Consider the following 57671-nt stretch of genomic DNA (forward strand, 5'->3'; position numbering starts at 1 on the left):
CCTGGTTCGTATGTTCTTGACCATAATTTCATGGCTTCTCTATTAAAAATGCGTCCTGTTGTTTCATCCACTTCAAAGGAATCCTCTATTCTAGAAGCTATGTTGGCGTAATGTGTCAACATTTGGCTAATAGCCCCTTCATCAATAGGAGAAGTAAGTGCAGCTTTCCCTCTGATAGCTTCGAAAAAGTTGACCGTATGTGCTGCAGAAAGTTGTCCTCCACCACCTAGCGCATTTCCATCTTCGATACCGGGAACCATGTTTTCTTTGATGACTTCGCCTTTAAGATTAAATAATTTATAACCATCCCTACCAATCATCGTCGAACCTTTCGAACCATAAATAAGGGTTCCTCTACCCATACCATATTTATCGTATCCATTTCTACTTTGTCCGTCCCACTGAATGATTTTATTCCCTGCAAAACGGAAAGTGGCTTCCATGGTATCGTACATTTCCCAACCGTCTTCTTTGAATTGAAATTTCCCTGCATTTACACTTACATGCTCTGGATATTTAACATCTAAAGCCCAGCGTGCAATGTCAAGTTCGTGCGTGGCATTGTTTCCCATTTCGGCAGTACCATAATCCCAACCGTACCAGTGCCAATTGTAATTCCAAGTATTATCGGTATAGGCTCTTCTAGGGGCAGGTCCTTGAAAAAGATCCCAATCCAAGCCTTCTGGTGGAGCCGCGTTTTTTTGATTCGGTACTTCACCACGTTTACTTGTGTAAAATGCTGTAGCTCTATAAACATCGCCAATCAAACCTTCATGAATGGCTTTTATGATTTCTTGCGATTGCAATGAAGAACGTTGTTGATTCCCCATTTGCACCACTTTGTTGTATTTTTTTTGATAAGCAACCAGCAATTCTCCCTCCTGCGGGTTATGACTACATGGTTTTTCAAGAAACACATGCTTTCCTGCTTGCATCGCCATACAAGCTCCAGGAGCATGCCAGTGGTCAGGAGTAGCCATAAAAATAGCATCTACATTTTTATCATTTATTATTTTTCTAATATCGTTTTCTAGCTTTGGTTTAGAGCTCAGCTTATCGGAATATTTAGCTGCGGCTTTATCACGCTGACTCTTCATAACGTCGCATAAATAATGCAATTCCACATTGTTATTCTTATCTAAAATCGCTGGCATATACGCTCCGTAACGACGTCCTAATCCTTGAATGGCGATATGCAGTCTGTCATTGGCTCCTATTATTTTTGAATAACTTTTGGCAGACATTGTATTTGCATTCGTGCTAACCGATGCTGTTCCTAATGCCACTCCTACGGTACCAATTGCTGCTTTTTTTAAAAAATCTCTTCTATTTGACATGATCTTGTTTACTGTTAGTTATTTAATAGGACGTATTTTTACATTTTTGAAAGAAACCAAATCCCCATGGTCTTGCAATAAAATTTGGCCTTTGTCTAATTCTCCAAAATTTGGCCATTTGGCATATTTACTTTCAGAAACTAATTTCCTATAAGCAGGACTCTTTCTTTCGTATTCTAATACTTTTACTCCATTTAACCAATGTTCTACATGATTGTTTTTGGAAATAATATAAGCAGTATTCCATTCCCCAATTGCGTTGATTGGTTTGTTGACATCCGCTTTAATCAAGTCGTATAAAGAACTAACGGTTCTACTTCCTTCCTTGTTTCCTAATTTCGCATCAGGATGTAAAGCATCATCTAAAACTTGATATTCTAGTCCAATAGATGACCCTTCTCCTTTATTGATGTTTGTATCTACATAATATTTAATTCCGCTATTCGCACCAGGTGTTAACTTGAAATCAACTGACAATTCAAAATCACCATAATCTTTAGTAGTTACAATATCTCCGCCTGCGTTAGATTCAGCTCCTCCAGAAGACAAAACACTTAATACACCATTTTCAATTTTCCATCCTTTGTTTGGAAATATTTCTAATTTAGCACCTCGCCAACCATTAGTCGTTTCACCATCCCATAAAAGATGCCATTCATTTTTATTCTCATCAATCGTCAATTGATTTTTAGTGATGATTGGTTTTACAGATGATTTTTGAGAATATTTAGTTACATTGTTAGAAATGATTTTAATGTTTTTCCAAATAATTTCTGTTCCTTCTTTTTTACTGCTATGTACTTGTAAACAAATAAAACCTTTAGCTGTTTTTTCATCTACCAAATGTGCTGCTGCAACACCATTCACCCAAGTTTTTATCGTATCACCAATGGCTTCAATGCGATAATGGTTCCAATCATTTTGCTTAAAAGCATTTTGTGCAGTTGGGTTTTTATCCATACTATTCAACCAGCCACGTCTCGCCTCATCATAAATACCACCACTAAATGCACGTGCAGAAGGATCAATTTCTACTTGATAGCCATGTACTCGGCCATCTCTATAATTTGGAAAGCTATTGCTACGTATTTGAATTCCCGAATTCATACTAGGGTCAACTTTAAAATCTAGTTCTAAAATAAAATCGCCATACATTTTATCAGTCGTTAAGAAGGAATTTGGTGAATTAAGAACTGTGCTACCTACTATAGTTCCACTTCTTGCCGAATACTTTGCTTCCCCTCCTAATTGGTGCCATCCCTTTAATGTTTTACCATCAAATAAATTAGTCCATGGGGTTTTGTCTTTTTATGCTATGGCACAATTTCCGAAGCTAATTGTTATTAAAAGTGTAACTACCTTTAACATTGCGGTCTTTTTAATCATAAAAATTAGTTTTAGTTATATTTTTTTAAATTAGTATTTTTATTAGCGATTTCTATAGATTAATTATTCAAAATTATAGAGAGAAGTGGCAGACTATTCGCTTTACAGCAATCTGAGACTTATGCTAACTATTTTAAAAAAATTTCAACTAATATACCATACTATTTTGATTATTTTTTACTGTAAGAAATTTTTGTTTTGTTTTGAAGCAGTTTTTATCGTGTTTAAAATTGAAAACTTTTTTCGTTTGGCCTGTTGTGCAGATAAGAGACCTATTAATTTTGGCTTCTGTATTTCTTGCTAATGGAGATAAACGAAGATGTCGGTTTTGGATGGAGACAGATTATATGTTTTGATGATTATAATAGGTCTAGGTCTTGGAGTTTTTTTTTTCGAGCCAATTTTATATTATCCCCCATTTGCTCTAAAGGGCGTTGGTGAATGGGGAATAAGATTTGTTTTTTTGCGCTCATTTCTATTGTTGTTCATTAATATGAACAATAATAGCGAATATGTAAATAATAATAAACATTCTATCTTGGTTGCTTTAATTGCTGTTTAAGCTCTCCTGTACTAAATGCTGTTATTAATTTTGTTTTGTAACTTATTCTAGATTGCATTTTGAAGAATATGCGCTGGGAAAAAGTAGTTAGAAAAAGAGATACTCTCAAAAGGAAACAGCAACAGGTCAATAAATAACCTCAGATTGTAAAACTTACACAGTTTATGAGATAGTGCTTGTCTTTTTAATAAAATATTATTTCAAAACTTTAGATTTTACTCTGCTCAATGTTTCTTGAGAAATATTTAAATAGGAAGCAACAATTTTATTTGGTAGTCTTCTAACAATATTTGGATTTATCTGGAATAATTGGCTGTATCTCTCTTTTGCATCAAGTGCTGTAAAGGACATTAATCGCTTTAGATTGTTTACATATGCTTTTTCTAAATAAATGTTGTAAAAATCCTTCCATTTTGGGACCTCTAATAAAAGTTGTCTAAAATCCTCGTGACTGATGCTTAAAAGTTCACAATTTTCGATGGCTTGAATGTTTTCTTCTGCGGGTTCCTTTGTTATAAAACTGACCAGAGCAGTAGCAAATTGATTTTCAAAAGCAATGTATCTTGTAATGTCTTTTTCTTCACCATTTATAAAAAAAATTCTTAGGCAGCCTTTGTTGACAAAATAACTGTATTTGCTTATTTGTCCTTGAGAAAGTAGAATTTCTTTCTTTTTTGTTTCAATAATTTTAAAATAGGGAAGTATGATTTGTAAATCTTCTTCTGTAAAATCAACTTGTTTTTTGAGAAAAGTAGTAAGGCTGTGGGTATCGTTCATTTATTTATAATCTCTGACAAATTTACGATATTGAACGATATCTTCTATGGTTAATACAATCAAATCATGTTCTTCGGCAAATTCTATAATAGTATTAATTTGAGCCATGGTTCCGTCGGGATTCATCAATTCACAAAGTACCGCTTCTGGGTGTAAATCGGCTAATTTCATTAAATCGATACTACCTTCAGTATGTCCTTTTCGCTCAAGTACTCCATTATCTTTACCTCTTAATGGAAAAATATGTCCTGGCCTTGATATATCAGTACTCACTGCGTTTATATTGCAAGCCGTTTGAATCGTTTTTAATCTATCAGAAGCTGAAACACCAGTAGTTATTCCTTCTTTTGCCTCTATTGAAATGGTGAAGGGTGTTTGAAAAGTACTCGTATTTTCCTTTACCATATAAGGCAGTTGAAGTATGTCCGCTTTTTCGTTACTTAAACAAAGACAAACAATACCACTACACTCTCTAATCATCAATGCCATATTGGCTACTGACATAGTATGCGCTGAAAAAATTAAATCTCCTTCATTCTCTCTGTCTTTATCGTCTAGTAAGATAATTCCTTTTCCGTTTTGAAGATGCTTTAATGCTTTATTTACACGTTCTATACTTGTGTAATTTAAACTGGCCAATGGTCTTGTCGCTATAGCTGTCATTTTTTATTTTTTTTACAAATCTAGAATAGTTACGTATCAAATTGTTTGACCTAAGTCAAAGAATAAAACTTTTTTTATTTCAAAAACAGGAGAATATTTTGTCTGGGATTCAGGTGTTGTTTTAACTTTTGGTTCTTACTGCTTAGCTATCAATAAGGAAATAGCTTAGTGTGTTTTGTCGATTTTGTAAGGAGTTGTTTTTGTCGATTTCAAGTATATAGAGATTTTAACAACTTATCATTATTTTTATCAACTAGTAGTAAGATGTGGATCTATTCTACTGTTTGTTTTAAGATTTAGTTTAATAGCTTTAAAAGTTTAGAAGTATATTAAATTTTTTTTACTATTTGTAAAACATCCTATTTTGAAGCGAGGAGTATTAAAATGATCTTAAAAGTTATCGAGGGTTAATCAGTGGTGATTTTAGAGCATAAAAAAAGCTTCATATTTCTATGAAGCTTTCTTAGTAGCGGGAACTGGACTCGAACCAGTGACCTTCGGGTTATGAGCCCGACGAGCTGCCTACTGCTCTATCCCGCGATATACGGTAAATTTAATAAACTTAGTAGCGGGAACTGGACTCGAACCAGTGACCTTCGGGTTATGAGCCCGACGAGCTGCCTACTGCTCTATCCCGCGATATATTATAAACTTGTGTTTTTTAAAACAGTGCTAGGCTAGCTTTGTTTATTAGTATTGCACAAAATGTTTTCAGAACTTATTTCCTCTTAAGGGATGTGAATCAGTGAGGTTGCTAATGTATTTCCTCGTTGTTTCGGGTGCAAAGATACATATAAATTCTAGATTTACAACACAGAATTTTAAAAAATGTTTTATTTTATCTATTGACTTGATATGACTACCTTTGCAGCATTAAAAAAATAAGGAAATGGCACACAAGGCAGGTTTTGTAAATATTATAGGGAATCCTAATGTAGGGAAGTCAACGCTAATGAATGCGTTTGTTGGGGAAAGATTGTCTATTATTACCTCAAAAGCACAAACAACACGACATAGAATTCTAGGAATTGTAAACGGAGAAGACTTTCAATTAATACTTTCGGATACTCCTGGGATTATCAAACCCGCTTACGAAATGCAGGCATCGATGATGAATTTTGTGAAATCGGCTTTTGAAGATGCTGATATCTTGATTTATATGGTTGAGATTGGAGAGCAAGATTTGAAAGATGAAGCTTTTTTTAATAAAATTATCCATTCAAAAATTCCTGTATTGTTGTTGTTGAATAAAATTGACAATTCAAACCAAGAGCAATTAGAAGGACAAGTAGCTTTTTGGACGGAGAAAGTACCAAATGCCGAAATTTATCCAATTTCTGCTTTGAAGAATTTTAATGTTCCTGAGGTTTTTGGACGTATTTTGGAATTATTGCCGGAATCACCAGCGTATTATCCAAAAGATCAATTGACAGATAAGCCGGAACGTTTCTTTGTAAATGAAACCATTCGTGAGAAAATCTTATTGAACTACAGTAAAGAGATTCCGTATGCAGTAGAAATTGTTACAGAGGAATTTGTAGAAACAGAAAACATTATCAAAATCCGTTCGCTGATTATGGTGGAGCGTGATACACAAAAAGGTATCATCATTGGTCATAAAGGTGCTGCTTTGAAAAAAGTAGGAGTGGAGTCTCGTGAGGATTTGGAGAAATTCTTTGGAAAACAAATTCACATCGAATTGTATGTGAAGGTAAATAAAAACTGGAGAAGCAACGCTAATATGTTGAAGCGTTTCGGATATAATCAATAATAAAAGAATGTATAGGCGTAGGGACACGACCCGTTCGTATCTTGATTAAATAAAAATTTAAAATCAGTATTGGAATTTATTTCGAATGCTGATTTTTTTTTTAGCCCAGATCGAAATGGAAGCCCCGCAGTGAAAAAAGGTTGTTGTTGCTGGGGTTGCAGAGCGACCGGAGGAAGCTCCTGCAAGCGCATTGCAACAACTCCTTTTTGAGCGAGGAGTTGTAATGGAGAGCTGGATTGGCTTCTAATTATTAAGATGCAATAATGTCTTGGTATAATTTTTCGAGTTCTTTCATTTGGTCGTTGCCGTTATGTCTGATTTGGCGAGCGATGAAATACAGTAGAAACCAGCAAAACACCATAAGTCCTAAAACGATAAAGTCTAAGGTTAGGGAGTTTTTTAAGATATAATTGGAATACAGTATGCCACAGAAAACGAGAAAAACCCCCGCAATCATAAAGTGAAGGAACATAAAGAAAGTCCACAGCATTTGGTCGGGGCCATAAAGACCGCGAATATGGGTTTCGTTTTCGGATGTGCTTTCGAATTCGAGATGTAAATGTGGGGAGTAATACCTTTTTTTAGGTCCGATGATGTGTAGCCAAGCATGGTTTTTACTCGTTTTTACAAAGTAGTTTTCGTTTTTGATTTTACCGAAATCTTTGAACTTTTGTTCTAAGTCCGTTGCTTTTTGTGGTAGGTCGTTGTAAAAACGTAACAAGAGTCTAACTTCCTTATCGACTTCCATATATTGGTTGGGTTTTGGTTGAAAATGCTAATATATCAAAAAAAATGAAACTCAAGGTTTTAAACACTACCTTTGCCGAATAATTGAAAAATAGATTATGAATAACATTGTTGCGATAGTAGGAAGACCTAATGTAGGGAAATCAACCCTTTTTAATAGGCTGATACAAAGAAGAGAAGCTATTGTAGATTCAGTTTCGGGGGTTACCCGTGATAGAAACTATGGTAAAAGCGAGTGGAACGGAAAAGAGTTTTCTGTGATTGATACAGGTGGATATGTGCGTGGATCTGATGACGTGTTTGAAGGAGAGATTCGCAAGCAAGTAGAATTAGCTATTGACGAAGCAGATGTGATCATCTTTGTAGTTGATGTTGAGGAAGGAATTACGCCGATGGATGATACTGTGGCGAAGTTGTTGCGTAAGGTGAAAAAACCTGTAATTTTGGCCGTTAATAAGGTTGATAATGCCATGCGTGAGAAAGATGCGATTGAGTTTTATAACCTTGGATTGGGTGAATATTACACATTTGCAAGTATCTCAGGTAGTGGAACAGGAGATTTATTGGATGCTTTGATTAAAGCTTTTCCGGAGAAACCAGAGGTTGAAGAAACTTCTGATTTGCCACGTTTTGCAGTTGTAGGACGTCCAAATGCTGGGAAATCAAGTTTTATCAATGCATTGATTGGTAAAGAAAGATATATTGTTACTGATATTGCAGGAACAACTCGTGATGCAATTGATACTAAATTTGACCGTTTTGGATTTGAATTTAACTTGGTAGATACGGCGGGAATTCGTCGTAAGGCTAAGGTGAAAGAAGATTTGGAGTTTTACTCGGTGATGCGTTCAGTACGTGCGATTGAGCATGCCGATATTTGTATTTTGATTATTGATGCGACTCGTGGGTTTGAAGGGCAAGACCAAAGTATTTTTTGGTTGGCTGAGAAAAACCGTAAAGGAGTGGTGATTTTGGTAAACAAATGGGATTTGGTCGAAAAAGAGACTATGACTACCCGTGATTACGAAGAGCAAATTAGAGAGCAATTGATGCCATTTACAGATGTGCCAATTCTTTTTGTTTCGGCATTGACAAAACAACGTTTATTGAAAGCTTTGGAAGCGACTGTAAAAGTATTTGAAAGTAGACAGCAACGTATTCCGACTTCAAAATTCAATGAATTTATGTTGAAGGTAATTGAGGCTTATCCTCCGCCAGCAACTAAAGGAAAGTATGTGAAAATTAAGTATTGTATGCAATTGCCAACGAAAACACCTCAGTTTGTGTTTTTTGCCAACTTGCCTCAGTATGTAAAAGAGCCTTATAAACGTTACCTTGAAAATAAAATTAGAGACAACTGGGATTTTTCTGGTGTGCCAATTGATATTTATATCAGAGAGAAATAGGAATAATTATTTTGAAATTACCCTCAAGAAGCAAAAGTTTTTTGAGGGTTTTTTTTGTGATTTAAATTTTTTACAATTTAATTAAACCTTTGGCGTTTTTTAAAGTCATAGTCTTCTATTTATATAACCAAAAATCATGTTTAAAAGCCATTTTTCAGTACTCTTCTTATTTATTTCATTTTTTACATATGCTCAGGAAAGCTATTTTATTCAGGGACAAGTACTGGATATCAATACCCAACAGCCTCTTGAAGCTGCCAATGTTTACTTTTCTGTTGTAAAAGATTCCTTGAAATTAGGTGCTACGACAACTGATAATTCAGGGAGATTTAAACTTAGATTAAAAAAATATGAAAACACGGCTTTTTTGAATGTATCATATGTAGGGCATGAAAATTACCGAGATGAATTAGCGGGAATTACGGAGAGTAAGGATTTAGGAACTATATATTTATTCAGTACTGAAAATATATTGAAAGATGTGGTTATTACAACGGCAGCACCTCCAATAAAGATTAAACAAGATACTTTGGAATATAATGCCGCGTCATTCAAGGTGCGTCCCGATGATAATGTTGATGCTGTGTTGAAAGAATTGCCTGGCTTTGTGATTGATGATGAAGGTAAAATTACAGTTAATGGTAAGGAAGTAAGTCAGATTTTGGTAAATGGGAAAGCCTTTTTCGGAAAAGATGGAGCGGTAGCTTTACAAAATTTACCAGCTGATATTATCAATAAAATTCAAGTTTCGGATTTTAAGACAAAGAAAGAAGAGTTGGCTGGTGATGATGCAGCATCTGATTTTTTGAGTGTGAATTTGACTATTGACGAAAAGAAAAATAAAGGGTATTTTGGGAAATTTCTTGGGGGGTACGGAACTGATGATCGGTTTGAAGGTAGCTTTTTGGTTAATCAATTTGACAACAAGCAACGAATTAGTGCGGTAGGTGCGACAAACAATATCAACTTGTCTGGTTTCTCCATTGATGAGGCATTTGGTGATGATAAAGGGAAATCCAATGGTGATGTAGGAGCTACGATTTCTAGAAAAGGGATAACCACGACTAATTTAGCAGGATTGAATTACTTTAATGAATGGTCTGATCAATTGGAAACCACAGGTGATTACTCCTTTAATAATAGTGTAAATAACAATGCTAAAAAATCTACACAAACTCGTTTCTTGCCCACAGGGAATATTACGACAATATCTGATTCTGATGCTAAAACAGAAAATACAAATAATAAATTAAATTTTGAATTAGAATATAGTCCTTCAAAAACAACACAGATTGTAGTGGAGCCAAGGTTGCGTAAATCAACTTATGAAAATAACGGATCTTCATCAAGTATTTCGAGTAATGAGGCAGGTGATTTGTTGAATGAGAACATAGGTACATCCTCTCGTAAGACAGACCAGCTCAGTTTTGATAATGAAATTACAGTCAATAAGAATTTTATAAAAAGATCTCGAAATTTAAACTTTTCATTAACCAATAATAATTCCAAAAATGATCTTTTGGGTTTTAATAACAACTCTATAAAGTCATTTACTAGTGGGATAACTAAATTGCGAAATCAATTGAATGATAATACAATTCAACGAGATTATTATTATGCGCAAGTAGAGTTTACAGAGCCTATATCTAAAGTGGTAAGAATGAGAGTAGGGGCGGATTATAAATGGGATAAGAGAATTACAGACGAAAAAACTTTTAATTACGATAGTACCGCGGTAGCTTATTCTATTTTTAACGATTCGCAATCGAGTTATATAGCTTCCAATCAAAGGACAATTGCCCCAAAAATGGGCTTTTATTATGATGATAAAGTATTTTCATTCAATGTGAGAAATAGTACTGCAATGGTACAATATGATAACTCATCTTTTTACCGGGGTAATAATACGGACTTAAAATCAAATTATTTTATACCAGAATGGCATACTCAGTTCAAATATAAGGTTGATAGATCAAACTACGCCCAATTGAAATACGATTATAGGGTCAATTTGCCAACTGCGTATCAATTGCTACCGGTGTTAGATATTAGTAGCACAGTAAATACAGTTATAGGAAATCCAGATTTAGATCCTATAAAGAAACATAGTTTTAGTTTCAATTTTAGAAATTATAATATGAAAAAACGCTCTGGATATTATGTTTATATGAAAGCTGATATAATTGATAGCGATATAATTTCGGCTCGAGTGTATGCTGATGACGGAACAAGTTCTACTACATTTATTAATATTAATGATATTTATAAAACAAGTTTGGGTGCTAGCTGGAATAATTACATCAAGAAAAACGGAAATACGTTTCGATACGGTGTAGGTTTTAAAACAGATTATTCTTTTGACAAAGGATTTGTAAATAATGTGTTTTATGACGCAAAGATATTGTCTTTTAGCCCAAGAGTTTATTCTTCTTTTAATTATGGAGATTTATTTACTGTTGCTCCTTCATATAGTTTTAATTATGTAGAGTCTAAGTATAAAAATTATTCTATTGATGCTCGTGCTAATGTAGTTCATAAATTAAATCTAAGAACTACTAATTACTTTGGAGAAAAATGGGTTTTGAGTAATGATTTTGGATACAGCTATAATTCCAATTCAGGAAATGGTTATCGTAATGACTACAAATTATGGAATATGAGTTTGGGTTACACCTTCCTAGATAAAATGTTAACTGCAAGAATGAAAGTCTTCGATCTTTTGAATCAAAATCAAGGATACACACGTTCAATTACAGATACCTCAATACGTGATGAAGAAAATACAGTTTTGAAGCGATACGCCATGTTTTCATTGATTTATAAAATAAAGAATTTTGGAGGTATGAAACCACCGAGTTTAGATGGTAATAGAAATTCAGGAGGTAGGAAAAGAAATAGAGACGATTAATTATTTTATGAAAGGGTATAAAAAAACAGGCTTGATTGCCTGTTTTTTTTTCACCCTTTTTTTGAGTTTTTAAATCTGTTTTTTAGGATTGAGTTTATAGTTAGATGTTGTAGAGTCAAACCTACCAGCTTCCTCCAGAACCACCACCTGAGAATCCTCCACCGCCAAATCCACCACCGAAGCCTCCGCCTCCGCCGAATCCACCACCAGAAGATCCACCACCGAAGCCTCCGCTGCCACGACCTAGACTACTTAGTAGGATGACATCGAGTAGGCTGGGGCCTCCGCTTCTATTACCAGAGTTGCCGCCACCACTGCCGCCACCTTTGTTTTTGGAAGCTAGTATGATAATGAATACGATGATGATGATAAATGGAAGTATGGGGAAGTCTTTGCTTTCAGCTTGTTTTCGTTGTCCTTTGTATTTGCCTTTGAAAACATCTATAATAGCATCCGTACCTTTGTCAAGTCCATTGAAATAACTGCCTGCTTTGAATTCAGGAATGATAATGTTACGAGTGATTTCTCCACCGATTCCCGCCGTCAATCGGTCCTCAAGTCCGTAACCTGGTGCAATCCATATTTTTCTTTCGGCTTTAGCCAATAAAATCAAAACTCCGTTATCGTCTTTTTTGGTTCCTCCAATTCCCCATTGTTGTGCCCATTTTGGAGTTAGAATTCCAATGTCTTCCCCTTTTAAACTTTCAATGGTAATGATTACGATTTGGGTCGTAGTGCTATCAGCATAGTGAACGAGCTTTTCTTCCAGTTGTGCTTTCTCGGTACTGCTCAATACATTGGCGTAGTCGTAAACCGAAGTTTGCATTTTCGGAATTTCAGGAATGTCATATTGCGCAAACAGAAAACTACTGTTTAGTAAAAAAAGGAGTGCTATAACTAGATTCCAATCTTTTTTTGCCAATTGATTTTTAATTTTTAAAAGTTGATTTTTGATATTTGTCTTTTGACTTATTCTCATTCTCCTTTGGATATTTCGTTAGATAATTCGTTAGTGTCATCTGAAGCCCAAGGAAAATGTTTTTTTAATTCCTCACCTGCACTCAAAATACCGTCAATCAACCCTTGTTTGAAATCGTTTTTTTTGAATTGTGCCAGCATCAAGTCTTTAGTTTTGTCCCAAAATCCATCAGGAACGATGTTGTTAATTCCTTCGTCCCCTAGAATCACAAAATTTTTGTCTCCCACTGCAAGGTAAATTAATACGCCATTTTTCAATTGGGTTTGATCCATTCCGAGTTGGTGAAAAACTTCCAAAGCACGATCGTAATGATCTAATTCAGTTGTGTTCTCAATATGCACCCGAACCTCACCCGAGGTATTCAGTTCTGCTGTTTGGATCGCTTCTACAATGGATCGTTCTTCATCTGAGGTTAAAAAATCTTCTACTTTTGACATGAGTTTGTTTTTTATAAAATAAAAATTTCACAAATCGTTACCAGTTTTATTTTGTAACAATTTGTGAAATTTGCTTTATATTGTGTTTTTATTAGAATTTTACTTCTACGGGTTTATCTGCGCCTTGTACAGCGTTGAAATATGCTTTTTCTTGGAATCCAAACATTCCTGCAAACAATGTATTCGGGAACGTTTTGATATGTGTGTTGTATGGTTTTACTGCTTCGTTAAAACGAGTACGAGCTGTCAAGATTTGGTTTTCTGTACTAGCTAATTCATCTTGTAATTTTAAGAAATTTTGATTTGCTTTCAATTCAGGATATCTCTCCACAGTCACTAATAATCGAGATAAAGAACTACTTACTCCACTTTGTGCTTGGTTGAAAGCAGCTAACTGTTCAGTAGTAATGTTAGAAGGGTCAATAGTCGTTTGAGTTGCTTTTGCACGAGCCTCAATAACAGCCGTCAAAGTGCTTTTTTCAAAATCAGCCGCACCTTTAACGGTGTTTACTAAATTTCCAATCAAGTCATTTCGTCTCTGGTAAGCCGTTTGTACATCACCCCAAGATTGTTCTACATCCTGACCCAGGGTCACCGCAGTATTATTGATTCCTTTAATCCAACTATATCCTGCGAAAATAACTACAGCAACAATTATCCAAGGTAAAAATTTTTTAAAATCCATGTTTGTGTTTAATTTAATGTTTATTATTTATATTTTATTTTTAACTCATAACCTTTAACTCCTAACTTATAACTCATTCTTAATATTCGTCAACTGTACTTTAATTGTTTCTAGTTTTCGAATAATATCAAATTTGTCTAAGGTTTTCTTTTGACCTTCCTTCAAATGCGTTTTGGCTCCTTCTAGTGTAAAACCTCTTTCTTTTACCAAATGATAAATTAATTGCAAGTTGGTTACATCCTCGGGCGTAAACATGCGATTTCCTTTGGCATTTTTCTTAGGTTTCAAAATATCAAATTCACTATCCCAAAATCGGATCAGCGATGCATTCACATTAAAAGCCTTGGCTATTTCACCAATGCTGTAATATCTTTTATCTTTAGAAAGCTCTATGTGCATATTCAGTATTTAATAATTATTTTGTTCAAAAATCAATCTTCATTTTTACTTAACATCAGCAATCAATCCCGAAGCGTCGGGACGTTAATCGACAATCGTTAATCAAGCGACTGATTCTCTTGATTTGCAATCTTCGATATTGCCACATATTCCACTGCTGAAATATTGCCGTAATAAAAATTCAAGGGATTCACGACTTTACTATCCTTATGCACTTCATAATGTAGGTGTGGTGCTTCTGATCGTCCCGTACTACCTACAAAACCTATTACATCTCCTCTTTTAATCCGTTGTCCAGGACGGCAGTTGTATTTACTCATGTGCGCATACAATGTCTCGTATCCATAACCGTGCCTAATCACCACATGGTTTCCATAACCTGAAGCATTCGCATCTGCTTGAGCTACCACGCCATCCCCTGTGGCGTAAATTGGAGTCCCTGTTTGAGCAGTGAAGTCCATGCCTTCATGCATTTTTCGCGCTTTGGTAAAAGGGTCGGTACGGTATCCAAAACCTGATGCCATTCTTTTTAAATTCTCATTTCGTACTGGCTGAATGGCAGGAATGGCTGACAAGAGTTTGTTTTTTTCTTTTGCTAATTTCAAAATCGCATCTAAGGATTTGGATTGAATCACTAATTCGTTAGATAAAATATCTACCTTTTTTGTAGTGTTCAAGACCAGTTTTGTATTGTCATAGCCTTGCAATTCCGCATAACGATTTGGGTCACTAAAACCAGATTTACGTTCTTCGGTGGGAATAGGGGAAATATTGAAATAAGTGCGGTACAAATTATTGTCTCGGTCTTCAATTGTTGAAGTTACAATTGTGAGTTCCTCAATGCGTTTATTCAAAACTTCGTAATTAAGTTTTAAATTTTCAATTTGACGCATCAAGAGTCGGTCTTTTGGAGTGTCAAAATAAGGCGTATTTAATAAAGCCACAAAACACAAAAAACCAAACAAGGAGGAAGCAACTAAAAATAACACCAAATACGCAAATTTGTGTCTTTTTTTAGTTTTAATCTTCCGATAAGCTAGATTTTCAGAATCGTAATAATATTTTACTTTCGCCATATTTTAAAATACCCTATTTTTGCACGTCCAAAAAGGTTAGTCGAACAAATTTAATAAATGTTTCATTCGTAACACTGCTTTTTTTGGAATAAAAAATAATTAGGGCCTTATCCAGCTGTTCGTTGCAAGTTCTCGATAGGTACTCTTTTTTTCTATAGAATCCACAGGAGCTTCTCCCGACGCTTCGGGACAAGCTCTGCCGCTTCAAGAAAAAAATAGAGTCCCCATTCTCGAAGCTTTCCACTACCATCTGGGGCATGAAAAAATAGATGATATGGTTATTCGCTTATTTGGTTATTTGTATTTTATACTAAACGATTAACCACATAAACGATTATCCGATTAACAGAATAAAAAATAAAAATGAAATCACAAGACATTCGCAAAGCATATTTACAATTCTTTGAAAGCAAAGGGCACTTAATTGTTCCTTCAGCACCTATAGTTCTAAAAGACGACCCAACCTTGATGTTCAACAACTCAGGAATGGCGCAGTTTAAAGAATACTTCTTAGGAAATGCCACTCCAAAGAGTAATCGTATTACTGATACGCAAAAGTGTCTTCGTGTTTCAGGAAAACACAATGACTTAGAGGATGTAGGTTTTGATACCTACCATCATACCATGTTCGAAATGTTAGGAAACTGGTCTTTTGGTGATTATTTCAAAAAAGAAGCTTTGCCTTGGGCTTGGGAATTCTTGACAGAGGTGTTGAAATTAGAAAAAGACCGTTTGTATGTTTCTATTTTTGAAGGTAACGAAGCAGAGAACGTCCCTTTTGACCAAGATGCATTTGATATTTGGAAACAATTTGTTCCCGAAGATCGAATTATCCTTGGAAATAAAAAAGACAATTTCTGGGAAATGGGAGATCAAGGTCCTTGTGGTCCTTGTTCTGAAATCCACGTTGATTTGCGTACGGATGAAGAAAGAGCTGCTGTTTCAGGACGTAGCCTTGTCAATGCTGATCATCCACAAGTAGTAGAGATTTGGAACAATGTATTTATGGAATTCAACCGTAAAGCGGATGGTTCCTTAGAAAAATTACCAGCACAACATGTAGATACAGGAATGGGATTTGAGCGTTTATGTATGTCGATGCAAGGTGTCACTTCTAACTATGATACCGATGTATTTACACCGCTTATTGCTAAAGTAGAAGGAATTACAGGATTAAAATACACTTCAAACGAAATCAAAAACGTTTCTGAAGAGCAGAATAAAACCAATATCGCTATTCGTGTAATAGTGGATCACGTGCGTGCCGTAGCCTTCGCTATTGCCGACGGACAATTGCCGTCAAACACAGGGGCAGGATATGTTATTCGTAGAATTTTGCGTCGTGCCATTCGTTACGGATTTACATTCTTGGATACCAAAGAGCCTTTTATCTTTGAGTTAGTTGCTGTTTTGGCAGACCAAATGGGAGAATTTTTTCCGGAAATCAAAAAACAACAATCTTTGGTTACCAATGTAATTCGTGAGGAAGAAGCTTCTTTCTTGAGAACACTTGACCAAGGATTGCAATTGCTAGACAAAGTAATTTTGGAAACGAAAGGAAAAGAAGTAGCAGGAAAAAAAGCATTCGAATTATACGATACTTTCGGTTTTCCCATTGATTTAACTGCTTTGATTCTTAGAGAAAGAGGATTTAGTTTGGACGAAGCTGGTTTTGATAAAGCCATGCAAGAACAAAAATCACGTTCTCGCGCTGCCTCTGAAGTTTCTACTGATGACTGGAAAATTCTAGTCGAAGGAAATACAGAATCTTTTGTTGGTTATGATCAAGTAGAAAACGAAGTAAAAATCACTCGTATTCGAAAAGTAGATTCTAAAAAAGATGGTGTTTTGTACCAAATCGTTCTAGATGCAACACCTTTCTACCCAGAAGGAGGAGGTCAAGTGGGCGATAAAGGAACATTGATTTCGGCAAACGAGACAATTGAAATCATCGATACCAAAAAAGAAAATAACTTAATTTTGCATTTTGCAAAGCAATTACCAGAAAACGTAAATGCCAGCTTTGTTGCCAAAGTAAACACTGATTTAAGAGTGTTGTCTTCCAAAAATCACTCGGCGACACACTTAATGCACGAAGCTTTGCGTGCTATCTTAGGAACGCATGTGGAACAAAAAGGATCTTTGGTAAACCCAAACAACTTGCGTTTTGACTTCTCTCACTTTTCAAAAGTAACAGATGAAGAATTGCAACAAGTAGAGGATTTTGTAAATACAAGAATCCAAGAGCAATTACCATTGATCGAAAGAAGAAATATTCCAATTCAACAAGCGTTGGATGAAGGTGCAATGGCTTTGTTTGGAGAAAAATATGGGGATAATGTACGTGCGATAAAATTTGGAAATAGTATGGAATTGTGCGGTGGAATCCACGTGAGCAATACTGCTGAAATTTGGCATTTCAAAATAGTTTCTGAAGGAGCTGTTGCGGCAGGAATCCGTCGTATTGAAGCCATTACTAGTGATGCAGTGAAAAAACACTATGCATCCCAAGAAAGTTTGTTGAGCGAAATTAAATCAACTTTAAAGAACCCTCAAGATACTATTAAGGCAGTTGTAGCGCTTCAAGACGAGAATGCTAAGCTGAAAAAACAATTGGAAGCCCTGTTGAAAGACAAAGCCAAAAATATGAAAACCGAATTGGCACTAGAGATACAAGAAATCAACGGTATTCGATTTCTAGCAAAACAAGTTGATTTGAATTCAGAAGGAGCAAAAGATTTGGCGTATGAATTAGGAACATTAGGAACGAACGTATTTTTAGTTTTGGCTACAGCCGAAGAAGGAAAACCAATGCTGACGTGCTATATTTCGAAAGAATTGGTTGCCGAAAAAGGATTAAACGCAGGACAAGTAGTTCGTGAATTGGGTAAATTCATCCAAGGTGGAGGTGGAGGACAACCGTTCTTTGCTACTGCAGGGGGTAAAAATCCAGCGGGTATCCAAGAAGCATTGATTAAAGCAATTGATTTTGTGAAATAGAAGAAAAAAATAAAAGCCAAAGCTATAGTTTTTTTATATCTTTGGCTTTTGTTTTTATAAGGTAATTATAAGGTTGCCAAATTCATAGCTTAAATTTTAATATCAGTTGATGCCAAAAAGAATATATATATATTGGTTCTTATCAGTTGCTTCTTTGCTTCTTTTTTCTTGTACTAATGGTCAAGATGATGAAGTAAAGTATTTAAAAAATGTTGTAGAAACTACTGAAGGGGGAAACGTTAAAACGTCTACTTTTTTATACAGTGGATCGCAACTATTAAGTATTGAAGATGATTTTACTATAAAGAAATTCACTTATACATCTGCTTTTATCACAGAAATAGTAACAACAAATAAATCTAATAGTGTAAAAGCAACAGTGAGTTATACCTATGATGATGGAAATTTAAAGACGGTGAAATCAATAGGGGATTATGTAATTAGATACACCCACAATACAGATGGAACTGTTTCATATGAGAAATTTGATATCAGTATTTTGAATCTAGAAATTAAAATTCATCATGGGGTTTTGTATTTTAAAGAGGGTAATATGATTAGAGAAGAACGTATTTTAGATGATGTTGCTCCAAGTATTATTTCTAAATACAATGTGAATTATGATTATGATTTTAATAAAAACCCACTTCATTATATACTCGGATATGAAAAATTATTAGATCAAGAAGGAGTTATTTCGACCAATAATTATATAATAAGTACGGTAGAGACTACAATTGAAAAAGACAATCAAATTATTTCTTCAGCGAGTTTTTATAAAAACACTTTTAAATATGATGCAGGAAATTATCCTGTTGAGAAAACATCTTTGGTAAGTATTCCTCATAAAGGTATTTCATATAATTTGAAAACCACTTATTATTACTAAATTACAGATGGATTTTAGACTGAGAATACCGATTCAAAAAAGTAATTATCCAATAGACTATAATTCGGAAATTGTGTCGTTGGGTTCTTGTTTTGCAGTAAATATTGCCAATAAATTAGATTATTATAAGTTTCAGAATTATTGTAATCCATTCGGAATTGTTTTTAATCCTATTTCTATAGAAAAGTTGGTCGAAAGAGCAGTGAAAAAAATATTTTTTACTGAAAAAGATGTTTTTTTTCATAACGATTTATGGCATTGTTTTGAAGTGCATTCGGAACTTTCGAATCCTGATAAGGAAACATTTTTAAGTTTGTTAAATCAGTTAGTTGATGCAACAAATCAACAATTAACCCAAGCAACACATTTCCAAATCACCTACGGAACCTCATGGGTATATCGCAACAATGAATCCAACCAAATAGTTGCTAATTGTCATAAAGTACCGCAAAAGCAATTTTTGAAAGAAATACTTTCAACAGCTGCAATTCAATTGGCAATCGATAATACGGTTTGTTTGATTCAGTCTATCAATCCACAAGCAAAATTTACTTTTACCGTTTCGCCAGTTCGTCACATTAAAGATGGTTATATAGAGAATACCTTGAGTAAAGCACATTTGATAACTGCGATACATAGTTTTATTCAGAATGACGCTTTATGCACGTATTTCCCATCGTACGAAATTATGATGGATGAATTACGTGATTATCGATTTTATGAGTCGGATATGTTGCATCCTAGTACTCTAGCGATTGATTATATTTGGCAGCTCTTCAAAGAAACGACAATATCTCAAGTTGCTTTTGATGTCATGGATACAGTCGATACGATTCAGAAGAGCTTAGCTCATAGACCTTTTAATCCAAATTCAGAAAGCCATATAAGGTTTACTGTCAAATTGCAAAATAAAATCAATAATTTAGCAGTCAAATATCCTCAAATTCAATTTTAATGATGCCTGCAGAAAAAAATAAACTCTCGTTTTTTACCGAAGTTAGAAAATGGACTGTGATGCTTTTAGTAGCTTTGGTGCTTTTTTTTGGCTACCAATATTTCACCAAAAAAGACGATACTTCAACAGTTGAGTACGACACTGCGCTAATCCAACAACAAATCAAAAACGTGGGTAAATTGGTTGTTACCGAAGGTCATTTTGCTGAGGTATTGACGTATAAAGACAATAAAAAATATTTAGGAAATTTGATCGCTTTTGAGAAGAAAGCTTTAGTGATTGTCAATGCTGATGTAACTGTAGCTTTTGATTTGAGTTTGGTCAAATACGATATAGATTCCATTAATAAAATCGTCAATATTGTAAGTATTCCCAAGGAAGAAATCAAAATTAGTATTGATATGAAATATTACGATACGGAATCCAGCCGATTCAATGAATTTTCAGGTGATGACTACAATAAAATTGCGAAAATTGCGAAAGCTAATATTGCCAAGAAAATAGAGAAATCACCCTTAAAGAAAAATGCGAATAATCGTTTTGTATCCGAATTGTCTAAGTTGCTAATTGTAACCCAAACCATGGGCTGGAAATTGCAGTACAATGGAGACCCCATGGAACAAGAATCTGATTTGAATCAAAAGATTAAAGGATAATCTTATTCAATTTTACTACTTTTTCTAAATCTTCCATTTTGAAGTTGTTTTTAGAAATTAATTACGACTTCCTTCATTCCTAAAATACTCAATTTTATAATGAAACATATCAGCCATATTTTTGGCTCGATATTTAGCTTCATCAGCAATTGGACCGGCAAAAAGTGTATCAACGGTTACGATAAAAATTTCCATCCAACGATCAAAATGTTCTTTCTCAACGGGCAAATGTTTGTGAGGAGGGAAAGGGCTGCCAGAATAAGAGTGAACTTCCAATAATATAGTTTGCCAAAAACGGTACATTTTTTCCAAATGGTCTGGCCAACGATTCATTATTTTCTCATTAAAAATAGGACCAATGAATTCGTCTTCTTGAACTTTAGAGTAAAAAGTATTGACTAATAATTTGATGTCTTCTATATCGGTAATGTCTGTTAAAGGCATGAGTTTGTATTTATTATTTTGCAAAAGTAATTATTATTTTGTCATCGGCACAAATTTGTGGAATTAGACTTTTAGAGTCTTTAAATTTGTGGCAATTTGTGTAATTTATGTCAAATTTTTTTTAATTGAGATCCTTTTTTCCATTGTCCAAAATCTTAGCAATCAATATTACCCAATCAACTGTGTGTATAATTCTGGTAATTCGTTGAGGTATTTGTACGCAAAACCTTTGGCGGTCATGTTGGATTTTACGGCCTCTATATCATTTCTGTTTTTTAATTCCAAACCAACTACCACCGAACCGACTTCACGATTGGTTTTCTTGTTGTATTGAAAATAGGTAATATCATCATTTGGTCCCAAAATATCATTCACAAATTCCTTTAAAGCACCAGGGCGTTGCGGAAACTGAATCAAGAAATAATGCATCAATCCTTCATACAATAAAGAACGTTCTTTTATTTCGGCAGTCCGTTCAATATCATTATTACTACCGCTCACTACGCAAACCACGGTTTTACCTTTAATTTCTTTTTTATAAAAATCAAGAGCCGCAATAGTCAAAGCTCCAGCAGGTTCCACCACCATAGCTTCTTCATTATACAATCGTAAAATCGTAGTACACACTTTTCCTTCAGGTACAAGGACGATGTCGCTTAGATTCTTTTGACAAATTTCAAAAGTGTGATGTCCTACTTGTTTTACTGCGGCGCCATCAACAAATTTGTCAATAGTTTGCAATACGATATTTTGTCCTGCTTTAATCGAGTTTTTCATTGCAGGTGCGCCCAACGGTTCTACTCCTATGATATGCGTTTGCGGACTCAACTGCTTAAAAACAGTAGAAACCCCAGCCGACAATCCGCCACCACCAATAGGTACAAATAAATAGTCAATTGGTAAGGAACAGCTGTCTAGTATTTCTAAACCGACTGTACCTTGACCAGCAATCACTTTAAGATCATCAAAAGGGTGAACAAATACTTTATCGTTTTTTGTAGCATCTTCTATGGCAGCGGCAAAAGCATCGTCAAAAGTATCTCCTATCAATACAATTTCGACAAATGACTTCCCAAACAACTGGACTTGTTTGATTTTTTGTTTCGGTGTTGTAATCGGCATATAGATTTTGCCTTTTATTTGCAGTAAGTGGCAGGAGTAAGCCACGCCTTGAGCATGATTTCCGGCACTGGCACAAACAATTTCTTTGGATTTATCAGTTTCAGGAAGACTGCTTATTTTGTTATAAGCGCCTCTAATTTTATAGGAACGTACAATTTGTAAATCTTCTCTTTTTAATAAAATGGTAGCGCCAAATTCGGCTGATAAATTCAAATTATGTGTCAATGGAGTAGTAGGAACTACATTTTCTAATTGTAGTTTGGCAGCTTGTATGTCTTTGAATAAATCCATTTGTATTTATTTTTGAGTATAAAAAAACCTCTCAAGTAGAGAGGTTTAGGTTATTAAGTTTCTCATTTATAGTAAAAATAACGATAAATCAGGAATTAGTGTCTTGTAGTGTTATTTTTTTGTTTCAGAAGGTGGAAATTGTTCCAGAATTTTAGAGACAAAGGCATTAATTTGTTCTTCTTTTTTGGCTCGGTTTTCAGTTAGAACGCCAACACCTTCACCTTCCCAAACCAATTCTTTTTTCTTGGCATCAATCAAGTCGATGTATAAAGTTCCTTCTGTATTAGAACTTACAAAAGTATTTCCTCCCATAAAAAAGGGATTCCATCCCCATCCCCAACCGTAACCCCATCCAGCGTTGAATTGGTTTACGTTCAATTGTTCTCTTTCTTTAGTGAAAATATTGACAAGCATGTCTGGGTTTTCGCTTTTAGTAAAACCTTTTCGAGTCAATTCGGCATCAATAGCTCGCAGAATTCGTCTTTTATCCAATTCTGATATTTGTGCTTTATCTACTCCGTTTTTATGAAAGGCATAGGTTTTATATTGGTTAAAGTCTGCTTTTGAATCATAATCAGCATTTACATGAATACTACTGCAGGCACTCAATATAAAAACCAATAATAGCGGTAAAAGTTTAAGTGTTTTCATGATGTAGCATTTTTATAGATTAAAATTATTTTTTAATAGATTGGTATTTAGTTGAATAGCTCAAAAATCATGCCGATTCAGCTTGGTTTTAGGGAGAGTTAGTTCTCGCTATTTTTTCTTTTTGATGGTTCCTGTTTTTTTATCAAATCCATAAGGACAATGTCTGCAACCACTTTTACAGCAATAGCCTCTTTTGAGGTGGTGTTTTTCTGTAAAACATTTATAACCTTCAGGAGTATAATAAAAATCTTCTCCTTCAATCAATTTATTTTCATTACTTTGGTCAATCATAGTGGTCTTTTTGTTCTCAATTTAGAGGTCTTCTTTACAAATTTATAACTTTTATAATTAATGTTTTTTGTTGTTACAAAATATTTAACGCCAAAGGGTTTTCGGGGAATAACCCTGTATCCGTTTGTATTTATAAAATATGCAAAGGATAAATTAAATCCAGTTTTTGTAAACCATGAAAAAATTCACATTCGCCAACAGTTAGAACTTTTGATTTTTCCTTTTTATATCTGGTACCTATTAGAATATCTCATTCGAATCATTCAATATAAAAATTCCTATTTGGCCTATAGAAATATAAGTTTTGAAAGAGAAGCCTACGCCAATGAAGCCAATCTGAAATATTTGAATCAAAGAAAATCATTCGTTTTTCTAAACTATATGCGATTAAAGAGGTAGTTGTTTTTTTTGGGCGCACCCCTCCGTGAAAACTACGGGTCAGGCTTTCTGCTATATCTTTTTTAGCTGGCAGAAAAAGCCAGCTAAAAAAGGATGCCGCTTCAATCCTTTACGCAAATAAACCACAATCAAATTTCGATTAAACCACAATATTTTCAGAATAATTTGCAAACCCAGTTTAAAAGAGCAATAAAGCTTTTGTCTTTTGCGTTTTGATGATACCTTTGCAAAAAAAAAACTTTCCCAGTTGAATCAGTCCTTAAAAATAGCGTTTCCAAAAAATATTTCCGTTTCTATAAAACGCGAAGATTTGATTCATCCTTTTGTTTCTGGAAATAAATTCCGAAAACTAAAATACAACCTACTTCAAGCCAAAGATGAAAATGCAGCTACCTTATTAACATTTGGCGGCGCCTATTCCAATCACATTGCGGCGGTTGCTTTTTCAGGAAAAGAGCAAGGTTTCAAAACCATTGGAGTCATTCGAGGCGAAGAATTAGCAAGTAAAATTCAAGAAAATCCCACTTTAAAATTCGCTCAAGAATGCGGAATGCAGTTTGAATTCGTTTCTAGGGAAAACTATAGGCTCAAAGAAAATCAAGATTTTATTTCGAACCTAAAACAAAAAAGGGGGAACTTTTACCTAATTCCCGAAGGAGGAACCAACGATTTAGCGATTCAAGGTTGTCAAGAAATTCTAACCGATGAAGATGCTGAATTCGTCTACATTTGTTGCGCAGTAGGTACAGGCGGAACCATATCTGGATTAATCAATAGCGCTTTGCCACATCAAAAAGTTTTGGGTTTTCCGGCCTTAAAAGGCGATTTTTTACAAGATGAAATTCGTACTTTTGTAAAAAATCAAAACTGGGAATTAATTCTCGATTATCATTTTGGTGGTTATGGCAAAATAAACAGTGAATTAGTCCGTTTTATAAATGATTTTTATCAAACAACTCAGATTCCATTAGATCCAATTTATACTGGGAAAATGGTTTTTGGAATAATAGATTTAATCCAAAAAGACTATTTTCCAGAAAATGCCAAAATATTGCTTATTCATACAGGCGGTTTGCAAGGTGTTGCTGGAATGAATACAAAATTGAAAAACAAAAAATTACCTTTAATAGAAATTCATGATTAAGAAAATCATTTTACTTTTTACTTTTGCCGCGTTTGTAAGTTGTCATTCGTCCAAATCGACGACTTCGACTTCAAACTCCAATAGAGTTAGAAAAACCAACACAAGTTCCAATACAGCTTCCAGAAACGAAGTAGTTAATTCCTATGTAGAGCAATATAAAGGCGTTGCTATGAATAATATGAAGCGGTACGGTATTCCTGCGAGTATCATTTTGGCACAAGGAATCTTGGAGTCTGGGGCAGGTAGAAGTGAGCTTTCAGAAAACGCCAACAATCATTTCGGTATCAAGTGCCATAACACTTGGTTGGGAGAGAAAATATATCATGATGATGACAAAAGTCAAGAGTGTTTTAGAAAATATAGAAATTCTGCAGATTCTTATGAGGATCATGCCACGTTTTTAACAAGTGGTAGTAGATACGCTAGTTTGTTTAATTTGAAAAAAGATGATTATGAGGCTTGGGCCAAAGGACTTCGCGCTGCAGGTTATGCCACCGACCCAAGATATCCTAATAAACTAATTTTGTATATCGAAACTTATAATTTGGATCAGTATGACGCCCAAGTTTTAGGAAAAAACTATGTAGCATCATCAACTAGAAGTACAAGAAATGGTTCAACTCATGAAGTAGAAAAAGGGGATACTTTGTATTCTATTTCCAAAAGATACAATGTTTCGATTGATGATTTAATTAGAAAAAATAGTCTGCCAGACAATACCATTTCGATCGGACAACAATTAAGAATAAACTAAAATAACTTTTCAATAATGTTATATCAAAGAAGTAGTCAGCTTTTTGCTGATGCAGAAAAAGTAATTCCAGGAGGGGTGAACTCTCCAGTAAGAGCATTTAAAGCCGTAGGCGGAACTCCTATTTTTGTAAAAAGCGCCAAAGGGGCTTATTTATACGATGAAGACGGAAACCGTTTGATTGATTATATCAATTCATGGGGACCAATGATTTTGGGTCATGCTTTTGAGCCCGTTGTTCAAGCGGTAATCGAAAAGGCCAAATTGGGAACTTCTTTCGGAATGCCAACAGAATTAGAAACTAAAATTGCAGCTTTGGCAGTTGCAATGGTGCCGAATATTGATAAAATTCGTTTTGTTAATTCAGGTACAGAAGCTTGCATGAGCGCTATTCGTCTGGCTCGTGGATTTACGAAAAGAGATAAAATCATCAAATTTGCAGGTTGTTATCACGGACATTCGGATTCGTTTTTAATTCAAGCGGGGAGTGGAGCCATTACTTTTGGTTCGCCAAATAGTCCAGGAGTTACTGCGGGTACAGCCAAAGACACTCTGCTTGCTAATTACAATGACTTAGAAAATGTAAAGACTCTAATCGAAGCCAATAAAAACGAAATAGCAGCGATAATCGTAGAGCCAGTTGCGGGAAATATGGGTTGTATTCCGCCTGTTAAAGGATTTTTGGAATGTCTAAGAACTTTGTGTACCGAAAACGGAATCTTACTTATTTTTGATGAAGTAATGACAGGTTTCAGGTTGGCGAAAGGTGGTGTTCAAGAATTATTCAATATCAATGCGGATATTGTTTGTTTTGGGAAAGTAATTGGTGGCGGTTTGCCAGTTGGTGCTTTTGCTGCTCGTGCTGAAATCATGAATTATTTAGCACCACTTGGGCCAGTTTATCAAGCAGGTACCTTGTCTGGTAATCCGTTGGCAATGGCAGCAGGATTAGCTATGTTACAAACATTGAATGAAGATACCGAAATTTTTCAGCGTCTAGCTGATAAAACGGCTTATCTAGCAGCTGGAATTGATAAAGTTTTGAAAGCGAATAATGTAGTCTTTACTATCAATACTATTGGTTCTATGATCTCTGTACATTTTGATGCTTCTCCCGTAGTTGATCTCAAAACCGCTGCAAATGGGGATAATGAGACTTTTAAGAAGTTCTTTCACGGTTTGTTGCAAGAAGGGATATACATTGCGCCATCAGCTTATGAAACTTGGTTTATTACTGATGCATTGACTTATAAAGACTTGGATTTTACTATTCAAGCGATTAATAGAGTGTCTAAAACCTTTTAATTAAAGTTTAAAACAAAAAAACTTCCGATTTTATCGGAAGTTTTTTTTTCATTAGTGAGTAAATGAGAATTGATTATTCTTCAGACTCACCACCTTGTTTTTTCTTTTTTCCTTCTCCTTGACCTTTTCCTTTGCCTTTAGGCATGTTTGCTTGCCATTTTTCGAATTGCTCAGGAGTTAAAATTCCTTTAATTTTTTTTCCGTTTTCTTTCATTTTACCTTTGTTCTCTTCTTTGGTTTCAGGATCTTCTTTCATAGCCTTCATGATTGAAGCTTGCTCTTCAAGAACAGGAGTCAATTGTTTTTGTTGATCTGCATTTAGAGATAACTCTTCAGTCATTTTTTTTAATCTCATTTCAGTGCTAGCTTCTCCACCACCTTTTTTCTTTTTTCCTTCTTGTGCAAAACTTGTGAATCCAATTGCTAATAAAGCAATGATAATTAATTTTTTCATTTCAATTTTTTTAAGTTATTTGATAGAGATAAGATTATTAAAATCTAAAAAGGTTTAATGATTAATTAAAAATTAACATTTGGGGTGTGTTTTTGTAAAGTTACTTTTAGTTTCAATCAAAAAAAATCCCGTTATATAACGGGATTTTCTTTAAATGAGGAGAGTTAATGGATTATTGTCCAGCTTCTTTCGCTGCTTTTGCTTTTTCTTGCAATTCTTTTCTTAATTGCTTTTGCTCAGCAGTTAAAATAGCATTCATTTTTTTTCCAATTTCTTTTCCTTTTTCTTTGTTTGCATCAGCATTGTCTGGATTGTCTTTGCTGTCTTTTTTAAGCGCATCTTGTTCTTCCAAAATTGGTTTTAATTTAGCTTGTTGATCTGCAGTCAATGACAATTCAGTAGTCATTTTTTCCAAACTTTTGTCAGCACTTGTTTTCTTTTGTGCAAATCCAGTTAAACTAGCAACTAATAAAGCTGCGATAAATAATTTTTTCATTCTTTAAGCTTTTTCTTGAGTTAGATTGTATCTTAAAAGATTTACAGAGTGGTATAAATCCTTCTAAAATAGGATGTAAATATATAAATATTTTGAATTGAAATATAAAAAGAGAAATTTTTTTTTAAGCAGCTTTTATGAATATAATTGCTGATTTTTAACTTAATTTATAGTTAATATCTGTTGTTAATTTAAAAAAATTATTCTTTATGTAAAAAAAGAATAATTGTCTATTTTGAACTGGTTTTCTAAAGGTTTAAAAAAAAGGTGAAAAACGTTTTATACCTGCTTAATATTGTTGTGCAAATCAAGATTTGATGTGTAGAACTCTTAAATGATGATAAAAACTTTTAATAATTGTATTTTTGAAAGCGAATAAATAAATATTATCATGGTTACCATACAAGAAGCTTTTTCAATTCTAAAAAATAACCTCCCTCAACCCAAAAAGGAAATGCTACCATTAGCGAAAGCTAAAAGGCACATTCTAGCCGAAGATTTAGTAGCGCCCATCAGTATGCCTCCATTCCGACAATCGGCGATGGATGGTTTTGCTCTCGGACTTCATGACGGATTAGATTATGAAATTATTGGCGAAATCAAAGCTGGTGATGCGCAACAAGTGGAATTAAAAGGGGGTCAAGCTATAAAGATTTTCACAGGTGCTCCCGTTCCAGATTCGGCAACTGCGGTAATGCAAATAGAAAAAGTAATCGTTTCAGGAACTGTTTTACAATTGCAGGAACATCCCAAGCTCCAAATGAATATTCGTCCTATTGGAGAGCAAAATCTAAAAGGAGATTTAGCGCTCGAAAAAGGAACGCTACTCAATGCTGCCTGTATTGGTTTTTTGGCAGGACTAGGATTCACAGAAGTAAACGTATATAAAAAATCCAAAATCGGAATTTTGGTAACGGGGAACGAATTGGTGCAGCCTGGATTGCCTTTAGATTATGGTAAAATTTACGAAAGCAATTCAATTATGTTAGAAATTGCATTACAAGAAGCTTTCTATGAAAACACTAAGATATATTATGTCAATGATGATTTTGAAAACACCAAGAACAAAATAGCAGAAGTATTGGCAGAGAATGATGTTATCCTTATTTCTGGCGGTATCTCAGTTGGCGATTATGATTTTGTGGCAAAAGCACTAGAAGCTTTACAGGTAGAGACGCTTTTTTATAAAGTCAAACAAAAACCCGGGAAACCACTTTTTGCTGGGAAATTAAATGATAAAATGATTTTTGCTTTACCAGGAAATCCTGGTGCTTCACTCACTTGTTTTTACATTTATGTGTTGCCAACTTTACAAAACATTTCAGGATGCAATTCTGATTACGGACAAACAATCTCCAAAAAACTCAGCCATAATTTCACAGTAAGCAATGCTCGAAATCAATTTTTAAAGGCGCATATCGTAGGAGATGAAGTCACCGTTTTAACGCATCAAAATTCTTCTATGCTCAACACTTTTTCTGTATCAAACGGATTGATGTATGTAGAAGATGGTGGATATAAATTGGCGAAAGGTACTGCTGTTGAGGTGTATGTGATTTAAGGTTATAATCTTTTTTTAGGTTAGGAATCAATAGGAACGGGCTTTAGCCCGTTTTTTTATGATTTTAAATCAAAAGGTAATTGCTTTTCATCTTTTTTATAAAAATCCATTTCGTTATATTTGCAAAAGTATAACGGTAAAAACGCCCACTTTGAAAATAAAAAGTAAAATTTGGATTGAGACTGATGAAGGAATTCTGATCAGTGAAGGACGTGTCAAATTGTTGAAGCTAATTGCCGAAACAGGTTCTCTCAATAAAGCAGCCAAAGCCATGGAATTGTCCTATCAAAAAGCGTGGAAATTGGTCGATGTTTCGAATAAATCTGCAAAACATCCTTTGATAGCAACCCAAGTCGGTGGCAATAAAGGTGGTGGAACAGTTTTAACCCCTTATGGACAATCTCTAATTGATGCCTTTGAAAGTATCAATGCCAATTGCTGGGAATTTTTGGATACCGAATTTAAAAAATACGATTTATAGTTATGGTAGATTTATTAGACATGCCTTTGTTGCTAGTGTTGTTGCCTATAGTGGCTTTTTTATATGCTAGCGTTGGTCACGGTGGTGCCAGTGGTTATTTGGCTTTGATGAGTGCTTTTGCATTTCCAGAAACGTTTATGAAACCAACTGCTTTGGTCTTGAATATCTTGGTGTCCGGTGTTTCATTTTATTTTTATTTTAGGGAAAAAAAGTTTAAATGGAATTTGTTTTATCCTTTTGCGATAACGTCGATACCCTTTTCGTTTTTAGGTGGTTATTTGACGGTTTCAGGCTATTATTATAAAATTATTTTGGCAACCGTTTTGATTTTTGCAGTCATGCGATTGCTAGGACTTTTAGGAAAAGAAAAAACAGAAATCAAAAATCTAAATTTATATGCCGCCTTAATCGTTGGAGCTGTAATCGGATTTTTATCAGGATTAATCGGAATTGGCGGCGGAATCATATTGAGTCCCGTGATTATCCTGATGGGTTGGGGAACGATGAAACAAACAGCAGCGGTTTCGGCTTTGTTTATTTTGGTGAATTCCATTTCTGGAATAACAGGTTTCTTGTCCAAAGGGGGAGTTTTACCAGAATCATCTTTACCACTTGTCGGAATTGTATTTGTCGGTGGTTTTTTTGGAGCATATTACGGTAGTAAAAAATTCAACTCGGTAGTATTGAAAAATGTATTAGCAACTGTTTTGGCAATAGCGATTTATAAATTATATGTCACGGCATAAGTTTGAAATGAGAGGTTAGAGGTTAGAAGTGGAAAAAACAAAGCGATTTAGTTACAGTATCCACACTTATAATATAAAAAGATGGAAAACAATTATACGGCATACATTTTAGCAGGTGGTAAAAGCCAACGAATGGGTACAGATAAAGGTTTACTCATGCTTAACGGAAAAACATTTGTAAATCATATTTGTGATGCTTTAAAACCTATTGTTGGAGAAAATATCGTCATTGTTTCTGCTAATGTAGATTATGATGTTTTAGGTCATGCTAGAATTGAAGATTTAATTGATGATAAAGGACCAGTGGGTGGAATTTATACCGCTTTGAAACATTCTAAAACCAAATTTAATTTTGTTTTGAGCGTCGATGCACCTTTAGTCTCTACTGATTTGCTACAATGGTTGGCCGATAAACATGAAGATGGTTATATGATGACACAAGTGCAAGTTGGGGATAAAGCCAGTCCTTTGATTGCTGTTTATGATCGCTCTTGCAAAAGAGTTTTTGGAGAGCATATGGCTGCAAAACAATTAAAATTAAGAGAGGTGGTAGAAGATATGATGCATCAAACGCTTGTTGTTCCTGAAAAATGGAGCAAACAAGTTCAAAATATTAATACTCCCGAAGAATATAAAAATATACAATCATGATTATAAATACAAAATATTTTGGTTTGATTGCTGATATAACGAAAAAGAAAGAAGAACAATTACAATTGGAGGAAACTCTGATTTCAGTTGCTTCTTTGAAATCAATCATGGAAAATAATTATCCTGATTTAAGAAAAACATCCTATTCTGTTGCAGTCAATCAAGCTTTGGTGGGAGTTGAAACCAACCTAAAAGAACAAGATGTAATTGCGTTTTTACCACCGTTTGCGGGAGGTTAGCAAAAATCAAAGATCCAATTTCAAAAGGCAATGCCAAATTAAAAATAAATGAGATACAATCGTCAAATCATCCTTCCTGAAATAGGGGAAATAGGGCAGCAAAAATTAGCTGAGGCTCGTGTCTTGGTGATTGGTGCGGGTGGTTTGGGATGTCCGGTTTTACAAAATTTGGCTGCGGCAGGTGTTGGTTTTATTGGAATTGTTGATGGTGATATTATCGAAGAGACTAATTTACACCGTCAATTGTTGTATAATTTAAGTCATTGTGGTAAAAGCAAAGCGGAAACCGCCGCGCAAGTGATTACTCAAATGAATCCGGATGTTACTGTTACTGTTTACAATCAATTTTTTAATCGAAAGAATGCATTCGAGATTGTAAGTGATTACCAAATCATAGTGGATTGTACCGATACGATTGCAGTACGTTACTTGATTAATGACGTGGCGGTCTATAAAAAAATCCCGGTTGTCTACGCATCAATTTATCGATTTGAAGGACAAGTTTCGGTTTTTAATTATCAAAATGGTCCGAGTTACCGCTGTTTGTTTCCCGGAAAAGAAGGTTTTGAGCAAACGCCAAATTGTGAAACAATGGGTGTTTTGGGAGTTTTACCAAATACATTAGGTGCTTTTCAAGCAACCGAAGTACTAAAAATGATTTTAGGAGTTGGCGAAGTTTTGTCAGGAAAACTGATGATTTATGATGCTTTGAATTTTCAAACGCAGATTATCACTTTCGCTAAAAACCCAAAGGCTATTGAAAAAAGCGTCATCAACGGAAGTTTGCTTTTTAACCAAAAACAAATTGTGGAAGGACTAAATGCAGTAGCTTTTTTTGAGAAAATAAATCAAGAAAAAGTAATGGTAATAGACGTTCGTAAACTGAATGAAAAACTCACATTTATAGAAAATAACGTTATTCAAGTACCGCTAGAAAATTTAGAAACATACAGTCAAAGTATTGACAATAATATAGAAATTGTGTTGTTTTGCAACTCGGGACAAAGAAGCTTATTAGGCTTGAATTATTTAAAAAAACAAGGATTTGAATCGGTTTTTCATTTGGAAAAAGGGATTCAGTCGTTAGAAAAAAATAAAGAATAAAAAATTATGGCAGCAGACAAACCAAAGAAAAGCTCCTTCATTCAAGGTCAAATCACATCGGACTTTATAGGGAATTCGATAGCGAAACATCAAACCAAAACGTCAATAGGCGCACACAACATTTTTTTAGGACAAGTTCGTGCCGATGTTATTGATGGTAAAACTGTTGCAGCGATTGAGTACACCGCTTATGAAGAAATGGCGGAGCAATCTTTTTACGAAATAAGAGAAACGGCTTTCGCCAAATATGACTTGACTTGCATGCACATTTACCACAGTTTGGGGACTGTAAAAGCGGGCGAAATCTGTTTGTTCGTTTTTGTTTCGGCTCCAAGACGAAAAGTGGTTTATGAAGCTTTGGAATTTTTGGTGGAAGAAATTAAAAGGAGTGTCGCTATTTTCGGGAAAGAAGTTTTTGAAGATGAGAGTTATAGTTGGAAGGAAAACAAGTAAGGAGGTTAGGGGGTAAAGGTTAGAGGTTAAAAAAGAGGTTAGAAGTTATCCGTTAAGAAAGAATACAGAGACTAGAATAAAGAGGTTAGAGGAAAGATATTAGAGTATCGAAAATAGAATAGAAAGAATTATTTTTACAACTACACTAAAAGCCAAGAGCCAATAGCTAAAAGCAACAAAAATGGTAGACATTACACATAAAATTATAACCCAACGCACGGCTACGGCTCAGGCGGTTGTGAAAGTTGGCGTAAAAGCCACGATGGAAGCGATTCTAAATAAATCCGTTCCCAAGGGCGATGTCCTTGAAGTAGCACGAACTGCGGGACTTTTTGCGGTGAAAAACACGTCGAATTCGATTCCGGATTGTCACCCTATGCCGATTGAGTTTACGGGAATTGAATATGAATTTATGGAAGATTCTATTTTGATAAAAGTAACCGTGAAGGCAATTTACAGAACAGGTGTTGAGGTGGAAGCCATGCACGGCGCTTCGATTGTGGCTTTGACGATGTATGATATGTTGAAACCGATTGACAAACAGGTGGAGATTTCGAGCATTAAATTGTTGCACAAAAAAGGAGGGAAGTCGGATTTTGGAAAAAACGATGTACCTGATTTAGGAGTTTCGGTAATTGTATGTTCGGATAGCGTTTCGAGCGGTAAAAAAGAGGATAGAGCTGGAAAAGTAATTTCAGAAAAAGTAAAAAGCCTAGGTTTAAGAGTGGCTAAATATACAGTGATTCCAGATGAAATTTTGGATATTCAAGCGACAATAACCGATTTATGCGAAAGCAAGATTGACTTAATTATATTGACTGGCGGTACAGGATTGTCCAACCGTGATGTCACTCCCGAAGCGGTGATTCCGATGCTAGACCGTCGTATTCCAGGGATTGAAGAAGCGATTCGTGCCTATGGTCAGGACCGTACGCCTTATGCGATGTTATCACGCTCGGTGGTTGGTTTTAAAGGCAATACGTTGATTATGGCGTTGCCAGGTTCAACCGCTGGAGCGAGTGAGTCTATGGACGCTGTGTTTCCTTCGATTTTACATTTATTTAAGATACTTAACGGATTCAATCATGGTGCCTAACAAATTCATGCAGGACACGCACGGTCGCGAGCACAACTACTTGCGCATTTCAATTACAGAACATTGTAATTTGAGGTGTACGTATTGTATGCCTGCTGAAGGGATTTCGTTGACGCCAAAACCACACTTGATGACGGCAGACGAGATTGTGACCATTGCACAAACGTTTGTCAATTTGGGTGTAACCAAAATTAGGTTGACAGGTGGCGAGCCATTGGTTAGGAAAGATGCCAAAGATGTTATTGCTCGTTTGGGGAAATTGGGTGTTGAATTGACTATAACCACTAACGGAATTCTAGTTCACGATTTTATTGGTACCTTCAAAGAGGCTGGAATTACGGGACTGAATGTGAGTATTGATAGTTTGGTAAAAGAGAAGTTTAACCTGATCACGCGTCGGAATTATTTCGACCAGTTTTGGAAGAATCTAAATTTGCTAGATGAACAAAATTTTAAATTGAGACTGAATGTCGTGGTCATGAAAGGATTTAACGATAACGAAATTTTAGATTTTATCGAATTAACCAAAGACCGAAATATCATGATTCGGTTTATCGAATTCATGCCTTTTGATGGGAATAAATGGAATAAAGACAAATTGGTTTCTTATGCCGAAATCATGAATCAAACCAATGATAAATATGGAATAACCAAGGTCGAAAGGTTGGTTGATAAACCCAACGACACAGCCAAAAATCATAAAATTTCGGGTTATAAAGGAAGTTTTTCGGTGATTAGTTCGGTAACGAATCCTTTTTGTAGTACGTGCAACCGCATCAGGTTAACGGCAGACGGAAAATTAAAAAATTGTTTGTTTTCGAATACTGAAACTTCGCTGCTCGAAACCTTGAGAGCAGGAGATTCTATAGAACCTTTGATTGCTCAAAACATAAAATCCAAACATGCCATGCGTGGTGGGATGGATGATGATGCCAAATTTCAAAACCCAGATTTGTTTTCGAAAAATAGAAGTATGATTAAAATTGGGGGATAAAATCAAGTCACACGAATTTCACGAATTTACACAAATCAGGACATGATTTAATTACTCGAATACCAAAAGAACGATGAACAATTAGTGCAATTCGTGTCTGACCTGAAATCAGTTGTTGTGCACTGGCTAAAACAAAAAAGGAAGCACGTGATTGGAGGGCACTGAAAAACCTCGCTTATTTCGATTTGTGTTATTTTTCAAAGATTAAAAAAACGCTTATAACAGGATTTCAAACATCCGTTATAAGCGTTTTAAATTTTACAACTGTTTTTATTTTAGATTTTAGGAGTCTATTTTTTGGCTTAAAATGAGTGTATTTTAGACAATACGCAAGTAGAACGCATTTCCTACATTAGTTTTATGATTCTTTTTAAATTTACTGTAAAAATAGCCATTGCTCCTTGCATTTGCATATTGTTTATGCCATAAGATATCGCTCTGTCAAAACCATGTGCATTTTTTAACTCACTATTCTTCGCTTCTATTTTGTATCGGTGCTTTGCTTTTTCTTTGTAATAGTCTGTTTCTTGAAAGGATATTTGCTCTTGATGTAAATCTGATTTTATGGATACCGAATATGTTTTTGTTTTTGCTCCCTCTTTATAACAGCCTTCTGTTAAAGGACATGATTTACATTTTTCAACATCAAAATAGTAAGTGTCGACTTGATTTTCCCCGATATCTTTGGTTCCACCTCGTGCTTTTCGTATTGCCATATGACCCGCAGGACATACAAACCTATCGGCATCTTTATTGTAATCAAATTTATCCTCGTCTTTTCTAAATCCTTGTGTTATGGATGGGTTTAGTCTGGCCACTACTTTAATATTTTGCTCACTTGTGATTTTAAGATTTTCTTTCCCCGAATAGGCACCATCGCCAATAATAGTATCTACCTCAATTCCATTTTCTTGACTAATTTCTAAGAGTTTTGGCAACTCCGGTCCATCTCCTTTTTCTCCCGATGTTACTACGGCTGCTGTTATGATGCGCTCTTCGGTCATAGCTAAATGAGTCTTGTAGCCAAAGAAAGAACTCTCGGCAGATTTATGCCCAGTTTTGGCATCGGTATCTTTTGATAAAATTAAATTTTCTTGTGTATCTTCGATGGTTTCTTTTAGCAAGTTGAGTTTTTCTTTTACGGCCGGTATCAAACTCACCGAAGGATCTTCTTCTAGTCTTTTCTCTAACTCTTTGCTATAAGCCAACTCCTTTTCTAAATCATTCTCGTTGTTCTTCTCTGGCATACGTTCTTTCCATTGTTCATCAAATGAATAAACCACTTTACGAAGTTGTTTGGAATGTTCTCTCAGTACGTCTATAGCTAAAAATGGATTTGACCTTGATAAAGTATGTGTGGCATCAACTATTATAGATTTAGAACGAATAACACCTTTTTCAATGGCTAAGGCTACCGTTTTGTTAATCAATAAATTCAATAAATCGGTGTCTTTTAAGCGGAGTTTTCTAAATTTTGTCAATGAACTTGGGTTGATAACATCGGCTTCGGGTGTCATATCCAAAAAATATTTAAAGGACATGTCAAAACGAGAGCGATCAACAACATCAACATCCGAGACCGTATAAATCGTTTTCAAAAGTAGATATTTGAACATACGAATAGGACTTTCTGCCATACGACCATTATTTACACAATAGGTATGTATAAGTTCATCGGTGATAAATGAAAAATCAATTAATTCATTGATTTTTCGAAGAAGATTATCTTTAGGAATGATTAAATCATATAACGAGGAATGCTCGCTGAACTGAATTTGTTGTTGCTGAACTAACATCTAAAAAGCCTTATAATTACAGTTAAATATAACCAAAAAGAAGCAGTAAATAAAATTTTACTGCTCCTTTTTTATGCTGATTTTTTGTAAATGACTTTTTCAGTGCCCTCCGTGATTGTACTTCCTTTTTTGTTAGTTTAAAAGTGGAATTACAATTTAATCTTCAAACCACCATTCACTACAAAACCATCCACAGGAGCATAAATGTCCCTGAAAGTGGGATTAGTAATGGTTCCTGAATAAATGTTGTCAAACTTAGTTTGGCGAGTATCAGTTATATTTTCGAAATTGATAAAAATGGAGAAATGTTCCCAAAGTTTTTCAATCATAAATCCGCCTAGCCAATACTGCTTACCAGTTGATCCATCGTTAAGTTTTTGTGGACTAAAATAATACGCTTCCAAACCAATTTTCAGTTTATCTTCAATTTCATACATCAAAACATTGTTGAGACGGTGTTTGGCAACCAATGGAAAAGTAGTGGTATTGCCATTGTAATGTTCATTTACGTCTGCTAAAGTGTATCCGATAAAAAGTTTAAAATCTTGGTAAGATAGTTTGATATTAGTTTCAATTCCTTTGGTGTCAATATTTCCGTCTGGTTGTTGAAATTCATAATTGTTATCACTATTTTGTACTAAAACTAAAGGCTTGTTGACCTTGGTATAGAAAAACAAACTGTTGATACTTAATGACAATTGGTCGGTAAGATGCGTTTTGTAGTTTAAATCAAAATTCCCTCCAATTGATTTTTCCGCTTCGGTGGTGTTGGTTGCAATGGGTAATACATTTTGAAACTGAATCCTTTCTGCATCTTCGGTAAATACGGTTGGTGTTTTGTATCCTAATCCTCCACCAATTCGAGCACTCAGTTTTGGGCTAATGGTGTACAAAGCTGATATTCGAGGCAATAGAAAAACCCCATATTCATTTTGGTAATCCAAACGTAATCCTGTTTCTAGAGCGATATTTTCTTTAGGGTTCCAAGTGTTTTGAACAAAAGCTCCAATAGTAGTATGTTTGTAATCCACTGCATTTGTCGAGGCTATTTTCTCTTGTGTAAATTGGTCAGTCCAAAGATTTAGTCCACCAATCCATTCCGTTTTATCAGTGTTTACGTTATAATTGGCTTCAACAAATGAGGAGAACTGTTTACCTGAAAATTCATAATTGGGAACGGTAATATTACGGTCATAGAAACTAAAACTATTTTTGAACGTGAATTTAGTTTGCTCATCAATTATTCGATCAAAACCCAATTGGGTACTAAATCGGTTGGTTTTGTTCTCTTCAAAATACGAATGGTTTGCGTCTCCATTTCCTTTAATATATTCTATATCACCACCAATTCGGTTTTCTATGACATTGTTAAAACCTAAATGTAAAGTTGTCTTTTCATTGAAATACAAATACAATTTGGGGTTGATCGTAAAGCGGTTAAACTTTGGTATTGCTGTTAATCCAATGTCAGCTGGATCATATGCCGTTCCGTGGTTATAAGAAGCAAATACGGTCGTACCTACTTTGTTAAATTTCTGCGAATAAAAACCGCTGACATCCAATCCCAATGCTGAAGTCCCGTTCAGGATAAAGTTTAATTCCCTTTCTTCCTGTGGCGTTTTCGAAACTAAATTTACTAATCCTGCAATCGCTCCTCCACCATAAAGCGTTGACGATGCACCTTTGATCACTTCGACTTGTTTTAAATCTAAAGGGGCAATTTGCATCAAGCTTAAACCGCCAGAAAACCCAGAATACAAAGGGAAACCGTCTCGAATAATTTGCGTGTATTTACCATCTAATCCTTGTATTCGAATCGAGGAGTTGTAACTCGTTGCCGAAGTTTGTTGGGTTTGAATTCCTGTACTTTCGTTAAGCAACATTCTAATGTCGCCAGGTTTCATATTGCCTTTTTCGTCTAATTCTTCGCCTGCAATCGTTTCTACTCGGGTAGGAATATTGGAAATGGTGCGACTACTACGCGTACTTGTAATAACGACGTCGTCTAATTCTTCGCCTTCACTTTCGAGAAATACGGCTACGATAGCGTCGGAATTCAAAGGAAAAGTTAGTTGTTTCGTCTTGGGTTCATAACCAACAAATGTAAATAGAATGGTTTGTTGCCCGTCAGGAATATTTTTGATTTCGATGTTTCCATTTCCATCTGTGATTCCACCTAGGTTGGTGTTTTGAATAACGGCTGTTACACCAATTAGGATTTGATTGGTTTCACTATTTTTTAGAATAGCTTTGAAGTTATTCTGCGCAAATAAAACTGTAAAGTTGCCTAAAGCAACCAACAGCAAGATAAAATTTTTCATTATCGAATGTTTAGTTAATGTCTTGTAAATAAGTAGTGAAGGCAATAATCACCTCCAGAAAATAAATAGTGCGAAAGCACAAAAAGTGTTAACTGATTTTTGGGGGTTGCCAAATGGCGTGTTTGAATTGAGATTGAAGCTCTGGAATGTAGGTAGAAACTAAATTGGTTTCTATAAATACAAAACTGTTATCGGGAACCGAAAAGGTATAACTTGGGAAAGTAAAACCAACACAACTGCCACAGCTAAAGAATGGACAACAGCTACCTTCACAGCTGTCATTGTGATGATTTTTGCCGTTTTGAGTTTGCGAAACTTCATCTTCACAATTATCTTCACCGCAACATCCTTGACTAGAAATTGCCAAAATGAAGATAGATAGTATGATGTATAATATTTTCACAATGCAAAGGTAAAAGCTTCTTAGGACTTTTGGGTTCTTAATTTAGAAAAAGAATTCTTTTTAGTTTGAAATGCTAAAAAATTAAAGATAATCCTTTTAATTTTGTTCGAAAAAAAGAGCAAACTTTAAATAATCACTTTCTCAATTTTTACAAATTTACCTTTGTTGTTATTGCGAGCAATGGATTGTATTACTATTATATTCCAATAATAATAATAATAATAATATGAGTATCCAACTCCCACAAATTAGTATTTAATGGGTAGGTTTCGGTCGCTTTTTTTATTTGAGCTTCCGTGACTTCCAGTTCCTCCTGTGTCAATTTTAGATCAATGTCATTTCGAACAATACCTGTATTTTGACGTATCAAAAGTTGTAAGCCTTCTTTGGTTTTGGTTATAAATCGGAATCAATTCTAGGTTTTTTGTTTCACCCCAGTCGTAGATTTCGCCCTCAAATTGGGTGGCTGTAAATTGATTATCATTCCAATAATCATATTGTCGAAATGCGTCTCAATAGCTCACCTGTCAACACTTTTGTTTTGGATAAGAGATTGTAAGTATTCAAATTTGGTTGCTGTACGCATCATTGATTTTGTTTTTAATAGGCTTTAGTTGGTTGTGTTATTTACCGACAGGAAATCATCCTAAAAAATAAAATTCAAACAAATTACTTAAACAAAAAAAGGAACTTCGTCACGAAGTTCCTTTTTTTGTTTTAAAAATATATTGAGTTTATAATTATTTAGAAATAATTATTTTCTCGAAAACCTTCTTGTTTTCAGTATTTGGAATAGAAATAAAATACACACCAGAATTCAAGTCGCCCAGAGGAATTGTGATTGAAATATTGTTTGTTGTTGCACTCTTTACTTTTTGCCCTAACGTATTATATATTGTGTATTCACCTGCAATTATGTTTTCTATAGTTACCACGTCTTTTGTTGGGTTTGGATAGATTTTATAAGGCTTATTTATGACTTCAGTAAAGGTTTTTGTTGCTAATGTAACTCCGGATTTTACTAGCAGCACATCATAAGGTTTCATTACAATTGTCTCACTTACAGTGGTTCCGTCAATCATATTGCTGTATGCAACACCCGAAGTAGGGAGTTTAATTTGCTGGTCAATTAAACTCATATTTATAAGGGAAACAACTGCTTTTCCATCAGGAGTATTTCCTTGTGATGCTAAAACCCCAAAAGACTCTGTTGTGCTTCCTACTACTTGAATTTTAAAATCAATTACAGGAGTAGGAATCGTTAAATTAGTTCTTAAACTAGTTATTAATGTGTTTAGGATTGTGTTTGCATTACCGGAATTGGTTGTAATTTGTCCAGCATCCGGAGTTGTATTCGTTCCAAGATAAGTAAACGAACCATCATAAGTAAAGGATTTTGTTGCAAAACTAGTGCTTCTTGAAGTGTTTGAAGTTCCTTTCTCATCTTTTATAAAATTAGTAGTTCCAGTACGTTTAATTTCAAGAATGCCAACAGTGCTATTATTACTTTTGAAAGTATTCAATGCAGTAATACTACTAGTTTTGATGAATAAAGTAGGCGGAATTATAATTGCTTTTGGAGTGTAATTTAGACTATTTATTTTGTTTTGCGTGGTGAATCCGACTTTTACATTCATTAATTTCAAGGCCTCATAAATTTGTGCCATTTGCTGGATATAATCAAAATCTTGTAAAGCTGCTTCATTACTATAGTAGATTAAAAAATCCCTTTTAGTAGGTGATAATGTCGCAACAGTTTCGCTAAGGGCATTTATTTCTTTCATGGCTTTACCAAAATCTTCAAAAGCAATTGGTTGGTGTTGTGGGGACGACATTGTGTTTCCAACTGTATTGGTTTTGCCTTCTAAATCTCCTTTGATGCTTCCGTTAGTTCCGTCTTCCCGATACCACCACCAAGCATTAACCACACCTAAACCAGTAGTAAATCCGTGCCATAAACCGGAATGAACAAAACCTTTGTCAAGGGTGAAATTATGCCAAGCATTACTGGAAACACCATGCCATTCGGAGTCAAAAATAGGTTTGTTAGGGTATAAGGATTTAAAGAAGTCAATATTTATTGCTTGTTCTCTCCATTCCGTAATATAACGTCCAAGCCACCAATCTCTGTAAAAACGTGCGTTTCTTCCGTGCGTTTTATTAGGTGTTATTTGGCTGTCAAAACTGATGATGTCCATTAAATCACCGGAAGCTTCTAGATCAATACCACTATCTCTATCTGGTGCTTCAACCTCGTTTCCGATTATTTTTATAGATACTTTAGCTGTTGGATCTGATTCTAAAGTGTATTGCTTCAAGTTAGAATGCCATTTTGTAGCTCTATTTTGATTGAACCTTAACCAATCATACCAAATTGGTGTTCCTTGTAAATTTCTTTGGTTTTCTGTGAAAAGTGCCAAAGGTGAGGTTGTAGAAGTTTGCGTAGGAACGGTTTTTAATTGGTCAAAGGTACTGTAGGTAGCATTGTAAACTGTGTTTAAATTAGCAATGGTGACGTATTCTGTTGTTAAATACTCGGCAAATGCTGTTCTTGTATAAGGGGATAATCCCTTTGAGGCATCATCTGACCCTGAATTTGATATTAAATCCCAATGTGGTTCATTAGATAATACATAGATAAGCGGACTAGAACCTGCGGCTGATTTTATACTTGGTATGTAGGATTGTAGCATATTTTTATTCCAGTTATTAGCAGTGTTGTCTGCAATTACTGGATAGTCAATGTCATAAGCTGCAAATGCTCTTTTGTAATCTGCAATTTTGTAGTGCGGAGAGTTTGGATCATTGGATGCTGTGGTCATCCATCCTGCCAGTGGGTTGTGAGTAATTTGAACCTGTACTGGAGTTTGTCCGTTAGATACATTTGTCGAAACTAAGTTTACTTGACTTGAAAGTTGGCCAGAAGTGAAAACTGCGTTAGGAGAATTAGTGGTTTGTGGCGACAAAAAACTAGACCCTAAGTAGCCTATTGTTTTCATTAAATCTGATTCAGATTGCATACTCCACATCGTACTTGGAAAAATTACTTTTCCGTCTTTTTTATAATAACTAGAATTGGTGTCAAGCGTGGGGTATGTCGTTGTAGAATAAGCAAGTACTTGTGGAAGGATTATAGTTCCGTTTATTTGTTTGTTAGCCTCAGTAATGGCATTGTCTAAAATTTTCACACAGTCATACAGTATTTGAAAAGGGTCAAATATAGAAAAATCAGCTACTGTTATTCCTTCTTTTGGTAATTGTGCTTTAAAATTATTATGAAACCCAAGGTATCCAGTTCCAATATACTTTGCTTGCAATACAGTTGCATTAGCTCTATCTCTTGTCGCATAGACAACAAATTCATCTGCTGTAACGATAGTTCCTTGTGCGTATCTTGATTCTAAATTGGCGGTTTGTAATTGTGTAACCTGACTAGAAAGGGTTGCTCTTCTACTGCTAATTTGAGAAATTAATCCATCCCATGCTGTTTGGTTTAGCGTTCCGGGATAGAAATTTTGCGAAAAACCATATAAGGACGTAATTAATAGCAGGGCTACGAGTATCGTTTTTGAATGTAAAATTTTTTTCATATTTGGATAGGTTTATTTGGAATAAAAATCAAACTATTTTGTCGTTGAAATAGATTAATTTTTAACCATATAAAGTTAGTCTTAATTATTGTGCATAATTAAATGAAAATTACCCTCTATTGTTAGTAAATTACCCTTTAACTAGGGGTTTGTATTTGATTTTTTGATCAATAATCAGAAATATTAGTTCTGTTTATTTATTAATAATGTCGGCCTTGTGAATTAATTATTACCTACATTTAGACATGATTTTAATCTAATGTTTACAGTAAATATGAAGCAGACAAAAATTTCTTTTTTTTCAACTCAGCCATATGATAAAGTGTTTTTCGAAAAGTATAATGCTGATTTTGGCTTTCAATTAGATTTTATCGAAACACAATTGAATGAGCAAACTGTTCAAATGATTCAAGGCAGTGTAGTAGTCTGCGTCTTTGTTAATGACGTGGTTAATGCAGTAGTGATTCAAGAATTATCCAGCAAAAAAGTAAAGGTAATTGCCTTACGTTGTGCAGGTTTCAATAATGTAGATTTGGCTGCAGCCAAAAAAGCTGGAATACGAGTATGTCGTGTGCCGTCCTATTCTCCCGAAGCTGTTGCAGAACACGCCATGGCAATGATTTTGACTTTAAATAGAAAAACACATAAAGCTTATAATCGGGTACGCGAACAAAACTTTTCGCTCAACGGATTGCTAGGTTTCGATCTTCACGGCAAAACAGTTGGCGTTATCGGAACTGGAAATATTGGAAAAGCTTTTGCCAAAATAATTTTAGGTTTCGGTTGTAAAGTCTTGGCTTTTGATATCGCTAAAGACCAAGATTTAGAAAAATTGGGAGTGCAATACGACTCTATAGAAACAATTTTTAAAACGGCAGATGTGATTTCGCTTCATTGCCCTTTAAATGAACAAACGAAGCATCTTATTAATACAGCATCACTTTCGTTAATGAAAAAAAACATCATGGTCATCAATACCAGTAGGGGTGCTTTGATTAATACACCGGATGTTATCGACGCCTTAAAAAATTCTAAAATAGGCTATCTCGGAATTGATGTCTATGAGCAAGAAGAAAAATTATTTTTCAAAGACTTGTCAGAAGATATTATTCAAGACGATGACATTCAGCGATTAATGAGTTTTCCGAATGTTTTGGTGACAGCGCACCAAGCCTTTTTTACCAATGAAGCGCTGACCCAAATTGCTATTACGACTTTGCAAAATGTAACTGACCTGCTATCAAATAAGGATTTTGAAAATAAAGCAGCTTTGTTGAATTAAATAAAAAAAAGGAACTTCCGTCATGAAGTTCCTTTTTTTTTGTTTGTACGAGTGAATTACTATAGCAGTCGAATCATTTCTGAAGAATGTTTTTTTTCTGTTTAAAATTTTATTTGCCCGACTTTTAAGATAATTATTTTTACTAAATCATTTTGAGTATTGCAGTTTTAGTTTGTTAAAACACCAATCATAGCATCAATTTTAATTTATTTTTTTTGCGAGGAAAACCATTTTTATTTTGAATCATTTCATTTTTTTTATCAAATGTGCTCCATATGAATTTATTCATCAAATAATAAGGTGTAATTACTTTCTGAATATACTTTTTCAGTGACCTCCATCGGGAAGGACTTTTTTTTTAAAACCAGCGAATTACTCCACCAATGCTCCAACTGTAAATAATAGAAATAGTCAAAAAACAATTCGTTTAAGTGAAGTTACAGTAAATGAGAATACAACAGTTACTATGTCTAGTGTTATGGTGTTTATAAATAGACATCTTTTTGATTACAAAAAAAAAAACCTGCAAGTCCCTAAAATTAGGTAAACTCACAGGTTTCATTATTGGTATGCTATGGTCAATTTACTTTTATTTGATTAACTCAAAACTTCTTTTTACAAAAGCAGTTAAAGCCTCTCCTTTTAATAAATTTTGAGACAATTTAGCCAAATCCAAAGCTTGTTTTACTAAACCTTCTTGAGCATTTTTATCTGTATTATTTAAAATGTTAGTAGCTAATTCCGAGTTAGTGTTTACTACCAAATTGTACATTTCTGGCATATTTCCCATTCCGAACATTCCGCCGCCACCTGATTGACTCATTTCTTTCATTCTACGCATGAATTCTGGTTGCGTGATGATAAATGGAGCCGATTTGCTGTCTAGAGCTTGTAATTGAACTGTGTAGTTTTGTTTGGGTACAATAGCTTCCAAAACTGTTTTTAAGCTTGTTTGCTCTTCATCAGATAATTTTGAAATTGTAGTTTCATCTTTTTTGATTAAGTTATCAATATGGTCAGAATCTACACGTACAAACGTTAAGTTTTGATTGTCTCCTTCCACTTTTTGAATTAAATGAGAGATAATAGGAGAGTCAAGTAATAAAACTTCGTATCCTTTTTCTTGAGCAATTTCAATATAAGCGTGTTGTTGTTCTTTGTTTCCAGCGTACAATACAACGGTTTTTCCGTCTTTGTCGGTTTGTTTTTCTTTGATTGCTTCTTTTAACTCTTCAAGTGTAAAGAATTTATTGTCTACTGTTGGATACAATACAAAAGCACCTGATTTTTCGTAGAATTTATCATCAGAAAGCATTCCGTATTCAAGGACAATTTTGATATCGTTCCATTTCTTTTCAAATTCGGCACGGTCTTCTGTGAAAAGAGATTTTAATTTGTCGGCAACTTTACGAGTAATATAGTTTGCTATTTTTTTCACCGCACCGTCAGCTTGCAAACTAGAACGTGAAACATTCAAAGGAATATCTGGAGAGTCAATAGCTCCTTTTAACATGGTCAAAAATTCAGGTACAATTCCTTCTACGTTATCAGTAACGTAAACTTGGTTTTGGTACAATTGAATTTTGTCTTTTTGCATTTGCATATCATTACCTAATTTAGGGAAATACAAAATACCAGTAAGGTTAAATGGATAATCTACATTAAGGTGAATGTGAAATAATGGTTCTTCGAACTGCATTGGATACAATTCATGGTAGAATTTTTTATAATCCTCATCAGCTAATTCTGTTGGAGCTATCGTCCAAGCAGGATTGGTGTTGTTGATAATGTTGTCAAGTTCAATAGTTTCTGCAACAAAATCTTCAGGAGCATCTTCAGGTTTTGGTAAAGTTTCTGTTTTAGTTCCAAATTTAATCGGAATAGGCATAAACTTATTGTACTTGTTTAAAAGTTCATTGATTTTAAACTCTTCTAAAAATTCTAATGAATCTTCAGCAATGTGCAAGATGATTTCAGTTCCGCGAGACGTTTTATCTGCTGGTTCCAATGAGAATTCAGGACTACCATCGCAAATCCAGTGTGCAGCCGGTTCGTCTTTGTATGATTTAGTAATGATTTCAACTTTAGAAGCCACCATAAAAGCAGAGTAAAAACCAAGTCCAAAATGACCAATGATTCCAGAATCTTTAGCAGAATCTTTATATTTTTCTAGAAATTCTTCTGCTCCAGAAAAAGCCAATTGATTGATATATTTTTCTACTTCGTCAGCAGTCATACCAATACCTTGGTCGATAATATGCAGTTTTTTGCCTTCTTTATCAACTTTTACTTCGATGATTGGATTGCCGTATTCAGTATTAGTTTCACCAATACTTATAAGATGTTTTAATTTTGAAGTTGCATCAGTCCCATTTGAAATTAATTCACGTAAGAAAATCTCGTGATCACTGTATAGGAACTTCTTGATTAAAGGGAAGATGTTTTCTACTGAAACATTAATTTTTCCTGTTGTCATATTTAAATTTTATTAATTGGGTTTTACAATCTGCCTCAGTTCTCTCAAATAAAATACCAATTATATATAAAGTGACAAAATGGCGTACTGATAATTATGGAATAAAAAAAGTAAATTTTGAAACTATTATTAGTTTCTATGATTGTATCTTTGTCTGAGTTTAACTATAAAGCGTGATTTAGATGAAAAAAATTATTTTATTAGGTGCAATGTCATTAATGATGTTTGCGTGTAAAACAAGTTCTGTTACAAATAGTAAATTGGATAGAAGGGCTGAAGTTGCCATGAAGGGAAATTGGGTTATTAGTTCTGTAAGCTATCCGGGTTCAGAATATATTAAAGTAAATTCATTTCAACTAGCAGATTCTAAATGTTTTGAAGGAAGTGCTTGGAAATTGGTTTCGAATAATAACAAAGGAACAATGGATTTGACTAGTGCTAATTGTGCGGCATTTAGTTCACCTATTACTTGGTTTGTAAACCAAGAAGGACAGTTTGTTTTGAAAGTCTTAAATGCAGGTGAAAAAGCAAAAAAAGTTAGAGATGGTTATGTTTTGACTGTAGCTAATCAAACAGAATCTTCATTTCAATTGATTGATAAAATCAATGTAGGAGGGAAATTAACTGATGTTGTGTATCAATTTCAAAAAACAAACTAATTAAAATAAAGTAAGATATGAAAAAGTTTTCAGTAATAGCATTGGCATTAATGATGTCAATTGGAACGTTTTTTACAAGTTGTGAATCAATTAAAAACACGAATAAAACTCAAAGAGGTGCTGGTATTGGAGCGGTTGCTGGAGCAGTTATAGGTGGTGTTTTAGGGAACAATTTAGGTAAAGGTGGTAATGGTGCAATGGGTGCTGTACTTGGTGGAGTTGTTGGTGGAGTTGCCGGTGGAGTTATTGGTAATAAAATGGACAAACAAGCGCGTCAAATTGACCAAGCACTTCCTGGTGCTGAAGTAGAAAGAGTAGGAGAAGGAATAAAATTAGTATTGAATGAAAATGCAGTACGTTTTGACACTAATAAATCTTCTTTGACTGCAGCAGCCAAAACTAATTTAGATAAATTAATTCCTGTTTTTCAAGAATATGCAGATACTAATATTACTATTTTTGGTTATACAGATAGTACAGGTTCAGCAGATTATAACTTGAAACTTTCAGGAGAAAGAGCTGCATCTGTAAAAAGCTATTTAGCTTCAAAAGGATTGTCTTCTTCTAGGTTTAAAGTGACTGGTTTAGGAATAGCTGATCCAATTGCATCTAATGAAACAGTTGAAGGTAGAAGTAAAAACCGTCGTGTTGAGTTTGCTATTACTGCCAATGAAAAAATGTTACAAGATGCGCAAAAAGAAGGAGGGAATTAAAAAAAAATATCTTTCTTGTTATAGATAGAAAAGGATTCTCATTAAGTTGAGAATCCTTTTTTTTTGTGAAAATTTTCATTTAACAATTAGTGATAATTGTTAAAAGGATACATTAATCCAAAGCTTAAATTAAGTTAAAACAAAGTATTTTAATGAAAGTAATCTATCTTTGCAAACTCAAAAAATAATAATTACAATGCTTCAAGTTCAAAATATTTCTTTTGCTTATATCAATAAGCCTGTTTTAAAAAATATAAATTTCACCATAAATAAAGGGCGAAATATTGCGGTAATTGGTGAAAGTGGATGTGGTAAAAGTACACTTCTAAAATTAATTTATGGATTATTCGACCTTGATCAAGGTGCTATTTTTTGGAATGATAGTGAGATTTTGGGGCCAAAATTTCATTTGGTTCCGGGTATGCCCTATATTAAATACTTGTCTCAAGATTTTGATTTAATGCCTTATGTTACTGTGGCAGAAAATGTGGGTAAATTTCTTTCTAATGTACGTCAAGATCTAAAAAAAGCTAGAATTAATGAGTTGTTAGAAATTGTCGAAATGACAGATTATGCTAACGTAAAAGCTAAATATTTGAGTGGGGGACAACAACAACGAGTAGCATTAGCAAGAGCATTGGCATTAGAACCAGAAATTTTGTTGTTAGACGAGCCTTTTAGTCACATCGATAATTTTAGGAAAAATGCTTTACGTCGTAATCTATTTGCTTATTTAAAAGCTAAAGGTGTTACTTGTATCGTGGCTACTCATGATAGTACGGATGCGCTTTCATTTGCCGATGAAACGATAGTCCTTTATGATGGTCAAATGGTAGAAATGGCTAATTCAGTAGATTTATACAATACACCAATTAATAAATATGTAGCTTCACTTTTTGGGGAAGTAAATGAATTGCAATTATCCAATTTAGTACCTATTGATGGCGAAGATGAGGAGGTTCTTTTGTATCCACACCAACTTAAATTGGTGGAAAATGGACTGATGAAAGTAACTGTGAAAGAATCTTATTTTAAAGGGAGTTACTATTTAATCAAAGCTGTTTTTAATAGAAAAGTGGTGTTTTTCGAACATGAAATCGCTTTAGAGCATAATCAAGAAGTAAGTTTGATGATTGCTTAAAAGTTTTTATTTGTTTGAAAAATATAAATGAATAATTGCTTAAAAAGTAGTAATTTGTGTGCTACTAACCTTTATTCTAGTAAATATGTTTCACTCCAAAATAGCAGGTTTGGGATTTTATGTCCCATCTAATGTCGTTACTAACGATGATTTATCAAAATTAATTGATACGAATGATGAATGGATTCAAGAGCGGACTGGGATTCAGGAGCGTCGTCATATAATTAAAGGGGAAGACACCACTACTTCGATGGGTGTGAAAGCTGCTAAAATAGCGATAGAACGTTCTGGTGTTGCCAAAGAGGATATTGATTTTGTCGTTTTTGCAACCTTAAGTCCAGATTATTATTTTCCAGGGCCAGGTGTTTTGGTACAACGGGATTTAGGATTACGAACTGTAGGTGCATTGGATGTACGCAATCAATGCTCTGGTTTTGTTTATGCACTATCGGTGGCGGATCAATACATTAAAACAGGTATGTATAAAAATGTCCTAGTGATCGGTTCCGAAGTTCATTCGACAGGATTAGATATGACTACTCGCGGACGTGGAGTTTCTGTGATTTTTGGAGATGGAGCGGGAGCAGCAGTATTGAGTCGAGAAGAGGATTTGACCAAAGGAATTCTATCTACTCATTTGCATTCAGAAGGAATTCATGCCGAAGAATTAGTCTTGAAGGCTCCAGGAATGGGAGGTCGTTGGGTAACCGATATTCTCGAAGATAATAACCCTGATGACGAAAGTTACTACCCTTATATGAACGGACAATTTGTTTTTAAAAACGCAGTGGTTCGCTTTAGTGAAGTCATTAATGAAGGTTTAGAGGCAAATAATTTACAAGTTTCGGATATAGATATGTTGATTCCACATCAAGCTAACCTCAGGATTTCACAATACATCCAGAAAAAATTTGGATTAAGTAATGATCAAGTACATAATAATGTCCAAAAATACGGAAATACAACCGCAGCATCCATTCCAATTGCTTTGACCGAAGCTTGGGAACTCGGTAAGATTAAAAAAGGAGATACCGTTGTTTTAGCTGCTTTTGGTAGTGGATTTACTTGGGCTAGCGCCATTATCAAATGGTAGAATTCACTGTTTTTTAATACTATAAAAAGACACTCATTGAGTGTCTTTTCTTTTTTCGATAACCTTGTCGTTTCTCATTTTCAAATTGGCGCATTATACCTATATTTGCACCCATTAAAAAAAGCAATAAAATGACATTATCAGATATTCTTACACCCTCAATCCAGAAAGCCGTTCAAGACCTGTTTGAAGTTACGATCGAAAAAGTAGAATTTCAATCGACTCGTAAGGAGTTTGAAGGAGATATTACTATGGTGATTTTTCCTTTATTGAAATTGGTCAAAAGTAATCCAGTGGAATTAGGGAATAAAATAGGGAGCTATTTAGTTGAAAACGTAGATGCTGTTAGTAAATTTAATGTTGTTTCAGGATTTTTGAATATCGTCATTTCGGATGGTTATTATTTAAGTTTTTTCAACCAAATCAGAAATGTAGAAAAATTCGGATTTCAATCTCCAAAAGCTGATGATTCAGCGGTAATGGTCGAATATTCTTCGCCAAACACCAATAAGCCGTTGCATTTAGGTCATGTTCGAAATAACTTATTAGGATATTCCGTTGCAGAGATTATCAAAGCATCTGGTAAAAAAGTATATAAAACTCAAATTATCAACGATAGAGGAATCCATATTTGCAAGTCGATGTTAGCTTGGCAAAAATTTGGAAATGAATCGACTCCAGAATCGACAGGTTTAAAAGGAGATAAATTAGTAGGTAATTATTATGTTGCTTTTGATAAAGCGTATAAAGAAGAAATTAGCCAATTGATGGCAGCCGGAAAAACCGAAGATGAAGCCAAAAAACAAGCGCCAATTATTCTAGAAGCACAAGAAATGCTTTTGAAATGGGAAGCAGGAGATGAGGCTGTAATCGCACTTTGGAAAAAAATGAACCAATGGGTTTATGATGGTTTTGCCGCAACCTACGCAACCATGGGCGTTGATTTTGATAGTTATTACTATGAAAGTAACACTTATTTATTAGGTAAAGATGTCGTGCAAGTAGGATTAGACAAAGGAATTTTCGAAAAAGATCCTGATGGTTCTGTTTGGATCGATTTAACTGCCGAAGGTTTGGACCGTAAAATTGTTTTGCGTTCAGACGGAACAGCCGTTTATATGACCCAAGATATTGGTACAGCTATTCAACGTGTAAAAGACATGCCCGATGTTGGCGGAATCGTTTACACTGTAGGTAATGAACAAGATTATCATTTCAAAGTTTTATTTCTAATTTTGAAAAAATTAGGTTTTGATTGGGCTGCCAATCTATTCCATTTGTCCTACGGAATGGTTGATTTACCTTCTGGAAAAATGAAATCTCGTGAAGGAACTGTCGTAGATGCCGATGATTTGATGGAAGAAATGGCGACTACAGCTCAAAAAATCGCCGAAGATTTGGGTAAATTAGAAGGCTATTCAGCCGAAGAAAAATCCAAATTGTACAAAACAATCGGTCTAGGAGCTTTGAAATATTACATTTTAAAAGTAGATCCAAAAAAACGAATCCTTTTCAACCCCGAAGAATCAGTAGATTTTGCAGGAAACACGGGGCCGTTCATTCAATACACATACGCTCGTATTCAGTCGATTATTCGTAAAGCCGAATTTGATTATTCGCAAGACGCAACCATAGTTGATTTGCATGAGAAAGAGAAAGAACTCATCAAACAATTAGAATTGTTTTCTGAGGTGATTCAAAACGCAGCTCACAATCATAGTCCCGCATTAATTGCTAATTACACCTATGATTTAGTTAGAGAATATAACTCATTTTACCAAGCCGTACCTATTTTGGGCGAAGCCGATTTACAAAACAAATCCTTTAGAGTACAGCTTTCCAAGCGAGTTGCCGACACCATTGCCGACGCTTTCAGTCTCTTAGGAATCAACGTTCCAGAGAGAATGTAAAATGATATTTTGGGCGTGCCCACAAAAAAAAATGGCTAAGCAGTTTGCGCTTAGCCATTTTTTTTTGTGGTCGGGCTATTCGTTGCAAGTCCTCAACAAGTTCCGCTATCGCTACACTTGTTTGTGGGCTTTTCACTGCTATCCCTCACGCAAGCAAACTGAAGATTGAAATTGATTTGTTTTCACAAAGTAGATTTTTTAGAGCATAATCTTTAGTAATAAAACAAAGCTTCAATCATTCAAATAAACTACTTTTGGCGACGCATATTCAAGAAGCTTTGGTGTTAAAATCAATACTTCCAAAATCTTTAAATAATAATTGTCCTCCATGAAATTACTATCTCAACTATTTCTTTTTTTGTTGTTCACACAACTAAGTTATTCCCAAAATAAAACCCAAAAAACAGATGCCTCACAAACAGAAGTACAAGAGGTAGCTGTTGCCAAACAAGTGGATTCTGCCAACACAGTTGTGTTTAATGCGTATAACAAAAAACTGCAAGAACTCGAAGTGCTGCGTCTCAAAGACTCTGTAGAACAAGCAAAACTACAAACGAGATTAGATAAATTAAGCACGACGGATAATATTCAGAAAGACAAACTGCTAAAGCAACTTCAGGAGTTTGCAGACAAAGACAAAGAACGATTTGAATTCAAAAAACGTGAAATCGATTCTTTGAGAAAAACAGCAAAGTCTTATCCTGTAATGGGTTTTTTTAGCGATAGTTTGTTTGTGATTTACAGTAAACTAGGAAGTTTTTCTGTAAAAGACCGTGCAGAGGCGATTTCGAATAGAATTCAAAAACTAGCGGATATTTATCAATTCAAAAAAGAGGATATTAAAGTAGTACAGTCAGAAAGTACTGCCGATGTTATTGTGGGAGAAAGCATCATCACAAGCGTCTCCGAGAACGATGCGATTTGGAACAATTCTACCAAAAAAGAATTGGCTGACAAATATAAAATTTTAATCGAAAATGCAGTCATCAAATACCAAGAGGAAACCAGTTTTGAAACCTTAGGAAAAGAAATTGCGATAGCGCTTTTGATTATCTTGATTGTGGGGATTATTATTTATTTCATTCGAAAAGGATTCCGATTGCTAAATGAAAAAATCAAAGAGAAAGAAGGGTCTTCTCTAAGTGGAATTACTATTAAAAACTACACATTATTCGATGCTAGTAGACAAGTTAAAGTTTTTGTTGCAGTCAGTAATTTTGTAAAATGGATATTAACCATTCTTACTGTTTATCTATCCTTACCCATATTATTTGGAATTTTTCCGTGGACCAAACATTTTACAGATACTCTTATTGAATACATAAAAAGTCCAGCAGTCAAAATTGTAATGGGAGTTTGGGATTATTTGCCCAATTTAATAACCATTATAGTTATTGTGGTATTTTTTAGATACGTACTACGTTTTGTTTATTTTCTAAAGACCGAAGTAGAAAACGAAAATTTGCAACTCTCCGGTTTTTACCCCGATTGGGCAAATCCAACCTATCAAATTATAAAAGTGGTTTTATATGCTTTTATGGGGATTGTAATTTTTCCGTATTTGCCTGGGAGTGATTCCCCTATATTTCAAGGAGTTTCGGTTTTCTTAGGAGTCTTGTTTACTTTTGGTTCATCGGGATCGTTGTCCAATGTAGTGGCAGGTTTGGTATTGACCTATATGCGTTTGTTTAAAATTGGTGATCGTGTAAAAATCGGTGAAGTTTTTGGCGATGTAATCGAAAAATCAATGTTGGTAACTCGGGTTAGAACCACTAAAAATGAAATTATATCGATTCCAAATTCAACCGTAATGAATAGTCATACTATCAATTATAGTAGTGATGCGCCTACTAATGGATTGATTTTACATACAACGATTACGTTGGGTTATGATGTGCCTTGGAAAAAAGTACACCAAACATTGATAGATGCTGCTAACCGTACTGAGTGGTTACAAAAATCACCGTCGCCTTTTGTCTTACAAACGAGTTTAGATGATTTTTACGTATCTTACCAAGTAAATGCATACACCAAAGAAGTCAATAAACAAGCGCTGATCTATTCTTATTTGCACGCTAATATTCAAGATTGTTGCAACGAAAATGGAATCGAAATACTTTCTCCTCATTACAGAGCAGCAAGAGACGGCAGTCAGGTAACCATTCCTGAAGATTATTTGAATAAAAATTACCAAGCACCAAAATTTAATGTATCTATTTCAAAAGAAGATTAGTCATGAATGATACCATAGAAAAATATTTGTACGACCCAACTATAGGCAAAATGTCAACCATTGTAATTGGTGTTGCCGTTATTTGGCTTCTAGTTCGAGTGATTCAACGCAATTTATTATCCAAAATTCAAGGCAATGATAATCATTATCGTGCCAAAAAGTTTAGTAATTATGCAGGTTATTTTTTAACTATTGTATTAATTACCATTGTTTTTAGTGATAAATTGGGAGGGTTTACGGTTGCTTTGGGAGTGGCTGGAGCAGGAATCGCCTTTGCTTTGCAAGAAGTGATTGCTTCATTTGCAGGTTGGTTAGCAATTATGTTTGGCGATTTTTATAAAACAGGAGACCGTGTGCAACTTGGTGGAATAAAAGGAGATGTCATGGATATTGGTGTGCTACGTACCACAATAATGGAAACAGGGCAATGGGTAGATGGCGATTTGTATAATGGACGAATAGTTTTAATAGCCAATAGTTATGTTTTCAAAGAACCTGTTTTTAACTATTCAGGTGATTTTCCTTTTTTATGGGACGAAATTAAAATTCCAGTGCAATATGGTAGTGATTATGACAAAGCAAAAGAATTGTTATTAGAAATAGGAAATAAAGTAGCAGGAGATTTAACTCAACAATCCAAAGAAAAATGGGAGCAATTACAGAATAAATTCCGATTAGAAGAAGCCCAAACTGATCCTATGGTTTCGCTTATTGCTAATGATAATTGGGTCGAATTTACCTTGCGATATGTAGTAAGCTACAAAAAAAGACGTGCTACAAAAACTGAATTGTTTATCCAAATATTAAAATCATTTGAAGCAACAAATGGAGCGATCAAATTTGCATCGGCTACTTTTCAACTGGTGGAAGCACCCGATTTTAATGTGAATATTAAAAAATAGTGTTGGAATATGATTATTCAAAAACTAAGAAAGACAAAACAATTGAATTTGAGTTTTTTATGAATAATACTTTTCATAGTTATCAATCAAATGCTTAAATTTGCACTTCATAAAAAGATAAAAAATTATGTTTGATAATTTAAGCGATAAACTAGACAAAGCCTTTCATGTACTTAAAGGGCATGGGAAAATTACCGAAGTAAACGTTGCCGAGACCTTAAAAGAAGTGCGTCGTGCCTTGTTAGACGCCGATGTTAACTTTAAAATTGCCAAAGATTTTACTGCCAGGGTAAAGGACAAAGCAATTGGTCAAAACGTATTAACTACTTTACAACCAGGTCAGTTATTGGTTAAGTTAGTCAAAGATGAGTTGACTGAATTAATGGGTGGTGATGTTGCAGGAATTAATCTTTCAGGTACGCCAACAGTTATATTAATGTCGGGACTACAAGGTTCTGGTAAGACGACTTTCTCTGGAAAGTTGGCCAATTTTTTACAAACAAAAAAGAATAAAAAACCACTTTTGGTGGCTTGTGATATCTACCGTCCAGCTGCGATTCAACAGTTGTATGTGGTGGGAGATTCGATAGCTGTTGAAGTATATTCAGAGCCTGAAAATAAAAATCCAGTTGAAATCGCTCAAAACGCAATCAAACATGCTAAAGCCAATGGTTTTGACGTCGTGATTGTGGATACTGCAGGTCGTTTAGCAGTAGATAAAGAAATGATGGATGAGATTGCTCGTGTTCACAAAGCAATTCAACCACAAGAGACTTTGTTCGTTGTCGATTCGATGACTGGACAAGATGCGGTTAATACTGCAAAAGCTTTCAATGATATCTTAAATTTTGATGGGGTTATTTTAACCAAATTAGATGGAGATACTCGTGGAGGAGCAGCCCTTTCGATTAAAACGGTTGTAAATAAACCAATCAAATTTGTAGGTACTGGAGAAAAGATGGATGCGATTGATGTATTCTATCCAATACGTATGGCAGAACGTATCCTTGGAATGGGAGATGTTGTGTCTTTAGTAGAAAGAGCACAAGAGCAATTTGATGAAGAAGAAGCTAGAAAACTTCAGAAGAAAATCGCTAAAAACGAATTTGGTTTTGATGATTTCTTGACTCAAATTCAACAAGTAAAAAAAATGGGTAATATGAAAGACTTGGTTGGTATGATACCAGGTGCTTCAAAAGCCATGAAAGATGTTGAGATTGAAGACGACGCTTTCAAACATATCGAAGCGATTATTCACTCAATGACACCATTAGAAAGAAAAAAACCAGCTACAATTGATGTCAAAAGAAAAGCTCGTATTGCTAAAGGTTCTGGGACAAAAATTGAACAAGTGAATCAATTGATGAAGCAGTTTGACCAAATGAGCAAGATGATGAAAATGATGCAAGGGCCAGGCGGAAAAAATCTAATGAAAATGATGGGTGGTATGAAAGGTGGAATGCCTGGAGGTATGCCGGGAATGAGATAAGAAAAAGTATTCAGTATTCAGAGTTTGAGTTTTCAGTTTTGAAATATAGAAAAATAGTAAACAATTAATTGTGCCAAAAGCTAAAAGCTAAACGCCAAAAGCCAAAAAAAGATGCAAATTTTAGACGGAAAAAAAACATCAGAAGATATAAAGAAAGAAATCGCTGCTGAGGTTCAAGAAATCAAAGCAAACGGTGGAAAAGTTCCTCATTTGGCCGCAGTAATTGTAGGTGCAAATGGAGCTAGTTTAACTTATGTAGGTAGCAAAGTGCGTTCTTGTGAGCAAATAGGTTTTGAATCGACTTTGGTAAGTTTACCAGAAGGCATTACCGAAGAAGCATTATTAGCTAAGATAAAA

Annotated in this window: 49 protein-coding genes, 2 tRNA genes and 1 pseudogene (2 of these 52 running past the window's edge); 29 read left to right on the forward strand and 23 right to left on the reverse strand. The window is 34.7% G+C overall.

Translation table 11 applies throughout. The annotated features are described in order from the left end of the window. The 6 genes and pseudogenes from ABZP37_RS07405 to ABZP37_RS07430 all read right to left on the reverse strand — a co-directional run. Window positions 1-1337: the 5' portion of a Gfo/Idh/MocA family oxidoreductase gene (locus ABZP37_RS07405; protein WP_366186924.1), read on the reverse strand. The gene continues 22 nt to the left of window position 1, outside the view; 1337 of the gene's 1359 nt are visible here — the first part of the coding sequence; the start codon lies at window positions 1335-1337; its stop codon lies off the left edge, out of view. Window positions 1338-1355: 18 nt separating this feature from the next. Then, window positions 1356-2705 (reverse strand): annotated as a pseudogene (locus tag ABZP37_RS07410) (DUF1080 domain-containing protein). A gap of 775 nt (window positions 2706-3480) precedes the next feature. Further along, entirely contained in the window at window positions 3481-4062 is a 582-nt protein-coding gene (locus tag ABZP37_RS07415) for a Crp/Fnr family transcriptional regulator (protein WP_366186926.1), read from the reverse strand. Further along, window positions 4063-4725 carry a 3,4-dihydroxy-2-butanone-4-phosphate synthase gene (gene ribB, locus ABZP37_RS07420; RefSeq protein WP_366186928.1) on the reverse strand — a complete coding sequence of 221 codons (663 nt, stop codon included), beginning with the start codon at window positions 4723-4725 and terminating at the stop codon, window positions 4063-4065. A gap of 467 nt (window positions 4726-5192) precedes the next feature. Further along, window positions 5193-5265 (reverse strand) — tRNA-Met (locus ABZP37_RS07425). A 26-nt stretch (window positions 5266-5291) separates the two neighbouring features. Then, window positions 5292-5364: transfer RNA gene (locus tag ABZP37_RS07430), tRNA-Met, on the reverse strand. 250 nt (window positions 5365-5614) lie between these two features. On the opposite strand from ABZP37_RS07430, the gene era reads away from it, so the two are divergent. Further along, window positions 5615-6496 (forward strand): GTPase Era, encoded by an 882-nt coding sequence (gene era / locus ABZP37_RS07435; RefSeq protein WP_366186930.1) that lies wholly within the window; start codon window positions 5615-5617, stop codon window positions 6494-6496. Window positions 6497-6746: 250 nt separating this feature from the next. Here the strand turns inward: era and ABZP37_RS07440 are convergent, their stop codons facing one another. Then, window positions 6747-7244, reverse strand: coding sequence for a hypothetical protein (locus tag ABZP37_RS07440; protein ID WP_366186932.1), 498 nt, complete (start codon window positions 7242-7244; stop codon window positions 6747-6749). Between the two features lie 97 nt (window positions 7245-7341). Here ABZP37_RS07440 and der point away from each other — a divergent pair, with 97 nt between their 5' ends. Both der and ABZP37_RS07450 read left to right on the forward strand, forming a co-directional pair. Then, entirely contained in the window at window positions 7342-8649 is a 1308-nt protein-coding gene (gene der, locus ABZP37_RS07445; protein ID WP_366186934.1) for a ribosome biogenesis GTPase Der, read from the forward strand. 136 nt (window positions 8650-8785) lie between these two features. Then, window positions 8786-11557 carry an outer membrane beta-barrel protein gene (locus ABZP37_RS07450; RefSeq protein ID WP_366186936.1) on the forward strand — a complete coding sequence of 924 codons (2772 nt, stop codon included), beginning with the start codon at window positions 8786-8788 and terminating at the stop codon, window positions 11555-11557. A 121-nt stretch (window positions 11558-11678) separates the two neighbouring features. Here the strand turns inward: ABZP37_RS07450 and ABZP37_RS07455 are convergent, their stop codons facing one another. From ABZP37_RS07455 to ABZP37_RS07475, 5 genes are all read right to left on the reverse strand, one after another. Next, the gene (locus ABZP37_RS07455; RefSeq protein ID WP_366186937.1) at window positions 11679-12536 is read right to left on the reverse strand and encodes a TPM domain-containing protein; all 858 of its coding nucleotides are present in this window, start codon (window positions 12534-12536) and stop codon (window positions 11679-11681) included. Then, entirely contained in the window at window positions 12533-12973 is a 441-nt protein-coding gene (locus tag ABZP37_RS07460; RefSeq protein WP_366186939.1) for a TPM domain-containing protein, read from the reverse strand. Before ABZP37_RS07460 ends, ABZP37_RS07455 begins: the two co-directional genes overlap by 4 nt. 91 nt (window positions 12974-13064) lie before the next feature. Beyond that, complete coding sequence (locus ABZP37_RS07465) at window positions 13065-13658, reverse strand: LemA family protein (RefSeq protein ID WP_366186941.1); 594 nt, start codon at window positions 13656-13658, stop codon at window positions 13065-13067. A gap of 66 nt (window positions 13659-13724) precedes the next feature. Beyond that, window positions 13725-14057, reverse strand: coding sequence for a MerR family transcriptional regulator (locus tag ABZP37_RS07470; protein WP_366186942.1), 333 nt, complete (start codon window positions 14055-14057; stop codon window positions 13725-13727). A 98-nt stretch (window positions 14058-14155) separates the two neighbouring features. Continuing rightward, window positions 14156-15133: a M23 family metallopeptidase gene (locus tag ABZP37_RS07475; protein ID WP_366186944.1), complete on the reverse strand. Its 978-nt coding sequence runs from the start codon at window positions 15131-15133 to the stop codon at window positions 14156-14158. A 363-nt stretch (window positions 15134-15496) separates the two neighbouring features. Between ABZP37_RS07475 and alaS the strand changes: the two genes are divergently transcribed. The 4 genes from alaS (at window position 15497) to ABZP37_RS07495 (ending at window position 20633) form a co-directional block, all read left to right on the forward strand. Beyond that, on the forward strand, window positions 15497-18133 hold the full coding sequence (gene alaS, locus ABZP37_RS07480) for an alanine--tRNA ligase (RefSeq protein ID WP_366186945.1): 2637 nt from the start codon (window positions 15497-15499) through the stop codon (window positions 18131-18133). A gap of 109 nt (window positions 18134-18242) precedes the next feature. Further along, on the forward strand, window positions 18243-19022 hold the full coding sequence (locus ABZP37_RS07485) for a hypothetical protein (protein WP_366186947.1): 780 nt from the start codon (window positions 18243-18245) through the stop codon (window positions 19020-19022). Window positions 19023-19029: 7 nt separating this feature from the next. Then, window positions 19030-19977: a GSCFA domain-containing protein gene (locus ABZP37_RS07490; protein WP_366186949.1), complete on the forward strand. Its 948-nt coding sequence runs from the start codon at window positions 19030-19032 to the stop codon at window positions 19975-19977. Next, window positions 19977-20633: a DUF4230 domain-containing protein gene (locus tag ABZP37_RS07495; RefSeq protein WP_366186950.1), complete on the forward strand. Its 657-nt coding sequence runs from the start codon at window positions 19977-19979 to the stop codon at window positions 20631-20633. Before ABZP37_RS07490 ends, ABZP37_RS07495 begins: the two co-directional genes overlap by 1 nt. Before the next feature lie 57 nt (window positions 20634-20690). Here ABZP37_RS07495 and ABZP37_RS07500 read toward each other — a convergent pair whose 3' ends face one another. The 4 genes from ABZP37_RS07500 to ABZP37_RS07515 all read right to left on the reverse strand — a co-directional run bounded on the left by ABZP37_RS07500 (window position 20691) and on the right by ABZP37_RS07515 (window position 23432). Next, window positions 20691-21077, reverse strand: a complete 387-nt coding sequence (locus tag ABZP37_RS07500) for a group III truncated hemoglobin (RefSeq protein ID WP_366186951.1) — start codon at window positions 21075-21077, stop codon at window positions 20691-20693. A gap of 168 nt (window positions 21078-21245) precedes the next feature. After that, window positions 21246-22490 (reverse strand): threonine ammonia-lyase IlvA, encoded by a 1245-nt coding sequence (gene ilvA, locus ABZP37_RS07505; RefSeq protein ID WP_366186952.1) that lies wholly within the window; start codon window positions 22488-22490, stop codon window positions 21246-21248. 111 nt (window positions 22491-22601) lie between these two features. Beyond that, a complete protein-coding gene (locus tag ABZP37_RS07510) occupies window positions 22602-23141 on the reverse strand; it encodes a DUF4136 domain-containing protein (protein WP_366186953.1) in 540 nt (179 codons plus the stop codon). Window positions 23142-23249: 108 nt separating this feature from the next. Continuing rightward, complete coding sequence (locus ABZP37_RS07515; protein WP_366186954.1) at window positions 23250-23432, reverse strand: DUF5522 domain-containing protein; 183 nt, start codon at window positions 23430-23432, stop codon at window positions 23250-23252. 646 nt (window positions 23433-24078) lie between these two features. On the opposite strand from ABZP37_RS07515, the gene ABZP37_RS07520 reads away from it, so the two are divergent. Genes ABZP37_RS07520 through hemL form a run of 3 tightly spaced genes read left to right on the forward strand, consistent with a single transcriptional unit; the run spans window position 24079 to window position 27031 of the window. Continuing rightward, window positions 24079-24975, forward strand: a complete 897-nt coding sequence (locus ABZP37_RS07520) for a pyridoxal-phosphate dependent enzyme (RefSeq protein WP_366186956.1) — start codon at window positions 24079-24081, stop codon at window positions 24973-24975. Further along, window positions 24968-25729: a glucosaminidase domain-containing protein gene (locus tag ABZP37_RS07525; RefSeq protein WP_366186958.1), complete on the forward strand. Its 762-nt coding sequence runs from the start codon at window positions 24968-24970 to the stop codon at window positions 25727-25729. The genes ABZP37_RS07520 and ABZP37_RS07525 overlap by 8 nt, the downstream gene beginning before the upstream one ends. Before the next feature lie 15 nt (window positions 25730-25744). Next, complete coding sequence (gene hemL / locus ABZP37_RS07530) at window positions 25745-27031, forward strand: glutamate-1-semialdehyde 2,1-aminomutase (protein ID WP_366186960.1); 1287 nt, start codon at window positions 25745-25747, stop codon at window positions 27029-27031. Between the two features lie 73 nt (window positions 27032-27104). Here the strand turns inward: hemL and ABZP37_RS07535 are convergent, their stop codons facing one another. Further along, complete coding sequence (locus tag ABZP37_RS07535) at window positions 27105-27485, reverse strand: hypothetical protein (protein WP_366186961.1); 381 nt, start codon at window positions 27483-27485, stop codon at window positions 27105-27107. A gap of 172 nt (window positions 27486-27657) precedes the next feature. Beyond that, the gene (locus ABZP37_RS07540; RefSeq protein WP_366186963.1) at window positions 27658-27981 is read right to left on the reverse strand and encodes a hypothetical protein; all 324 of its coding nucleotides are present in this window, start codon (window positions 27979-27981) and stop codon (window positions 27658-27660) included. A 391-nt stretch (window positions 27982-28372) separates the two neighbouring features. Between ABZP37_RS07540 and ABZP37_RS07545 the strand changes: the two genes are divergently transcribed. The 9 genes from ABZP37_RS07545 to moaA all read left to right on the forward strand — a co-directional run bounded on the left by ABZP37_RS07545 (window position 28373) and on the right by moaA (window position 35306). Then, on the forward strand, window positions 28373-29542 hold the full coding sequence (locus ABZP37_RS07545) for a molybdopterin molybdotransferase MoeA (protein ID WP_366186965.1): 1170 nt from the start codon (window positions 28373-28375) through the stop codon (window positions 29540-29542). A 151-nt stretch (window positions 29543-29693) separates the two neighbouring features. After that, window positions 29694-30023, forward strand: a complete 330-nt coding sequence (locus ABZP37_RS07550) for a winged helix-turn-helix domain-containing protein (protein WP_366186967.1) — start codon at window positions 29694-29696, stop codon at window positions 30021-30023. 2 nt (window positions 30024-30025) lie between these two features. After that, entirely contained in the window at window positions 30026-30769 is a 744-nt protein-coding gene (locus tag ABZP37_RS07555; RefSeq protein ID WP_366186968.1) for a sulfite exporter TauE/SafE family protein, read from the forward strand. Between the two features lie 81 nt (window positions 30770-30850). Then, the gene (locus tag ABZP37_RS07560) at window positions 30851-31420 is read left to right on the forward strand and encodes a molybdenum cofactor guanylyltransferase (RefSeq protein ID WP_366186970.1); all 570 of its coding nucleotides are present in this window, start codon (window positions 30851-30853) and stop codon (window positions 31418-31420) included. Further along, complete coding sequence (locus ABZP37_RS07565) at window positions 31417-31659, forward strand: MoaD/ThiS family protein (protein ID WP_366186972.1); 243 nt, start codon at window positions 31417-31419, stop codon at window positions 31657-31659. The genes ABZP37_RS07560 and ABZP37_RS07565 overlap by 4 nt, the downstream gene beginning before the upstream one ends. A gap of 48 nt (window positions 31660-31707) precedes the next feature. Beyond that, the gene (locus ABZP37_RS07570) at window positions 31708-32763 is read left to right on the forward strand and encodes a HesA/MoeB/ThiF family protein (RefSeq protein WP_366186973.1); all 1056 of its coding nucleotides are present in this window, start codon (window positions 31708-31710) and stop codon (window positions 32761-32763) included. Between the two features lie 6 nt (window positions 32764-32769). Further along, the gene (locus tag ABZP37_RS07575; protein ID WP_366186975.1) at window positions 32770-33216 is read left to right on the forward strand and encodes a molybdenum cofactor biosynthesis protein MoaE; all 447 of its coding nucleotides are present in this window, start codon (window positions 32770-32772) and stop codon (window positions 33214-33216) included. Window positions 33217-33397: 181 nt separating this feature from the next. Further along, window positions 33398-34312: a bifunctional molybdenum cofactor biosynthesis protein MoaC/MoaB gene (gene moaCB, locus ABZP37_RS07580; protein ID WP_366186977.1), complete on the forward strand. Its 915-nt coding sequence runs from the start codon at window positions 33398-33400 to the stop codon at window positions 34310-34312. Further along, the gene (gene moaA, locus ABZP37_RS07585; protein WP_366186979.1) at window positions 34302-35306 is read left to right on the forward strand and encodes a GTP 3',8-cyclase MoaA; all 1005 of its coding nucleotides are present in this window, start codon (window positions 34302-34304) and stop codon (window positions 35304-35306) included. The genes moaCB and moaA overlap by 11 nt, the downstream gene beginning before the upstream one ends. Before the next feature lie 347 nt (window positions 35307-35653). Here the strand turns inward: moaA and ABZP37_RS07590 are convergent, their stop codons facing one another. From ABZP37_RS07590 to ABZP37_RS07605, 4 genes are all read right to left on the reverse strand, one after another. Beyond that, window positions 35654-37102 carry an IS1182 family transposase gene (locus ABZP37_RS07590; RefSeq protein WP_366183768.1) on the reverse strand — a complete coding sequence of 483 codons (1449 nt, stop codon included), beginning with the start codon at window positions 37100-37102 and terminating at the stop codon, window positions 35654-35656. A gap of 149 nt (window positions 37103-37251) precedes the next feature. Further along, on the reverse strand, window positions 37252-39423 hold the full coding sequence (locus ABZP37_RS07595; RefSeq protein ID WP_366186980.1) for a TonB-dependent receptor: 2172 nt from the start codon (window positions 39421-39423) through the stop codon (window positions 37252-37254). 88 nt (window positions 39424-39511) lie between these two features. Beyond that, window positions 39512-39826 (reverse strand): hypothetical protein, encoded by a 315-nt coding sequence (locus ABZP37_RS07600; RefSeq protein ID WP_366186982.1) that lies wholly within the window; start codon window positions 39824-39826, stop codon window positions 39512-39514. Between the two features lie 740 nt (window positions 39827-40566). Then, complete coding sequence (locus tag ABZP37_RS07605) at window positions 40567-43416, reverse strand: T9SS type A sorting domain-containing protein (protein WP_366186983.1); 2850 nt, start codon at window positions 43414-43416, stop codon at window positions 40567-40569. A 274-nt stretch (window positions 43417-43690) separates the two neighbouring features. Here ABZP37_RS07605 and ABZP37_RS07610 point away from each other — a divergent pair, with 274 nt between their 5' ends. Further along, window positions 43691-44698: a 2-hydroxyacid dehydrogenase gene (locus tag ABZP37_RS07610; protein ID WP_366186985.1), complete on the forward strand. Its 1008-nt coding sequence runs from the start codon at window positions 43691-43693 to the stop codon at window positions 44696-44698. Between the two features lie 589 nt (window positions 44699-45287). Here the strand turns inward: ABZP37_RS07610 and htpG are convergent. Then, window positions 45288-47174, reverse strand: coding sequence for a molecular chaperone HtpG (gene htpG, locus ABZP37_RS07615; protein WP_366186987.1), 1887 nt, complete (start codon window positions 47172-47174; stop codon window positions 45288-45290). A gap of 182 nt (window positions 47175-47356) precedes the next feature. On the opposite strand from htpG, the gene ABZP37_RS07620 reads away from it, so the two are divergent. The 9 genes from ABZP37_RS07620 to ABZP37_RS07660 form a co-directional block, all read left to right on the forward strand. After that, window positions 47357-47833 carry a hypothetical protein gene (locus ABZP37_RS07620; RefSeq protein ID WP_366186989.1) on the forward strand — a complete coding sequence of 159 codons (477 nt, stop codon included), beginning with the start codon at window positions 47357-47359 and terminating at the stop codon, window positions 47831-47833. 17 nt (window positions 47834-47850) lie between these two features. Next, a complete protein-coding gene (locus ABZP37_RS07625; protein WP_366186990.1) occupies window positions 47851-48546 on the forward strand; it encodes an OmpA family protein in 696 nt (231 codons plus the stop codon). A 196-nt stretch (window positions 48547-48742) separates the two neighbouring features. Then, window positions 48743-49687 (forward strand): ABC transporter ATP-binding protein, encoded by a 945-nt coding sequence (locus ABZP37_RS07630; protein WP_366186992.1) that lies wholly within the window; start codon window positions 48743-48745, stop codon window positions 49685-49687. Window positions 49688-49772: 85 nt separating this feature from the next. Then, window positions 49773-50780 (forward strand): beta-ketoacyl-ACP synthase III, encoded by a 1008-nt coding sequence (locus tag ABZP37_RS07635; RefSeq protein WP_366186994.1) that lies wholly within the window; start codon window positions 49773-49775, stop codon window positions 50778-50780. A 131-nt stretch (window positions 50781-50911) separates the two neighbouring features. Next, the gene (argS, locus tag ABZP37_RS07640; RefSeq protein WP_366186996.1) at window positions 50912-52690 is read left to right on the forward strand and encodes an arginine--tRNA ligase; all 1779 of its coding nucleotides are present in this window, start codon (window positions 50912-50914) and stop codon (window positions 52688-52690) included. A gap of 328 nt (window positions 52691-53018) precedes the next feature. Continuing rightward, window positions 53019-54923 carry a mechanosensitive ion channel family protein gene (locus ABZP37_RS07645; protein WP_366186998.1) on the forward strand — a complete coding sequence of 635 codons (1905 nt, stop codon included), beginning with the start codon at window positions 53019-53021 and terminating at the stop codon, window positions 54921-54923. Between the two features lie 2 nt (window positions 54924-54925). Continuing rightward, window positions 54926-55825: a mechanosensitive ion channel domain-containing protein gene (locus tag ABZP37_RS07650; protein WP_366187000.1), complete on the forward strand. Its 900-nt coding sequence runs from the start codon at window positions 54926-54928 to the stop codon at window positions 55823-55825. 127 nt (window positions 55826-55952) lie between these two features. Continuing rightward, the gene (gene ffh / locus ABZP37_RS07655) at window positions 55953-57314 is read left to right on the forward strand and encodes a signal recognition particle protein (RefSeq protein ID WP_366187001.1); all 1362 of its coding nucleotides are present in this window, start codon (window positions 55953-55955) and stop codon (window positions 57312-57314) included. Between the two features lie 111 nt (window positions 57315-57425). Next, window positions 57426-57671, forward strand: partial view of a tetrahydrofolate dehydrogenase/cyclohydrolase catalytic domain-containing protein gene (locus tag ABZP37_RS07660; RefSeq protein WP_366187003.1) — the 5' portion only. 642 nt of this gene lie beyond the right edge of the window; only the first 246 of its 888 coding nucleotides appear in the window; its start codon is at window positions 57426-57428; its stop codon lies off the right edge, out of view.

The sequence above is a fragment of the Flavobacterium ovatum genome (assembly GCF_040703125.1).
In the GTDB taxonomy this organism is placed as follows: domain Bacteria; phylum Bacteroidota; class Bacteroidia; order Flavobacteriales; family Flavobacteriaceae; genus Flavobacterium; species Flavobacterium ovatum.

Excerpts from the sequence above, each read along its gene's own strand:
- ABZP37_RS07415 (WP_366186926.1), bottom strand. The coding sequence starts at position 4,062 with ATGAACGATACCCACAGCCTTACTACTTTTCTCAAAAAACAAGTTGAT.
- ribB (WP_366186928.1), bottom strand. The coding sequence starts at position 4,725 with ATGACAGCTATAGCGACAAGACCATTGGCCAGTTTAAATTACACAAGT.
- era (WP_366186930.1), top strand. The coding sequence starts at position 5,615 with ATGGCACACAAGGCAGGTTTTGTAAATATTATAGGGAATCCTAATGTA.
- ABZP37_RS07440 (WP_366186932.1), bottom strand. The coding sequence starts at position 7,244 with ATGGAAGTCGATAAGGAAGTTAGACTCTTGTTACGTTTTTACAACGAC.
- der (WP_366186934.1), top strand. The coding sequence starts at position 7,342 with ATGAATAACATTGTTGCGATAGTAGGAAGACCTAATGTAGGGAAATCA.
- ABZP37_RS07450 (WP_366186936.1), top strand. The coding sequence starts at position 8,786 with ATGTTTAAAAGCCATTTTTCAGTACTCTTCTTATTTATTTCATTTTTT.
- ABZP37_RS07455 (WP_366186937.1), bottom strand. The coding sequence starts at position 12,536 with ATGAGAATAAGTCAAAAGACAAATATCAAAAATCAACTTTTAAAAATT.
- ABZP37_RS07460 (WP_366186939.1), bottom strand. The coding sequence starts at position 12,973 with ATGTCAAAAGTAGAAGATTTTTTAACCTCAGATGAAGAACGATCCATT.
- ABZP37_RS07465 (WP_366186941.1), bottom strand. The coding sequence starts at position 13,658 with ATGGATTTTAAAAAATTTTTACCTTGGATAATTGTTGCTGTAGTTATT.
- ABZP37_RS07470 (WP_366186942.1), bottom strand. The coding sequence starts at position 14,057 with ATGCACATAGAGCTTTCTAAAGATAAAAGATATTACAGCATTGGTGAA.
- ABZP37_RS07475 (WP_366186944.1), bottom strand. The coding sequence starts at position 15,133 with ATGGCGAAAGTAAAATATTATTACGATTCTGAAAATCTAGCTTATCGG.
- alaS (WP_366186945.1), top strand. The coding sequence starts at position 15,497 with ATGAAATCACAAGACATTCGCAAAGCATATTTACAATTCTTTGAAAGC.
- ABZP37_RS07485 (WP_366186947.1), top strand. The coding sequence starts at position 18,243 with ATGCCAAAAAGAATATATATATATTGGTTCTTATCAGTTGCTTCTTTG.
- ABZP37_RS07490 (WP_366186949.1), top strand. The coding sequence starts at position 19,030 with ATGGATTTTAGACTGAGAATACCGATTCAAAAAAGTAATTATCCAATA.
- ABZP37_RS07495 (WP_366186950.1), top strand. The coding sequence starts at position 19,977 with ATGATGCCTGCAGAAAAAAATAAACTCTCGTTTTTTACCGAAGTTAGA.
- ABZP37_RS07500 (WP_366186951.1), bottom strand. The coding sequence starts at position 21,077 with ATGCCTTTAACAGACATTACCGATATAGAAGACATCAAATTATTAGTC.
- ilvA (WP_366186952.1), bottom strand. The coding sequence starts at position 22,490 with ATGGATTTATTCAAAGACATACAAGCTGCCAAACTACAATTAGAAAAT.
- ABZP37_RS07510 (WP_366186953.1), bottom strand. The coding sequence starts at position 23,141 with ATGAAAACACTTAAACTTTTACCGCTATTATTGGTTTTTATATTGAGT.
- ABZP37_RS07515 (WP_366186954.1), bottom strand. The coding sequence starts at position 23,432 with ATGATTGACCAAAGTAATGAAAATAAATTGATTGAAGGAGAAGATTTT.
- ABZP37_RS07525 (WP_366186958.1), top strand. The coding sequence starts at position 24,968 with ATGATTAAGAAAATCATTTTACTTTTTACTTTTGCCGCGTTTGTAAGT.
- hemL (WP_366186960.1), top strand. The coding sequence starts at position 25,745 with ATGTTATATCAAAGAAGTAGTCAGCTTTTTGCTGATGCAGAAAAAGTA.
- ABZP37_RS07535 (WP_366186961.1), bottom strand. The coding sequence starts at position 27,485 with ATGAAAAAATTAATTATCATTGCTTTATTAGCAATTGGATTCACAAGT.
- ABZP37_RS07540 (WP_366186963.1), bottom strand. The coding sequence starts at position 27,981 with ATGAAAAAATTATTTATCGCAGCTTTATTAGTTGCTAGTTTAACTGGA.
- ABZP37_RS07545 (WP_366186965.1), top strand. The coding sequence starts at position 28,373 with ATGGTTACCATACAAGAAGCTTTTTCAATTCTAAAAAATAACCTCCCT.
- ABZP37_RS07555 (WP_366186968.1), top strand. The coding sequence starts at position 30,026 with ATGGTAGATTTATTAGACATGCCTTTGTTGCTAGTGTTGTTGCCTATA.
- ABZP37_RS07560 (WP_366186970.1), top strand. The coding sequence starts at position 30,851 with ATGGAAAACAATTATACGGCATACATTTTAGCAGGTGGTAAAAGCCAA.
- ABZP37_RS07565 (WP_366186972.1), top strand. The coding sequence starts at position 31,417 with ATGATTATAAATACAAAATATTTTGGTTTGATTGCTGATATAACGAAA.
- ABZP37_RS07570 (WP_366186973.1), top strand. The coding sequence starts at position 31,708 with ATGAGATACAATCGTCAAATCATCCTTCCTGAAATAGGGGAAATAGGG.
- ABZP37_RS07575 (WP_366186975.1), top strand. The coding sequence starts at position 32,770 with ATGGCAGCAGACAAACCAAAGAAAAGCTCCTTCATTCAAGGTCAAATC.
- moaCB (WP_366186977.1), top strand. The coding sequence starts at position 33,398 with ATGGTAGACATTACACATAAAATTATAACCCAACGCACGGCTACGGCT.
- moaA (WP_366186979.1), top strand. The coding sequence starts at position 34,302 with ATGGTGCCTAACAAATTCATGCAGGACACGCACGGTCGCGAGCACAAC.
- ABZP37_RS07590 (WP_366183768.1), bottom strand. The coding sequence starts at position 37,102 with ATGTTAGTTCAGCAACAACAAATTCAGTTCAGCGAGCATTCCTCGTTA.
- ABZP37_RS07595 (WP_366186980.1), bottom strand. The coding sequence starts at position 39,423 with ATGAAAAATTTTATCTTGCTGTTGGTTGCTTTAGGCAACTTTACAGTT.
- ABZP37_RS07605 (WP_366186983.1), bottom strand. The coding sequence starts at position 43,416 with ATGAAAAAAATTTTACATTCAAAAACGATACTCGTAGCCCTGCTATTA.
- ABZP37_RS07610 (WP_366186985.1), top strand. The coding sequence starts at position 43,691 with ATGAAGCAGACAAAAATTTCTTTTTTTTCAACTCAGCCATATGATAAA.
- htpG (WP_366186987.1), bottom strand. The coding sequence starts at position 47,174 with ATGACAACAGGAAAAATTAATGTTTCAGTAGAAAACATCTTCCCTTTA.
- ABZP37_RS07620 (WP_366186989.1), top strand. The coding sequence starts at position 47,357 with ATGAAAAAAATTATTTTATTAGGTGCAATGTCATTAATGATGTTTGCG.
- ABZP37_RS07625 (WP_366186990.1), top strand. The coding sequence starts at position 47,851 with ATGAAAAAGTTTTCAGTAATAGCATTGGCATTAATGATGTCAATTGGA.
- ABZP37_RS07630 (WP_366186992.1), top strand. The coding sequence starts at position 48,743 with ATGCTTCAAGTTCAAAATATTTCTTTTGCTTATATCAATAAGCCTGTT.
- ABZP37_RS07635 (WP_366186994.1), top strand. The coding sequence starts at position 49,773 with ATGTTTCACTCCAAAATAGCAGGTTTGGGATTTTATGTCCCATCTAAT.
- argS (WP_366186996.1), top strand. The coding sequence starts at position 50,912 with ATGACATTATCAGATATTCTTACACCCTCAATCCAGAAAGCCGTTCAA.
- ABZP37_RS07645 (WP_366186998.1), top strand. The coding sequence starts at position 53,019 with ATGAAATTACTATCTCAACTATTTCTTTTTTTGTTGTTCACACAACTA.
- ABZP37_RS07650 (WP_366187000.1), top strand. The coding sequence starts at position 54,926 with ATGAATGATACCATAGAAAAATATTTGTACGACCCAACTATAGGCAAA.
- ffh (WP_366187001.1), top strand. The coding sequence starts at position 55,953 with ATGTTTGATAATTTAAGCGATAAACTAGACAAAGCCTTTCATGTACTT.